The organism is Enteractinococcus helveticum (assembly GCF_001657475.1).
GTDB lineage: Bacteria > Actinomycetota > Actinomycetes > Actinomycetales > Micrococcaceae > Yaniella > Yaniella helvetica.
Map to the genome: position 1 here is coordinate 1 of NZ_LXEY01000016.1, position 57,016 is coordinate 57,016.

Annotated in this window: 55 protein-coding genes and 1 pseudogene (1 of these 56 cut by a window edge); 28 read left to right on the forward strand and 28 right to left on the reverse strand. The window is 56.9% G+C overall.

Annotation, left to right across the window (positions count from 1 at the left end; all coding sequences use genetic code 11):
- Positions 1-573: 573 nt before the first annotated feature.
- Genes A6F49_RS05550 through A6F49_RS05565 form a run of 4 tightly spaced genes read right to left on the reverse strand, consistent with a single transcriptional unit; the run spans position 574 to position 4,857 of the window.
- The gene (locus A6F49_RS05550) at positions 574-1,374 is read right to left on the reverse strand and encodes an alpha/beta fold hydrolase (protein ID WP_150119403.1); all 801 of its coding nucleotides are present in this window, start codon (positions 1,372-1,374) and stop codon (positions 574-576) included.
- A 21-nt stretch (positions 1,375-1,395) separates the two neighbouring features.
- Complete coding sequence (locus tag A6F49_RS05555; RefSeq protein ID WP_043057667.1) at positions 1,396-2,688, reverse strand: dihydrolipoamide acetyltransferase family protein; 1,293 nt, start codon at positions 2,686-2,688, stop codon at positions 1,396-1,398.
- Positions 2,689-2,707: 19 nt separating this feature from the next.
- Entirely contained in the window at positions 2,708-3,715 is a 1,008-nt protein-coding gene (locus tag A6F49_RS05560; RefSeq protein WP_235604879.1) for an alpha-ketoacid dehydrogenase subunit beta, read from the reverse strand.
- Entirely contained in the window at positions 3,712-4,857 is a 1,146-nt protein-coding gene (locus A6F49_RS05565) for a thiamine pyrophosphate-dependent enzyme (protein ID WP_161485775.1), read from the reverse strand. Before A6F49_RS05565 ends, A6F49_RS05560 begins: the two co-directional genes overlap by 4 nt.
- A gap of 462 nt (positions 4,858-5,319) precedes the next feature.
- Between A6F49_RS05565 and A6F49_RS05570 the strand changes: the two genes are divergently transcribed.
- Positions 5,320-6,579, forward strand: a complete 1,260-nt coding sequence (locus A6F49_RS05570; protein ID WP_052504822.1) for an NAD(P)/FAD-dependent oxidoreductase — start codon at positions 5,320-5,322, stop codon at positions 6,577-6,579.
- Between the two features lie 12 nt (positions 6,580-6,591).
- Here A6F49_RS05570 and A6F49_RS05575 read toward each other — a convergent pair whose 3' ends face one another.
- Both A6F49_RS05575 and A6F49_RS05580 read right to left on the reverse strand, forming a co-directional pair.
- The gene (locus tag A6F49_RS05575; RefSeq protein WP_201120252.1) at positions 6,592-7,701 is read right to left on the reverse strand and encodes a histidinol-phosphate transaminase; all 1,110 of its coding nucleotides are present in this window, start codon (positions 7,699-7,701) and stop codon (positions 6,592-6,594) included.
- A 49-nt stretch (positions 7,702-7,750) separates the two neighbouring features.
- Positions 7,751-8,470, reverse strand: a complete 720-nt coding sequence (locus A6F49_RS05580; protein WP_043057663.1) for an IclR family transcriptional regulator — start codon at positions 8,468-8,470, stop codon at positions 7,751-7,753.
- Between the two features lie 144 nt (positions 8,471-8,614).
- Here A6F49_RS05580 and A6F49_RS05585 point away from each other — a divergent pair, with 144 nt between their 5' ends.
- The gene (locus tag A6F49_RS05585; protein WP_043057662.1) at positions 8,615-10,510 is read left to right on the forward strand and encodes an FAD-dependent monooxygenase; all 1,896 of its coding nucleotides are present in this window, start codon (positions 8,615-8,617) and stop codon (positions 10,508-10,510) included.
- 101 nt (positions 10,511-10,611) lie between these two features.
- Here A6F49_RS05585 and A6F49_RS18825 read toward each other — a convergent pair whose 3' ends face one another.
- On the reverse strand, positions 10,612-10,818 hold the full coding sequence (locus A6F49_RS18825) for a YetF domain-containing protein (RefSeq protein ID WP_150119404.1): 207 nt from the start codon (positions 10,816-10,818) through the stop codon (positions 10,612-10,614).
- A 305-nt stretch (positions 10,819-11,123) separates the two neighbouring features.
- On the opposite strand from A6F49_RS18825, the gene A6F49_RS05590 reads away from it, so the two are divergent.
- A complete protein-coding gene (locus A6F49_RS05590; protein WP_043057661.1) occupies positions 11,124-11,516 on the forward strand; it encodes a phage holin family protein in 393 nt (130 codons plus the stop codon).
- A gap of 6 nt (positions 11,517-11,522) precedes the next feature.
- On the opposite strand, the gene A6F49_RS05595 is transcribed toward A6F49_RS05590, so the two are convergent.
- Positions 11,523-13,031, reverse strand: a complete 1,509-nt coding sequence (locus A6F49_RS05595) for a hypothetical protein (protein WP_043057660.1) — start codon at positions 13,029-13,031, stop codon at positions 11,523-11,525.
- A complete protein-coding gene (locus tag A6F49_RS05600; protein ID WP_043057659.1) occupies positions 13,031-13,495 on the reverse strand; it encodes a hypothetical protein in 465 nt (154 codons plus the stop codon). Before A6F49_RS05600 ends, A6F49_RS05595 begins: the two co-directional genes overlap by 1 nt.
- A 195-nt stretch (positions 13,496-13,690) precedes the next feature.
- Here A6F49_RS05600 and purB point away from each other — a divergent pair, with 195 nt between their 5' ends.
- Positions 13,691-15,115 (forward strand): adenylosuccinate lyase, encoded by a 1,425-nt coding sequence (gene purB, locus A6F49_RS05605; protein WP_043057658.1) that lies wholly within the window; start codon positions 13,691-13,693, stop codon positions 15,113-15,115.
- Positions 15,116-15,192: 77 nt separating this feature from the next.
- Here the strand turns inward: purB and A6F49_RS05610 are convergent, their stop codons facing one another.
- The gene (locus tag A6F49_RS05610; protein ID WP_043057657.1) at positions 15,193-16,833 is read right to left on the reverse strand and encodes a thiamine pyrophosphate-binding protein; all 1,641 of its coding nucleotides are present in this window, start codon (positions 16,831-16,833) and stop codon (positions 15,193-15,195) included.
- Positions 16,834-16,948: 115 nt separating this feature from the next.
- Between A6F49_RS05610 and A6F49_RS05615 the strand changes: the two genes are divergently transcribed.
- Entirely contained in the window at positions 16,949-17,431 is a 483-nt protein-coding gene (locus A6F49_RS05615) for an Lrp/AsnC family transcriptional regulator (RefSeq protein ID WP_043057656.1), read from the forward strand.
- Between the two features lie 2 nt (positions 17,432-17,433).
- On the opposite strand, the gene A6F49_RS05620 is transcribed toward A6F49_RS05615, so the two are convergent.
- Positions 17,434-18,423, reverse strand: coding sequence for an ATP-binding protein (locus tag A6F49_RS05620; protein ID WP_043057655.1), 990 nt, complete (start codon positions 18,421-18,423; stop codon positions 17,434-17,436).
- An 84-nt stretch (positions 18,424-18,507) separates the two neighbouring features.
- Here A6F49_RS05620 and A6F49_RS05625 point away from each other — a divergent pair, with 84 nt between their 5' ends.
- Entirely contained in the window at positions 18,508-19,188 is a 681-nt protein-coding gene (locus A6F49_RS05625; protein ID WP_043057654.1) for a GAP family protein, read from the forward strand.
- Positions 19,189-19,335: 147 nt separating this feature from the next.
- On the opposite strand, the gene A6F49_RS05630 is transcribed toward A6F49_RS05625, so the two are convergent.
- From A6F49_RS05630 to A6F49_RS05640, 3 genes are all read right to left on the reverse strand, one after another.
- On the reverse strand, positions 19,336-20,409 hold the full coding sequence (locus tag A6F49_RS05630; RefSeq protein WP_150119405.1) for a hypothetical protein: 1,074 nt from the start codon (positions 20,407-20,409) through the stop codon (positions 19,336-19,338).
- 202 nt (positions 20,410-20,611) lie between these two features.
- The gene (locus A6F49_RS05635; protein WP_052504820.1) at positions 20,612-21,955 is read right to left on the reverse strand and encodes an MFS transporter; all 1,344 of its coding nucleotides are present in this window, start codon (positions 21,953-21,955) and stop codon (positions 20,612-20,614) included.
- Entirely contained in the window at positions 21,927-22,994 is a 1,068-nt protein-coding gene (locus A6F49_RS05640; protein ID WP_201120254.1) for an MBL fold metallo-hydrolase, read from the reverse strand. The genes A6F49_RS05635 and A6F49_RS05640 overlap by 29 nt, the downstream gene beginning before the upstream one ends.
- A 102-nt stretch (positions 22,995-23,096) precedes the next feature.
- Between A6F49_RS05640 and A6F49_RS05645 the strand changes: the two genes are divergently transcribed.
- Positions 23,097-23,987 carry a LysR family transcriptional regulator gene (locus A6F49_RS05645; protein ID WP_043057652.1) on the forward strand — a complete coding sequence of 297 codons (891 nt, stop codon included), beginning with the start codon at positions 23,097-23,099 and terminating at the stop codon, positions 23,985-23,987.
- Between the two features lie 72 nt (positions 23,988-24,059).
- Here the strand turns inward: A6F49_RS05645 and A6F49_RS05650 are convergent, their stop codons facing one another.
- Both A6F49_RS05650 and A6F49_RS05655 read right to left on the reverse strand, forming a co-directional pair.
- Positions 24,060-24,959: an SDR family oxidoreductase gene (locus tag A6F49_RS05650; RefSeq protein WP_043057651.1), complete on the reverse strand. Its 900-nt coding sequence runs from the start codon at positions 24,957-24,959 to the stop codon at positions 24,060-24,062.
- A 41-nt stretch (positions 24,960-25,000) separates the two neighbouring features.
- A complete protein-coding gene (locus A6F49_RS05655; protein WP_327019942.1) occupies positions 25,001-25,447 on the reverse strand; it encodes a ChaB family protein in 447 nt (148 codons plus the stop codon).
- A gap of 342 nt (positions 25,448-25,789) precedes the next feature.
- Between A6F49_RS05655 and A6F49_RS05660 the strand changes: the two genes are divergently transcribed.
- Positions 25,790-26,080: a hypothetical protein gene (locus tag A6F49_RS05660; protein ID WP_043057650.1), complete on the forward strand. Its 291-nt coding sequence runs from the start codon at positions 25,790-25,792 to the stop codon at positions 26,078-26,080.
- 211 nt (positions 26,081-26,291) lie between these two features.
- Complete coding sequence (locus A6F49_RS18220; RefSeq protein WP_162840617.1) at positions 26,292-26,450, forward strand: hypothetical protein; 159 nt, start codon at positions 26,292-26,294, stop codon at positions 26,448-26,450.
- 122 nt (positions 26,451-26,572) lie between these two features.
- On the opposite strand, the gene A6F49_RS05665 is transcribed toward A6F49_RS18220, so the two are convergent.
- The 4 genes from A6F49_RS05665 to rlmN form a co-directional block, all read right to left on the reverse strand.
- On the reverse strand, positions 26,573-27,802 hold the full coding sequence (locus A6F49_RS05665) for an acyl-CoA dehydrogenase family protein (protein ID WP_043057649.1): 1,230 nt from the start codon (positions 27,800-27,802) through the stop codon (positions 26,573-26,575).
- Positions 27,803-27,928: 126 nt separating this feature from the next.
- Positions 27,929-28,231: a TM2 domain-containing protein gene (locus tag A6F49_RS05670; RefSeq protein WP_052504819.1), complete on the reverse strand. Its 303-nt coding sequence runs from the start codon at positions 28,229-28,231 to the stop codon at positions 27,929-27,931.
- 53 nt (positions 28,232-28,284) lie between these two features.
- Positions 28,285-28,485 (reverse strand): hypothetical protein, encoded by a 201-nt coding sequence (locus tag A6F49_RS05675; protein ID WP_043057647.1) that lies wholly within the window; start codon positions 28,483-28,485, stop codon positions 28,285-28,287.
- Between the two features lies 1 nt (position 28,486).
- Positions 28,487-29,845, reverse strand: a complete 1,359-nt coding sequence (gene rlmN, locus A6F49_RS05680) for a 23S rRNA (adenine(2503)-C(2))-methyltransferase RlmN (RefSeq protein ID WP_043057646.1) — start codon at positions 29,843-29,845, stop codon at positions 28,487-28,489.
- Positions 29,846-29,959: 114 nt separating this feature from the next.
- On the opposite strand from rlmN, the gene A6F49_RS05685 reads away from it, so the two are divergent.
- The 3 genes from A6F49_RS05685 to exaC all read left to right on the forward strand — a co-directional run bounded on the left by A6F49_RS05685 (position 29,960) and on the right by exaC (position 33,276).
- A complete protein-coding gene (locus A6F49_RS05685) occupies positions 29,960-30,364 on the forward strand; it encodes a DUF779 domain-containing protein (RefSeq protein WP_043057645.1) in 405 nt (134 codons plus the stop codon).
- Complete coding sequence (locus A6F49_RS05690; protein WP_052504818.1) at positions 30,361-31,641, forward strand: GAF domain-containing protein; 1,281 nt, start codon at positions 30,361-30,363, stop codon at positions 31,639-31,641. Before A6F49_RS05685 ends, A6F49_RS05690 begins: the two co-directional genes overlap by 4 nt.
- A 111-nt stretch (positions 31,642-31,752) precedes the next feature.
- Positions 31,753-33,276, forward strand: a complete 1,524-nt coding sequence (gene exaC, locus A6F49_RS05695; RefSeq protein ID WP_043057644.1) for an acetaldehyde dehydrogenase ExaC — start codon at positions 31,753-31,755, stop codon at positions 33,274-33,276.
- Between the two features lie 90 nt (positions 33,277-33,366).
- Here exaC and A6F49_RS05700 read toward each other — a convergent pair whose 3' ends face one another.
- On the reverse strand, positions 33,367-34,425 hold the full coding sequence (locus A6F49_RS05700) for an alpha/beta fold hydrolase (protein ID WP_043057643.1): 1,059 nt from the start codon (positions 34,423-34,425) through the stop codon (positions 33,367-33,369).
- Positions 34,426-34,570: 145 nt separating this feature from the next.
- On the opposite strand from A6F49_RS05700, the gene A6F49_RS05705 reads away from it, so the two are divergent.
- Entirely contained in the window at positions 34,571-36,550 is a 1,980-nt protein-coding gene (locus A6F49_RS05705; protein ID WP_043057642.1) for an aconitate hydratase, read from the forward strand.
- A gap of 64 nt (positions 36,551-36,614) precedes the next feature.
- Here A6F49_RS05705 and A6F49_RS05710 read toward each other — a convergent pair whose 3' ends face one another.
- Positions 36,615-36,809 carry a hypothetical protein gene (locus tag A6F49_RS05710; protein ID WP_043057641.1) on the reverse strand — a complete coding sequence of 65 codons (195 nt, stop codon included), beginning with the start codon at positions 36,807-36,809 and terminating at the stop codon, positions 36,615-36,617.
- 711 nt (positions 36,810-37,520) lie between these two features.
- Between A6F49_RS05710 and rraA the strand changes: the two are divergent.
- Positions 37,521-38,008 (forward strand): annotated as a pseudogene (gene rraA / locus A6F49_RS05715) (ribonuclease E activity regulator RraA).
- Between the two features lie 40 nt (positions 38,009-38,048).
- On the opposite strand, the gene A6F49_RS05720 reads toward rraA, so the two are convergent.
- A complete protein-coding gene (locus A6F49_RS05720; protein WP_052504817.1) occupies positions 38,049-39,389 on the reverse strand; it encodes an HNH endonuclease in 1,341 nt (446 codons plus the stop codon).
- Between the two features lie 199 nt (positions 39,390-39,588).
- On the opposite strand from A6F49_RS05720, the gene A6F49_RS05725 reads away from it, so the two are divergent.
- From A6F49_RS05725 to A6F49_RS05755, 10 genes are all read left to right on the forward strand, one after another.
- The gene (locus A6F49_RS05725; protein ID WP_043057640.1) at positions 39,589-40,923 is read left to right on the forward strand and encodes an MFS transporter; all 1,335 of its coding nucleotides are present in this window, start codon (positions 39,589-39,591) and stop codon (positions 40,921-40,923) included.
- A 180-nt stretch (positions 40,924-41,103) separates the two neighbouring features.
- Positions 41,104-41,280, forward strand: a complete 177-nt coding sequence (locus tag A6F49_RS18010; RefSeq protein ID WP_161485777.1) for a hypothetical protein — start codon at positions 41,104-41,106, stop codon at positions 41,278-41,280.
- A gap of 14 nt (positions 41,281-41,294) precedes the next feature.
- Complete coding sequence (locus A6F49_RS18015; RefSeq protein WP_161485778.1) at positions 41,295-41,459, forward strand: hypothetical protein; 165 nt, start codon at positions 41,295-41,297, stop codon at positions 41,457-41,459.
- On the forward strand, positions 41,456-41,626 hold the full coding sequence (locus A6F49_RS18020; RefSeq protein WP_161485779.1) for a hypothetical protein: 171 nt from the start codon (positions 41,456-41,458) through the stop codon (positions 41,624-41,626). The genes A6F49_RS18015 and A6F49_RS18020 overlap by 4 nt, the downstream gene beginning before the upstream one ends.
- Before the next feature lie 98 nt (positions 41,627-41,724).
- The gene (locus A6F49_RS05730; RefSeq protein WP_043057639.1) at positions 41,725-43,905 is read left to right on the forward strand and encodes a peptidase domain-containing ABC transporter; all 2,181 of its coding nucleotides are present in this window, start codon (positions 41,725-41,727) and stop codon (positions 43,903-43,905) included.
- Positions 43,906-43,987: 82 nt separating this feature from the next.
- Positions 43,988-44,356 (forward strand): hypothetical protein, encoded by a 369-nt coding sequence (locus A6F49_RS05735; protein ID WP_043057638.1) that lies wholly within the window; start codon positions 43,988-43,990, stop codon positions 44,354-44,356.
- Positions 44,347-45,522 (forward strand): sensor histidine kinase, encoded by a 1,176-nt coding sequence (locus tag A6F49_RS05740; protein ID WP_052504816.1) that lies wholly within the window; start codon positions 44,347-44,349, stop codon positions 45,520-45,522. Before A6F49_RS05735 ends, A6F49_RS05740 begins: the two co-directional genes overlap by 10 nt.
- A complete protein-coding gene (locus A6F49_RS05745) occupies positions 45,519-46,196 on the forward strand; it encodes a response regulator (protein WP_043057637.1) in 678 nt (225 codons plus the stop codon). The genes A6F49_RS05740 and A6F49_RS05745 overlap by 4 nt, the downstream gene beginning before the upstream one ends.
- 120 nt (positions 46,197-46,316) lie before the next feature.
- Positions 46,317-46,637: a hypothetical protein gene (locus A6F49_RS05750; RefSeq protein WP_043057636.1), complete on the forward strand. Its 321-nt coding sequence runs from the start codon at positions 46,317-46,319 to the stop codon at positions 46,635-46,637.
- 378 nt (positions 46,638-47,015) lie between these two features.
- Positions 47,016-48,527, forward strand: coding sequence for a DUF4041 domain-containing protein (locus A6F49_RS05755; RefSeq protein WP_052504815.1), 1,512 nt, complete (start codon positions 47,016-47,018; stop codon positions 48,525-48,527).
- A 97-nt stretch (positions 48,528-48,624) separates the two neighbouring features.
- On the opposite strand, the gene A6F49_RS05760 is transcribed toward A6F49_RS05755, so the two are convergent.
- Positions 48,625-49,176, reverse strand: coding sequence for a GNAT family N-acetyltransferase (locus A6F49_RS05760; RefSeq protein ID WP_052504814.1), 552 nt, complete (start codon positions 49,174-49,176; stop codon positions 48,625-48,627).
- A gap of 195 nt (positions 49,177-49,371) precedes the next feature.
- Between A6F49_RS05760 and A6F49_RS05765 the strand changes: the two genes are divergently transcribed.
- The 3 genes from A6F49_RS05765 to A6F49_RS05775 are packed head-to-tail and all read left to right on the forward strand — an operon-like array spanning position 49,372 to position 52,188.
- The gene (locus A6F49_RS05765; protein ID WP_043057635.1) at positions 49,372-49,680 is read left to right on the forward strand and encodes a metal-sensitive transcriptional regulator; all 309 of its coding nucleotides are present in this window, start codon (positions 49,372-49,374) and stop codon (positions 49,678-49,680) included.
- A 17-nt stretch (positions 49,681-49,697) separates the two neighbouring features.
- Positions 49,698-49,913 carry a heavy-metal-associated domain-containing protein gene (locus tag A6F49_RS05770; RefSeq protein WP_043057634.1) on the forward strand — a complete coding sequence of 72 codons (216 nt, stop codon included), beginning with the start codon at positions 49,698-49,700 and terminating at the stop codon, positions 49,911-49,913.
- Positions 49,914-49,941: 28 nt separating this feature from the next.
- Complete coding sequence (locus A6F49_RS05775) at positions 49,942-52,188, forward strand: heavy metal translocating P-type ATPase (RefSeq protein WP_043057633.1); 2,247 nt, start codon at positions 49,942-49,944, stop codon at positions 52,186-52,188.
- Between the two features lie 98 nt (positions 52,189-52,286).
- On the opposite strand, the gene A6F49_RS05780 is transcribed toward A6F49_RS05775, so the two are convergent.
- Positions 52,287-53,201, reverse strand: a complete 915-nt coding sequence (locus A6F49_RS05780) for a cation diffusion facilitator family transporter (protein WP_043057632.1) — start codon at positions 53,199-53,201, stop codon at positions 52,287-52,289.
- Positions 53,202-53,894: 693 nt separating this feature from the next.
- On the opposite strand from A6F49_RS05780, the gene A6F49_RS18025 reads away from it, so the two are divergent.
- Positions 53,895-54,062 carry a hypothetical protein gene (locus A6F49_RS18025; RefSeq protein ID WP_161485780.1) on the forward strand — a complete coding sequence of 56 codons (168 nt, stop codon included), beginning with the start codon at positions 53,895-53,897 and terminating at the stop codon, positions 54,060-54,062.
- Positions 54,063-54,142: 80 nt separating this feature from the next.
- On the opposite strand, the gene hutG is transcribed toward A6F49_RS18025, so the two are convergent.
- From hutG to A6F49_RS05800, 3 genes are all read right to left on the reverse strand, one after another.
- Positions 54,143-55,072 carry a formimidoylglutamase gene (gene hutG, locus A6F49_RS05790; RefSeq protein WP_043057630.1) on the reverse strand — a complete coding sequence of 310 codons (930 nt, stop codon included), beginning with the start codon at positions 55,070-55,072 and terminating at the stop codon, positions 54,143-54,145.
- 47 nt (positions 55,073-55,119) lie between these two features.
- Positions 55,120-56,349 (reverse strand): PEP/pyruvate-binding domain-containing protein, encoded by a 1,230-nt coding sequence (locus A6F49_RS05795; protein WP_201120256.1) that lies wholly within the window; start codon positions 56,347-56,349, stop codon positions 55,120-55,122.
- A gap of 73 nt (positions 56,350-56,422) precedes the next feature.
- On the reverse strand, positions 56,423-57,016 hold the 3' portion of the coding sequence (locus A6F49_RS05800; protein ID WP_052504813.1) for a hypothetical protein. The gene runs 39 nt beyond the window's last position; the window shows 594 of its 633 coding nt (coding positions 40-633); its start codon lies off the right edge, out of view; the stop codon is at positions 56,423-56,425.

Consider the following 57,016-nt stretch of genomic DNA (forward strand, 5'->3'; position numbering starts at 1 on the left):
GTCCTGCCACGGCAGGCGAGGAGATGGCATACGAAGAAGTAGTCAAGACAAATCTTTCTGAAACGAGCCCTATCAAAAACGGAACTTGCTAAGAGCCGCTGGTCTCATCCCATCCTGACAGATAGGGCCTGGTCGGTATGGTTGCTCAGGCAGATATTGCGCGGCACATCTCCAATGACAAAGTCGGCGATCTGGTCGAACTGATTTCTTCTTAGTTTCCAACGATCAATGAGCACATGTTTGAGAGGTGCCAGATATGGCGACATGTGATGTGTGCGGTAATGAATACGACAAGGTTTTTACGATCACCCATGAGGATCGCAGCGGCACATTCGATAGCTTCGAATGTGCAATCTCTGTGATGGCTCCGCAGTGTGCCCACTGTGGAGTCAAAATTATAGGCCACGGCATCGAAGATGCAGAGCAAATGTATTGCTGTGCACACTGTGCACGGAAAGCAGGCCAATCCGAAGCAACTGACCGAGTTTCATAGTCTGAATTACACACCAGTGCCCCGATTCCAAATAATGGATCGGGGCACTGGTGTCCGTCTGAAAGGTTTTGGTCTGGAGATTACGTGAGATTGTGGTCCAGCAGGTCAGCCAGCTGTTTGGGGTGTTCTAGCGGCAACAAGTGCGCCGCATTTTCGATGATCTCCAGGTTGGAGTTCTGGATATGTTGCGCCATGTATTGTGCGTGCTCGACCGTACACATCTGGTCCTGGTCACCGGCGGCGATAAAGATTGGCATGGCAATTTCGTCTAACCGGTCGGTAGCATCGTAGGCAGCAAGTGCCCTGCACATTTCTGCATAGGATCTATCATCAGTAGCTGTCATCGACTCTTTTTGGATCTCAAGCTTCTTGGTCTCAGCGAAACCGTTGGCCACCCAGAGGCTGGCAGACATTTCGACCATGGCTTCGGTCCCAGATTCCATCACCAGCTGGTAGCGCTCTTCCCAGTTTTCCGGTTCGTCGATCTTCGGTGCAGAGGCGAGCACCGCGATCCCGTCAAAAAGTTCTGCGTGTTCTAACGCAAGCTGCAGAGCAACCTGTCCAGAAATAGACAGGCCCGCAAAATAGACCTTGGATCCGGCTTTGATGGTGCCGGTGTACCGGAGGTTTTCGACTAGTTCGGCGACGGCGTCGGCAATTTCTTCTATCGTGATGGATTCGTGGTGAGCCGGTGATTGACCCTGGCCTGGTAGGTCAAAGCCGATGACCTGGAACCGGTGGGCCAGATGTCGGGCCATGTCCATAAACAGCCCTTGCACTGAGGTGCCCATGCCTGGGCCCACAATTAATGTGTCTCGCACGTGTGGGTCAAAGGAGCCGGATTCGGTCAGTCGGATCACTGCAATGTGCGGGTTGGCCACGGTCAATCACTCATTCCACAGTTAGCTGATCAATAGGGCAGGTTCCTCCAGGATAGCTGCCACATCAGCCAAGTAGGCACCCGCCTCGACCCCGTCAACGATTCGGTGATCAAATGATGCGCCCAGCGTGGTGACCCAGCGAGCTTCGATCTTGCCGTCAACGACCCACGGTTTTTGTTTGATCGCACCGAACGCAACGATCCCGGTCTCCCCTGGATTCAAGATGGGGGTACCGGTGTCCAGGCCGAGCACGCCGATGTTGGTGATCGTGATGGTGCCGCCGGTCAGTTCTGCCGGTTGGGTTTTGCCATCGCGTGCCCGCTGGGTGAGTTCTTGAATCGCTTCGGCCATTTCCAACTGACTGAGTTGGTGGGCGTTTTTGATATTCGGAACTAACAACCCGCGCGGGGTGGCTGCGGCGATGCCGAGGTTGACGTGGTGATGCAGCGTGTAGGTGTCTTCGTTCCAGGTCGCATTTGCCTGCGGCGTGTTCAGTGCTGCCTGGGTGACCGCCATGGACAATACGAGCAGCGGCGAGATGCGCACGTCTGCATAGCGCGGATGTTTCTTCAGCGTCTGAATGTACTCCATGGTCCGGGTGGCATCGATCTCGCGGAAGACCGTGATGTGCGGGGCCGTGGTATACGATGCGGTGACCGCTTTGGCCGTTGCCTTGCGCACGCCAGTGACCTTGATCGTCTCCGACCCTTCCGGAGCTTTCGGTGCTGCGGCAGGCTGCTGACCGGTGCCGTCTAAAATGGCCTGAACATCAGCGCGGGTAACCTCACCGTGTTGGCCCGTCGGTGTGATCGCGCTCAGATCGACGCCGTGATCTTTGGCCAGTTTTCGCACGGGTGGTTTGGCCAAGACCTTGGTGAACAGGTCGGATTTTTGCACCGGTGCCGGTTCCGGGGCGGGTTGGGCATCTTCAACCGGTTCTGGCTCGACGGGGCTTTCGATCTCGGCGGGTGCCTCTGGCTGTGGACGGCGGCGCCGGCGTCGTCGTCCAGGAGTATCTTCTTTGGGCCCGGAGCCGACTAGCGGGGCTTGGACGGGTTCGTCGTCGCCGTCAGTGCTCTGGGTGACTTGGATGGCAAAGAAGTTGTCGCCCACGTTGACCGTGTCGCCGACTTCGACGAAGAGTTCTTTAACAACTCCGGCCCATGGGCTGGGGATTTCCACGAGCGATTTGGCGGTTTCAATTTCGGCAACGACTTGGTTGACGGTCACGGTGTCGCCGACCTTGACCATCCAGTTGACCAGATCGGCTTCGGTGAGTCCTTCGCCGACGTCGGGCAGGGTAAAGATCTTCATGTGTGCTCCTTGCGCGGCGTTAGTAGGTGAAGGTGTCGTCTACGGCGTCCAGGATCCGGTCCACTGAGGGTAGATAGTCCTGTTCTAACCGCGATGGTGGATACGGCATGTGGTAGCCGCCCACGCGTTTGACCGGCGCTTCAAGGCTCAAAAAGGCCTGTTCCATGAGTCCGGCGGAGATTTCGGCACCGAATCCGGCAAATGTGGAGGCTTCCTGGATGACGACGGCGCGGCCGGTGGATTGCACCGCGGTGGTGATGGTGTCGGTATCCAACGGCGAGATGCCGCGGATGTCGAGGACTTGGAGGTCATAGCCATCTCCGACGCCGGCTTCGGCTGCGGCCAGCGCGGTGGCAACCTGTGGACCCCAGGCCAGTAGGGTGGCGTCTTTGCCCGGGCGGGCTTCCACTGTGGCAAATGGGTCGGTGACCGGGCTGTCGAAGTCGACGTCGCTGCGCACGAAGTAGTGCTTTTTGGGCTCCAGCAGAATGATCGGGTCGGCCGATTGGATCGCGGCCCGGGTGACCCAGTAGGCGTCGTGCGCGTTGGAGTAGGTGACGACTTTCAGGCCCGCGGTGTGGGCGAAGTACACTTCGGGTGATTCCGAGTGGTGTTCGACCGAGCCGATGCCGCCGCCGTAGGGCAGCCGGATGGTCACGGGGAACTGCTGGGTACCGCGGAAGCGGGAGTGCATCTTGGCCAGTTGCGAGACGATCTGGTCGAAGGCCGGGTAGACGAAGCCGTCGAACTGGATTTCGGCTACCGGGCGCATCCCGGCCTGGGCCAGCCCGATTGAGGTGCCGACAATGCCGGATTCTCCCAGGGGTGCATCCACCACACGGTCGGACCCGAAGCGGGCGGCGAGGCCCTCGGTGACGCGGTAGACGCCACCCAGGGCGCCGATGTCTTCGCCCTGGAGCATCACGGATTCGTCTGCGGCTAACTCATCGGCCAGGGCGCGGTTGACCGCCTGACCGATCGTGAGTTTTTTGGTTCCGGAGGAAACGTCATCAAACACGGCGGTCACGCGTCTTCGCCCTCCATCCAGCGATCAAATTCGGCGGCCTGTGCTTCGACCAGCGAGTGACCATCGGCGTAGACGAGGTCGAATTTCTCGCGCAGGCTCACAGTATCGGGCGCATCAACGATCTTGTCGCGCAGGCTGGCGGCAAGCTCGTCGGCTTCGGCTTCCACTTCGGTAAAGAACGCATCGCTATAGTCAAAACGACGGCGCAGGTACGCTTCGGTGCGCACCATTGGGTCGGCTTGAGCGTGTGCTTGTTCTTCTTCTTTGGTGCGATACTTCGTCGGATCATCGGCGGTGGTGTGGGCACCCATACGGTAGGTGTGGGCTTCTACCAGCACCGGACCTTTGCCACGGCGGGCGTGATCCACGGCGCGGTCCATGACGGCGGCCGTTGCAATTGGGTCGTTGCCGTCGACGGCGAATCCGTCGAATCCGTAGCCTTGGGCGCGTTTGAATAACGGCACCTTGGATTGGACTTCAAATGGCGTGGAGATGGCCCAGTAGTTGTTCTGAATAAAGAAGACCACGGGCGCATCGAACGATGCGGCAAAGACCATGGCCTCGTGGACGTCGCCCTCGGTTGAGGCACCATCACCGAAGCAGGCGATCGAAACGCGGCCTTCTTCTTTGCGGCGAGCATCGGTCCAGCCGCGCTGTTTTTGGGCCATGCCCCAGGCGTACCCGGTTGCGTGAAGCACCTGGGCTGCGAGCACCACGGTGTAGGGCTGCATGTTGTAGGCGTTGGGGTCCCAGCCGCCGTGGACGGCGCCTCGGAAGAAATCAAAGACGTTTTCATCGGGGATGCCACGACCGCGGGCCATGACGTGTTCGCGATAGGTTGGGAAGATCCAGTCGCGGTCTTCCAGCGCGGTGACCACACCGGCTTGAGCAGCCTCTTGACCAATCGATGGTGTCCAGAGCACCAGCTGTCCCTGACGCTGAAGATTCACGCCTTCTTGATCAATGCGGCGAGTGTGCGCCATCAGCCGGTACATTTCGGCAACACGTTCGTGGCCGATGGCGGAGGCGTCGTCTACAAAAGCTTGAGCGGCATCGGTCGGGTCAAAAAACCCGTCGGCAGAGAGGATCCCGATGGCTTCTTCGGGCAACTGATGCCCGATCGGAGACGAGATGGTCGACATATGCATTTCTCCTGGTGAGAGATGGACGCTGACGCTTCGGGTTATGAAGGAGAACAGCGAAAATTTTCATGACGTTAGCTTCATCGTACCCGGTGGTGGAGGGCAGTCGTGAGGCTAGTCACATGTATTGTACACCCATTGACTTGGTCGCGTGTATAGCTTCCTGTACGCCGACGGCGGGGGCTGGTCAAGCGTGTATCTGACGTGGATTTTCGCCAAATTCCGCGCTTCGTTGCGCTTACGCCGATGCGTCCCGCCCACCCTAGATCGAGCCGTCAAAAGTAGTGGAATTTTTCCACTACTTGGCGTGCTGTGACGCATTCGAAGAAAAGAGATATAACTCATCTGTAACAATTCGGCGTTTCGTACATTTCCTCAAGGAACGTGTCATTCCCAACGTGTCATGAGTGTTTGTAGACTTGAACAGTTAGTGCCGAGTTTTAAAGCCGAAAGGATTGCTCAATGGCTACTTCTCAAGATGTCCTCGTTGCCGGGGCGGGCCTCATTGGTCTGTGTACTGCGTATTCGTTAGCGCGTGCAGGTCACCGTGTGACAATGATCGACAAGGATGAGGTGGGCTCCGGTGCTGCACGTGGCAATGCCGGTGAGATCACCCCGATCCAGGTGACCCCCATGCCACAACCTGAGCAACTCAAAGAGATCTTCCGCGGGATCACCACGAATCGCCATTATTTGGGCATTGCCCCACTGGCCGCTCCGATGCTGACAGCGTTCGGCACCGGTTTCATTTACAACACCCTGCCGTCCAACGTGCGTAAAAACACCCAAAATCTGGATCAACTGGTGCGGGGAGCCTTCGCCGCATTTGATTCCTACCACGCCGATGGCATCTCCTTGGCGGGTGGCGGTTATGGCTTCCTGAACACGCACACCTCGGTTGATGCTCTGATGGAATTCAGAGATGAACAGGTAGCTCGCGCAGAAATGCTGGGACAAGAAACGCCCGGGCAGATCATGCTCGACGGCGATCTGCACGACTTTGAACCGGTCTTGGATGAGCACGTGCGTGCCGGGTTCTTGGCCCCAACCGAGCGCTACATCGATCCAAGCCTGTTCGTTGATGAGCTGCATGCCAAGCTCACAGCACTTGGCGCCGAAATCCTGGAGCACACCGAACTGGTGGGCATCAACAATAACAAGGCCACGTTGCGCACCGACCAGGGCCAAACGACCCGTGGGTTTGATAAGGCAGTGGTGGCCACCGGCGCCTGGACAACGCCTGCCATTGAAGGTCTGGCTGAAACCCGAAAAGCTTACGTAACTTCCGGGACCGGCTACTCCTATCACGTTCAACCAGAGCGCCTGCCCAGCTACCTGTTGGCATCGATTGATCGCAAAACCATCGGGGTGCCCATTTCTGGCAAGCTGCGCGTGGTCGGCCTCATGGATTTCTCCACGGAGATCGAAAAGTTCTCCAAACGTCGCATCGATCACCTGGCATCCCAGGCATCGGCTTTCATTCAAGGCATTGCCGATAAACCACGCTTTGACGAGTGGACCGGTCCCCGCCCCATGACCCCAACCGGGCTACCAATTATTTCGCCGCTGAAGACCAGCCCGAACGTCATTGTGGCAACCGGTCACAACATGCATGGCCTGTCGCTGGGACCGGTCACCGCCGAAGTCGTGGTGTCGATGGTCGAAGATAAACCCGGTGTGGTAGCCGGCTCCCAAATCGACATGCGGCCATTCGCGCTCTGAGCGCAGACGAAACTAGCCGTTGAGGCGTGGGGCGAAGTCGGTGGCCACTTGGATCACTCGATCATTGGCTTCGACTTCGCCAATTGAAACGCGCACACCCTCGGGGTGGAACGCACGCACAGACAGGGCCTGAGTGTCACAGGCATCCGAGAAGGCTTGGGACAGTTCGCCCAGCGGCAGCCAAACGAAGTTCGCTTCGGTCGCCGGCGGGTTGTATCCCAAGTCGTTGAAGGCTTGCCAGACGCGGGCGCGCTCAGAGACCACCTTTTCGGTATGAGCCAGGACCTCATCAAGATGCGTCAGGGAAGCATGTGCGGCTTCAACACCAACACTTGAGGTTGCAAAGGCTGGCACCACAACCTTCAGTGGTAACGAAATTTGCGGTGGCGCAATCGAGTACCCCACACGCATATTTGCCAACCCGTGAGCCTTTGAGAAGGTGCGCAATACGGCAACGTTAGGGAACTCGCGGTACAGCTCAAGGTAATTATCGACGTCGTCGTTGCGAACGAATTCCAGATAAGCGGCATCGATGGCAATCAGGATGTTGTCTGGGACCTGCTGAATGAATGCTCGCAACGCGCTGGTCGTGGCGATGGTGCCGGTTGGGTTATTCGGAGTGCACAGCATGATCATTCGGGTGCGGTCGGTAATTGCGGCCAACATACCTTCAAGGTCCATGGTGCCGTCTGCTGCGAGCGGGACCTGGACATCTTTAGCACCGGCGGAACGAATCACGATCGGATAGGCCTCGAAGGAGCGCCACGGGATGATGACTTCGTCTTGGGAACCGTCCTCATTGGTTCCGGCGAAGGTTTGGACCAGGCCGGTCAGGATACCCAGCGAGCCGGCGCCGACGGTGACGTCGTCAACGGGAACATCATAGATTTGGCCTATGAGTTCGCGCAGCTTCAGGTAGGTGGTTTCCGGATAGCGCTGCACGGATTGGGCTGTCACGGCGGCGGCCATGGCGTCAAGTGCTTGGGGCACCGGCGCATAGGGGTTCTCGTTGGAGGCGAGTTTATAGGGAGTCAGCCCCGGTGTTTCGACCGGCGGTTTACCGGATTGGTATGCGGGCAGTTGGTTGAGCATGGGGCGCGGGTAGACAGCTGAAGAATCCATGCTCGCTAGTCTACCGATACGCCTGATGTTGTGGTGCGTTGGTGTCTGGCTAGGCGGCACCAAGTCGATCGATGATGGCTTGAGCGCCCTGGCGCAGGAGGTTGACGATATGCGCCTCGTCGACTTCTTGACGCGGAAAGACCACCGCCAGTGACGCGGGAAGCTGGCCGGCAACCAGCAGCGGTACGGCCACAGATCCAACCCCGGGGATGACCTCGTCGAATGAGGAGGCATAGCCGTCGGTTTGCGCTTGGAGGAGGTCAGCCTGGGCTTTCTCGGACAGTTCCAGCCCTTCGAGATCAGCGCGTTGCTGTTCGCTGAGTCCAGAGAGGAGCGCCACGCCCGGGGCGCCGCGGTCCAGATGATGTCGGGTGCCTGGGTGTTGTGTCACCGCGTGCGAGGTGGTGGCTTCAACCGTGAGCAGGGTAAAGCAATCAGTGCCTTGGGCGACGGCGATAAAACACGACATTTCCAGGGCATCGGCGATCTTCGTCATGATCGGCAGCCCAACGGTTTGCAGCGAATTTTCCACTCCTCGTGCAAGATTCGTCAGCCCTGCAGCCGGCAGGATCTTACCGGCGTCATCGCGTCGCAAAAGATAGTGCGCCTCTAAGGTGCGCAGTAGACGATACGCCGCAGAACGGTGGACCCCTAACTGCTGGGCGACTTCACCAATGGTGGGCGGGACATCAGCGGCACAGACAAATTCCAGGAGCTGAATTCCTCTGGACAGCGTCAATGACAGGCTGCCACCGGCGGGCTCGGACATAACTACTTCTCCTCGACAGTGTGATTTGGCAAATAGGTCAATCGTGGGTAGGCTCACAGCTAATAGTTCTCTAATCGAACACTGTGTTCAAATATAGAACATACATTGTTTTCTGGAACGTTGCGAGCCGTACAGGAGTAAGTCATGCAATTTCACCATCACGGATATGTCTCCACTCAGCCACGAGTTCAACCTGCCGCCGGCACCGGTTTGAACCGTCCTGAGGAACTTCCCGACACCATGGACGTGTTGATCGTTGGATCCGGTCCAGCAGGTATGACGACTGCTGCCACCTTGTCCTCCTACCCTGATGTGCATACTCGCCTCGTCGAGCGTCGTGACGGCCGCCTGGTATTAGGCCAAGCTGATGGTATTCAGGCCCGTTCGGTCGAAACGTTCAACTACTTTGGCTTCTCCGATGAGATCACCAACGAGGCGTACTGGCTGACCGAAATGAACTTCTGGACCCCCGATGAGCAAAACCCAGAAAACATTTCCCGTACTTCGCGCGAGCTCGATGACCCAACCGGTATCTCGGAGTTCAAACACTTGGTCGTCAACCAGGCTCGCGTGCTGGACTACTTTGCTGAATTCGCCGAGCGCTCCCCGTCCCGTCTAAAACCAGACTACGGCTATGAGTTCGTGTCCCAAGAGGTCGATGAAACGCACGAATACCCGATCGAAGTTGCACTGAAGATCACTGCTGGACCACAGGAAGGCGAAATCCGTCGCGTTCGCACCAAATACCTCATTGGTTCCGACGGCGCCCACTCGAAGGTTCGCAAATCCATCGGTCGTGTCCCAATTGGTGACAAATCAGACCACGCCTGGGGCGTTATGGACGTGTTGGTCGAGTCCAACTTCCCAGACATTCGCACCAAATGCTCAATCCACTCGCACGACGGCGGCTCGATCCTGCTGATCCCACGCGAAGGTGGCTTCCTGGTTCGCTTCTACGTCGACCTGGGCGATGTGGATCCAGATGATGGCGGCAAGGTTCGCGAAACCCCACTGCAAGAAATCATCGACCGCGCCAACAAGATCCTGCACCCGTACACCGTGGACGTCAAAGAAGTCGCCTGGTGGTCGGTCTACGAAGTCGGTCACCGTGTAACCGATAAATTCGACGACGTCGACGCTGGTCAGGAAGACGAGAAGAACCCTCGCATCTTCGTCACCGGCGATGCCTGCCACACCCACTCGGCCAAAGCTGGTCAGGGTATGAACGTTTCCATCCAGGACGGTTTCAACCTCGGCTGGAAGATTGGTCAGGTCTTATCAGGCTACTCCGATCCATCGTTGTTGCACACCTACTCGGGTGAACGCCAGGAAATTGCCCAGAACCTTATCGACTTTGATAAAGAATGGTCGGGCCTCATGGCGGCAAAACCAGAAGATCTGCCATCGCCTGACTATGTGGCGAAGTTCTACACCAAGACTTTCGAGTTCCCGTCCGGTTTCATGACCGAATACAAACCATCCCCGCTGACCACCAACAATGCCCACCAGGACCTAGCCCAGGGCTACACAATCGGTAAGCGTTTCAAATCAGCGAAAGTCAGCCGTGTTTCGGATACCAACCCAGTAGAATTGGGTCACTTGCACGAAGCAGACGGCCGCTGGCGCATCTACGTCTTCGGCGACGACAAAGCCTCGACTGATGCCGCCAATGGCGCCAACACCTTCGGTGAATGGTTGGGTAGCGATGCGAACTCGCCAATCCTGAAATACACCCGCAATGGCTGCGATATCAATAGCGTATTCGACGTCAAAGTCATCTACCAGCAGCCCAAGGAAGAAATTGAACTGATGGAAACCCCATCGATCTTCCGCCCGGTTGTTGGGCCGTTCCAGATCACCGATCTAAATCAGGTCTTTGGCATCCTGGCCGACGACAGCATCTTCGACGCCCGGGAAATCTCGAAAGACGGCGCAGTCATTGTCGTTCGTCCTGATGGCTACGTCTCGACCGTCCAGCCCCTGGATGCTACCGGTGCCATCGCAGAACTATTCGACGGGATCTTCACTCCACAGAACTAATGTCCGATTGATTTGCAGTCTATTAAGATTGCCATTTCTTCCGTAAAGCGCTCAGTTCAGGGTTGAACTGAGCGCTTTACGTTTCGCTCATTTCAAATCTCCTATGACACGAAACTAATTTGCCCACTGGGTTCAAGGCAGAAGTATTTGACTTCGGAAAGATCCTCGAAGCCGTTGAGTCTTAATTGTGAATAGAGCGCATCCTTGGTTAAGAATTCACGCTGTGCGGTGTTATGCATAATCTTGTTATGCATAATCTGCCCAGCTTTAATCAACGGAGCCGAGCATGGGGTGGTGAGGTTATCCAACCAGGTTCAGTGCTAGCTGCCGAGATGAGGACGGTCAGAATCAGATCGGAGGCATTGAACTCTTCGGATCAAGAGCACAGGGGCCCAACATCCAGCCGGTACGAGATACCGATCTGCGATGCCTCCTCCCGGCATGTCTCGGGGATGCTATGCACAGGTAACAGTGGACTGATTGATCAACGTATCCCGCACGGAGCGCTCTGCAGAAACGCAGCAAGGCAAAAATGTCCTCGATTATTGGTTTTTCCGTGGCTATTTAGGGTCGCGTTTAGGCATCACCAATATCTTCGTGGCACGATTGTCTTATGTATTATCTTCTCCGAACCCTTGTCACCGCAGCATCGTTCTGGGTAGCCCTCTGGATCCTGCCCGGCATGGACATCTCCTCCGATTCCGGAACCGTAGGTACCAGCGAAACCATCATCAGCTTGCTGATCGTCTCGGTCGTGTTCGGTCTCGTCAATGCGATCGTGCGACCAATCGTCAGTTTCTTATCGCTGCCCATCACGTGTTTGACTCTGGGATTATTCACAATCATCATCAACGCGGCGATGTTGTCGCTAACGGTATGGATTACCTCCTTCTTACCCATTCACGTGGTCATCGACAGCTTCTTCTGGACGACCATCTTGGCAGCGCTGATCATCTCAGTTGTCTCAGCAATCGTGAACCGTCTCATTGGAGCAGTCACCGAGTAACCACTGCTACTTGGTAGCTGCTGCCGTCATCCATTCATCCAATGGTCGAATGGACACAATCTTTTTCGGTTCCCGATCGAATGCGCTCGGGTGAGCGAGCGGATCCTGTGGAGGCGTGGCCGCTTGACGGTCCAAGTGAAACTGTTGGACCGATACCGTCCCGTCCATTTTGTTTTCCAAGCTTTGTAACGGAATCTGTGCTGCCCTGGCGACTTCTGGATCGTGGAGCGCCTCGGCAAGCTGATGGTCGATGACTTCGAAATTATGTTCGGGACCAAAAACTCCGGCAGGCACCTCGTGGTCAGGATAGCCTTTGACTTCTATGGTCGTGCGATTGATCCGCCCCTCATTGCTGGCACCGGTGAGTGCGGTGACTTTGTCGTGTTGGTGTTCTATGTGTACAAAGTTCGTTGAAAGATCATCGGTTCGACGGTGGCCTGTCGGCGCGGCCACGGTGAGAACATCTGGGATGGCATATTTGGCCTTCATTTTGTCGCTCATCCCGATGTTCATGGCGTGTGTACCACCTTGGCTATACCCCATGGGAATGATCGTCGCTCCAGCCGGCACACCAGCTTGTTCCAAAATCTGCATGGTTGCGTCCTCAACATGGACTGAGTCGGCTGCGACAGATTCCACCACGCCGGTTGCTCCAAAGGCGTTTTCTTGTTGGAGCAGGCCCAGCGGCCCGGAATCATCGCCGAGTGGCGTGGTGCCCGAATACATCACCGCATAGGCTTCTGTTCCATCCTGCTGAAGGATCTTCGCGACGGTGACCGTGTCAGGTTCGTATGCGTAATCTTTCATTAGCTGCATGGCTTTGGTTGACCCACCATCGTGTATCGACTCACGGGGCTGCCAACCATCAGCTCCCGGTGTCTGGGTGACGTTTTCGACGTCATACGGCGCCAGCTGCATCAGACCGAATTGCTCCAAGGTGTGTGCTAACATCCCGTAGGTTCGTTGGGTCGGGGCCAGGTCCCAGATATTTTCGTCGAGTCCGAAGGTCCAGCCTATGGCATGTCCAATGGCAAATTTTGATCCTGGAACGAAGCGATCAGCCGCCGAAAATGCGGTTTCGACCGGAGACCACAGAGAGCTGGTGGTGCCACGGATAGCAAGCTCATACATATCGTTTGGCACATCCAGGCTCGTGGTCGCGCCCAGCACGCTGAGCACGACCGCACTGGGTGTGACCGCAAGGGTCATCAGATTGGTGATTTGGGCTTCGGCCTCCAGATACGCAGCTACCGCAAATTCGACACCATAGGTCAACACCTCAACTTCAGCCTGCATCCCCATCAGACCCGTGGACAGTCCAAAGGTTTTGGCTCCAATGAGTGGCCCCTGGGGCGTCATGATTGTCACGCCGGTCAGAATGCCACCGGCCAACATGGCATCTCCGGCTAATTGCATTGTTTGTTCTGTGGCTTTTCGCAGGTGGGCGGCACCCAAGGTGAGCTCATCGAGATTCGTTCGCCAATGCGTTGGCCCACCGGTGACGTTGGCACTCATCAGCACACCTGATCAATCACACTGGATGCTGCAGCGCCGGCGGTAGCTCGGGCGGTGGCCAGTAAGGTCTGCAAGCTGGCCACTATGGTGCGCAGTTCGTCGATGCTCAGCCGGGCCAGGCGCACGGTTTCCAATGCGGTGGCTTCAAGCTCTTTGGCATTCAGTTGACGGGAGCCCAGCGCTTCGCGAAAGGCTTGCCCCGCCGGTGAATGCCACTCCAATGCTTGTGCCGCGACAAGTTTGACGTAGACCTGCTCGATACCATCGGCCACTGTTCGAAGCTTGACCACCAGCTGTTCCAGGGCCTCGATTTGTGCAGCCAACACGTTGAGTCCCATTTGAGCTGTCGACGGGTTATTGACCCACTGTTGGACTGCCGACGATGCCATATCGCAGGCACCGTTTGTCACGTATCCAATGCCCGAGGTAATTTCGGGCAGTGAAGGAATCAGAACCATCACCATCAGTCGCCTCCTGTGTGCAAGAAGTAATCATTGGCACCAGCGTAGAAACCTGCGACAAGGTGCAGCGGCTCCTCCCCTCTTGATGTGGAAAACCGCTGCCGCCGGATTGTGCTGTGGACAAGCATGCGTGCGCAACAGTTGTCACGGGCGACATAAGAAAGGCCAACCCGGGCCACGGGTGGCACAATATGTTTCATGACTGATAATATGCGCGCACGTTTGGCCGATACTGATATTCCATTGGGTCCCCTAGATGGTCGCTACCGCGGGTACGTAGCTGACCTGGTCGACCACCTGTCGGAAGCGGCACTCAACCGCAACCGCGTCCACGTCGAGGTTGAATGGTTCATTCACCTGTGCGACGGCATGGTTGTCCCCGGCCTGAAGCGTCTCACGGATGCTCAGCGTGACGGCCTGCGCGCAATCGTCACCGAATTCAACGAAGCCTCGGTCACCGAACTGGCAGAAACCGAAGCCGTGACCGTTCACGACGTCAAAGCCGTCGAATACTTCATCGCCGCCCGTCTCGAAGCACTCGGGTTGGGGCACCTGAACTCACTGGTGCACTTTGCGTGCACCTCCGAGGACATCAACAACCTGTCCTATGCACTGGGTGTTCGCGACGCCATCCAAGACGTCTGGCTGCCAGCCGCCCAGAAGATGGTCGACGCCATCGCTGAGGTCGCCAACACTGCAATAAACACCCCAATGCTGTCCCGCACGCACGGTCAACCGGCTACCCCAACCACCCTGGGCAAAGAGCTCGCGGTCTTTGTACATCGGCTAAACCGTCAGCTGCACCGTATCTCGACCCAGCAGTATCTGGGCAAGATCAATGGCGCCACCGGAACCTACGCGGCCCACGTTGCCGCCGTCCCACACGCCAACTGGCCCGTCATCGCTCAGGACTTCGTAGAAGGTCTCGGCCTGACCTTCAATCCGCTGACCACCCAGATCGAAAACCACGACTGGATGTCAGAACTCTTTGACGACGTCGCCCGCTTCAACCAAATCCTGCACGGCTTCTGTGTGGATATTTGGAGCTACATCTCCATCGGCTACTTCATCCAGATCCCCGTTGCTGGTGCTACCGGTTCATCAACGATGCCGCACAAGGTCAACCCGATCCGCTTCGAAAATGCTGAAGCCAACCTCGAGCTGTCCAATGCCCTGCTGACCACGCTGGGCACCACACTCATTGAATCTCGTTGGCAGCGCGACCTGACCGACTCGACGTCCCAGCGCAACATCGGTGTCGCCCTCGGCCACTCGGTGCTGGCCATGGCCAACGTCACCCGCGGCATGGGCCAGCTCGACGTCGCCGACGATGCTCTAGCAGCTGACCTAGAGACCAACTGGGAGGTGCTGGGTGAAGCCATCCAGACCGTCATGCGTGCAGAAGCCATTGCAGGTACCGCCGGCATGGAGAACCCCTATGAGCGTCTCAAGGATCTGACCCGTGGCCAGCGGGTGGATGCCGCCCGCATGCGCGAATTCGTCGGCGAACTGGGCCTGTCGGACGCCGCTGAACAGCGTCTCAAAGACCTCACCCCCGGCACATACACCGGGCTGGCCGCTGATCTTGCCCGCGAACACCTTGGTGGACAAAACCGCGGCTAAGAACCACACAACCTTGCGTTAACAGCGCTGCGGACGCCCCTGGTGGGACGTCCGCAGCGCTGTGGTATTTCAGGGGTCTAGCCGGTGGCTCCTGGGCGCATGGCCGGGTGTGCAAATTCGGTTGAGATGTTAATATTGACCACCGCAACGCCCTCACCGAGCTGGATCCACTCGGCAAATGTATCCAGGTCCTCCAGCGTATTGACGGTGATACCGGTGGCTCCCATGGCTTGTCCGATGGCCGCAAAATCGGTCGGCGGCAAATACATCGCCGTAGCATCGGCACCAATTGCGGCGTATTGGTGAATTTCAGCACCGTAGGCCGCATCATTGAAAACGAGCACCGCACCGTGGTCGGTTTCGTGCAGGAAGGTTGGCAGGTCAGCCAGGGCCATTTGTCCGCCGCCATCCCCCGAGATGACCGTCGTGAATTTGCCCGGAGTGCCCACCGTAGCACCGACGGCCGATCCGAAGCCCAGCCCGATCGACTGAATCGCGGTGCCCACGGCGATCATGCTGGCCGGATCCGGAATATCCAAGCGCTCGCCAATCCAGGTAATGAAGTGGCCGCCGTCCAACACGATCTGGCGGTTGGCCGGCAATAGACCATTGAGGCGTTCTGCGACATGACGTGGATGCAGTCGGCCGTCGGTTCCATACACCGGTTCGGTTGACAACGTATCTTGTGCCACAAGGCCTGCCAGTTGGCCGCGATAGCTCGACGGCGTGGGCTCCAGCCGTTTGACGGCGGCTATCAGGCGCGGCAGGGCATCGGTCAGGTCCGCGCCCACGGTGTTGGCCTGCGGCAGGGTCAGGTTCCACTTGGAGGTCAGGTCAATGCGGTAAATATTGTCGGTACCAAACAGCGCACCTTTGCGGGTTTGGAAATTATTGCTCGTCGCGCCCAGAATCAGCACCATATCGGCAGCCTGCACGGCGGGCAGCTTATATTCGGGGGTGAAGCCTCCGGCAATACCCAGCGAGTGTTCGGAACCGGTGACGTTCGAGGCGGTCAGCGAGTGCATGAAGACGGCGCCCACAGTATCACCCAGCTGGCGGGCCAGGGGTCCCGTATTGGTGCGGACCACGCCCCCACCGGTCAAAATTAGCGGACGTTGGGCGGACACCAGGGCACGGGCGATCTCATCGATTTGTGCATCGCTGGCTTTGGTCCGGGCAATCGGTTCATAATAGCTAGTGGCCTGCACGTCGTCCACGGGCGCATCGGCCAGATCATAGGGCAGCATAACCACCACGGGTTCTTGGCCATCGGCGGCCATATCGAAGGCCCGAGCGATGCCAGCGGCAGCATTATCCTGGTGCAGCGTGACCACCGGAATGTTCAGCCCAACGGTCACCGTGGTCTGATCGATATCAAATGGACGGCGTCCTGTAGAGGGTGCATCGCCCACCAGAACAACCATGGGGATCCGTGCCAGCTGGGCTTCGGCCAGTCCGGTGGTCATATTGGTGAAACCAGCACCGTAGGTGGCCGTGGCAACCGCCATGGTCCCGGTGGCCCGGAAGTAGGCATCGGCTGCGGTCACGGCCGCGACTTCGTGGCGCACCGAGGTAAACGGGAAACCTGCTGCGGTGAGTGCCGAGACAAAATCGACGTTGCCGTTGCCGATGAGCCCAAAGACGCGATCGACGCGTTCAGTTACGACCTTGACGAGCACATCTGTGACGGTTGTTTGTTGTACCGGTGATTGCACCATGGAAGTCCTCCTGACAAGCTATACTGTGATTACCTTCACTGAACAGAGCAGGAAGATCAAGTCACTTAAAATTAATTGAGCATTATGCTCAAAAATCCCTAACAGGAAGTACTGAATGGCAACCTCGAAGCCGACACGCGAGCTTGACGGGCTCGATGCAGAGATTCTGCTGGCGCTGGTCGAAGAACCTGACGCTACAACGGTTTCCCTTGCGCAGCGGCTTTCGGTGTCGCGTAATACAATCCAGGCGCGACTGCAAAAACTCAACGACGGCGTGCTGGAATCATTCCAGCGCCGCATTACCCCGCGAGCGCTGGGGTATGAGGTCACGGCGTTTATGAACGCTTCAATTCGCCAGGGCTACGATAAACAGACCATGCAGGCGCTGTCGGAGATCCCCGAAATCATGGAAATTTTTGCCACCACCGGCGACGCTGATTTACGGCTGACCATTGCGGCAACTTCCCCCGAGGATCTCTACCGGGTCAACCATCTGATCCTGGATATCCCCGGGATCGTGCGCACCTCTACGGCCGTGGTGCTGCGCGAATTTTTGGGTTATCGCACCAAGCCGTTGCTGGAGCGCATCGCCGAGTAGTGTTACTCGTCGTCGAGCATGAAGGCGCCGCGGTTGGTCAGTGCATAGATCAGATCGTCTTGGGTGACCTGGGCTTCGTTGCGCATGATCGCCGCTTTTGCTGCAGACCGTGCTGCAAGTGTCAGCTCAGCCTGCGACAGCCCCTCAAAGTACTGCTCGTACACATCGGCTTCATTCATCACCGGTGTTGGTGCCCGGTCCCCCAGCTGGGAACGAAGCACTCGCATTGCTTCCTGTGAGGTGGGCAGCGAGAAGTTCAACACGGTATCGAAGTGGCGGAACATTGAGCGATCCAGCACCCCGCGACGGTTCGTTGCAGCAATCGCCACCGACCCTTTGCCCAGCACATCGACAAACAGCAAGAACGCTTTGAATACGCGCCGGGTCATCCCGGTGATGGTGTCATCACCAATCGTGTCGAAGACATCAAAGAGGTACACAGCACGACGACGAGCCAAGCGGTCGAAAACCTCACGCAACGACGGCACATCTTCTTCGGCTGAATACACGTTGAGCAGGTTATCCAGATATACGGTCACCAACGGGATACCCAGCTCTGCCGAGAGCACTTCGGCGGTTGCCGTCTTACCGGTGCCTGCAGGGCCTTCCATGAGCAACCGGTGGGCCGGTGTGAACCCAAAGTCGCGCAGCAACGCTGCACTGCGGTGTTCTTCAAGAATTTGGCGCACCCGCTCAATGAGGTCACCAGAAATTGTGAGCTCTTCGAAATCCGCATCGGGTCGAGAAACTTTAATGAACTCGGCCAGATCCGAGTCAATATCAACACCGAGATCTTCATCCTCAACGGTTTGCAGTTCAACCGTCTCGCCGCGAGCCAGCTCAATGGCTTTGCGAATTTCGGTTGCCGCGTTCCGTCGTCCTTCAGACAATTCACGGTGAGCCACATCAAGGGCTACCGCATAAAAACCGTCTTCGTCGCCCGCCGCGTGGTTGGCCACCATCGCCGCTATGTCGTGGCTTAGTCCTGACATGGTTGTATCAAATCCTAGGGAAAATGAGTCGGTGCGATCCTAGCATCAACTATAGTGAGCTTGCCGACTACCGTGAAAGGTGCCATGAGTATTGTCATCATCGCCACCCTTATCGGTTTGGCTTTTTTAGATGCCTCAACCCTCTCGACCCTACTCATACCCTTATGGTTACTGGCCCGACCGGGTGTCTTTGAACCCCGCAGGCTCATCACTTACCTCACCGTCACCGCCGTAACATACCTGTTGCTTGGCGCCGCGGTACTGGTGTTGGCTCACCAGCTGATCGACACTTATTTACAAACGCTCCAAAGTCCTGCTGCTGATCGTCTCGTCATTGGGCTAGGAGTGCTCGTCATCATCATGGGCATCATCGGGATTTTCCGGGGACGACGTGAAGCCAAGCCTGGCCCCTCGGTTATCACCCGGTTGCGCGATAGGGCTCTGGCTACCAACACTTCAACTGCAACCCTGGCATTATCCGCCATAGTCGTGGAAGCTGCCACCATGTGGCCGTATCTCGTTGGCATCAGCCTGATCGCGGTCAACGGCCCCGGTCTGCCATGGGATATTGGGTGGCTAGCACTGTATAACCTCATCATGATTCTGCCGGCGTCTATCTTGACCTGGGCGCGCACCAAATATCCGGAACAAACCGACATGCTGTTATCAAAGACGAAAGAGACCATGACGGGCGCGGGTTCCACCTTCACCGCATGGCTCGCCGTCATCATCGGAGCCTGGATTATCCTCACCAGGCTGTTCTAAGCACTGACTTACACGAGCAGCAGGCCCTGCGTTTCCCCTTGGTCGTTGATGCGATGGTTGGATCGCAGTCCGGTTGGGCCCGTGGGACCGCATCGTTGATTTGAGCCTCTTTGGCCCTAGCTCCTTCGAAAAAGACACAGCATCGACTTATAGTTCATCCAAGATATTGTTTCCGAGCCGTTGTTCAGCAGCAATCATCCTGTGCCGAGCCTTATGGGCAGCCTGGTCCCACGGCAGCCGGTTCTCCAGAGTTTCGCGATGAAAATCGGTAAAGAGTTTCACAGTGCAAAGAAAGTCCGCGACGTTGTTGGGATCCGGGTATCCCTCGATAAGATCCATCCAGGATTCAGCTTCTTCAGGATTTCGCGGATCGATTCCTGCCTCCTGTGCGTCGTCAAGCAGAAACTTGAGTATTTGGCAGACAGTTTCGATACTAAGTTCCTCTTCATCGAACCAACACCATTTACGGAAACGCATGAATTCATCGCGAGAAAATGCAGGTTTTACTCTCGCGAGGGTCATCTTTTTTGCGTCCGTATCAGATGGCAAAATTTCGTCGAGGATCTGTTCAAAGCTATGGGGTCCGGTGATGGACAGCTCAGCTACTGTTTTGGCCAATACATGTACGGCCGCTGACGCCACTGCCCGCTCACCATTACTGTGTACTAGTTTGTCGTATCCCTCGAAGGCGCGACGCTTCTTGGCAAACGTATATACATCATCGGCAGATATTTTCTCCAGAAGAGTCAGGTTAGAAAACCATGCCTGAGAGTCAGGTGTTCGCATCAGCGAGTAGTGGGTATATAGCTCATCAAGGGCTGCCAAGGCCACGCCATTGAATTGTGCGACGCTTGGGCGATACGACGTTGAACCGAGCCCAAGAACATTTAAAACTTGTTGAGCGTACACGTCTTGATGTTCGTGTAGTTTTCGGGTGATCGTTCGGATGGTATCCACGGTCCGGTTCCGATCATCACCGGATGGTCTCCGAATCACGGTCTTGTGCCATTCTAGTGCGCGAGCTACTGCGGCTTGGAAATCACCGATGTCAATATCAACTGATAAACAATTTATGTTGAATCCTTCGGACGCGAGCCTGGGCACAATATCATCCAGAATTTCTGGTGCAATTGCCGATTGCACACGAACAATGGCGGCAATTCTCGCTAACCGTGCATTATTACTTTCGGAATTATCCCATAGGATACTTTTTCTTGTCATGCGACGAAACTATCAATGCCCACACCGCCTCGGAACCAGCCTTGAGCAAACTGTGGATAACTTTTGCGGCGTATCCCTGCTGCACAAGCGGTGCCGAGGATACTTTCGTTGGTGATCCGTGCAAACAGCCGGCCACTCCGAGGGTTTCGAAGTGGCCGGCATACCTACTCGGTGTTTATCGAGTTGGGAAGTTTCACCAGTTTTAGCTCAACTCATGGATCTCGCGTTTCGAAGCGTCCTGCGAGAAGAGTAGCGAAATCAGACTCACAGCGGTGAAGCTAATCCACAGGAGCGCCACCAGGTGTAGCGAGCCTCCGCCTGCTGCGACCAGGGCGGTGGCCATCATCGGGGTGAAGCCTGCGCCCAGTAATGCCGCGAACTGGTAACCAATGGAAGCACCGGAGTATCTGACGTGGGTTGGGAAAAGTTCTCCAGCATAGGCACCATATGGTCCAGCCGTGAATCCCTGCACCAAGGATAGTCCGAGGATAATAGCCAGCATGAACGCCATAGCTGACCCCATTTCCAACAGCCACATCACGGGGAATGCCAGCACAATACCCATGAGGTTGCCCCAGATGAGCACTTTACGACGTCCAAGACGATCAGACAGACGTGCGGCGATCACCACAAAGGTGATGGTGAACACTCCACCGACTGCTTTCAGGTTGAGCACCTCGGATTGATGCAGCACAGCTTGCTGCACTGCAAAAGCGATAGCCCAAGCACCCATCAGCCCCTGTGCCATTTGACCAGATAGGCCACTACCGATGGCGCGCAGCAGTTTTGTTGGGTGATTGATGACCAGTTCGGCAACTGGAACTTTCTTCGGCGCTGGTTTCTTCGCCAGCTCTTTGAATACCTCAGACTCTGACACTTTCATGCGGATGAAGATACCCAGCAGCATGAGTACGGCGGAGAAAATAAACGGAATACGCCATCCCCAGCTGAGGAACTGGTCTTCGGGCAATAAAGAAAACCCGGATAACGCAAGTGTCCCGATGATTGTTCCAGCCGGAGCGCCCATGTAAGCAAACGCTGCAGCAAAGCCTCGTTTTTTGCGTGGTGCGGATTCAAATGCCAAGAGCATCGCTCCGCCCCATTCACCACCAACGGCAATACCCTGAATGATTCGCAGACTGACTAACAGTGCCGGTGCAAAGGCTCCGATTTGATGCGCCGTGGGTAACAGCCCCATCAGAGTGGAGGCGATACCCATGATCAAAACGGTCACCACGAGGATCGTCTTGCGTCCGAGTCGGTCACCCAAGTGTCCGAAAATCAGTCCGCCCAATGGGCGTGCAGCATAACCGGCGGCAAGCGTCGCAAAGGACAAAATCAGCGCGACGTGTTGGTCCAATCCAACGAAGAAGACGCGGTTGAAGACAATACCTGCCGCTGTGGCATACAAAATGAAGTCATAGTATTCAATGGCCGTACCAAGAAAACTGGAAAACTGAATCCGGCGCAGTTCTTTCGGGGAGGCGTGATAGGCACTCGCGTTGCTGCCGCCTACGTCAGGCGACGTAGTGATCTGCTTTGTCATACTGTGCACTCCGTTCAAAAGAGATCTGATCGAGGTCTTGGGCGATCACGAGACGGCCCGCGAAAGTATTAGCTGCTTTTTGCCACACTTCAACAGGAGCATGGCTTGGCACAAGGTGATGAAGACCAAGGGTTTTTGCACCCGCCTGGGTAGCAATCCGACCGGCGTCTTCCGCGGTGGTGTGAGCTCGACGGTGATGATCCATCGTCGCCTGCAACATCACGGTATCGGTATACATGCTCGCCATAGTTTCCAGACTGATGACTTCATGCAGCAGCAGATCTGTGTCGTGAGCCAATCTGATGAGATTGTCACACGGAGCGGTGTCACCTGAAATGGTCACGGATCCGCTGTCGGTATCAAACCGGAAGGCAAACGCCGGCGCCGTCGGATGATGCGAGACCAGAGTCGCTGTGACGCGGACGTTTTCGTCGGCGAACACCGCAAACGGTTCCATCGCCGGTGCGACGTTATGGTCTGGGTCGAACGCCACGTCGTCGGGTATCTGAATATCCTGGGGTGCGAAGTAATCATATGGCCCCTTGGTCAGCGAATCCATCACACGGTCGTTGATGTCAGCCGAGTACGCATTCACCAAGCCAGCAAAGGTTGCTTCGATCCCTGCCCCTGGTTGGTCAGGATTGACCGGCTGCGGCGTGGTTGTTGCACGGGGCGACAGCGGTGTGACTCGACTTCGGTTAGCAGGACCATAGAGCGGGATCGGGCCTCGTCCGGCCTGCTTGATCTCAAAGGGTGCAAACAACATCAACGATCCGAGATCCACAATGTGATCCGAATGCATGTGGGTAATGAAGATCCCTTTAAGATCGGACATCGATAGCCCGGCCCGTTGAATCTGCCGGCCAACTCCAGAGCCGGCATCAACTAAGTACCAGCCATCGTCGACTACCACAGCGGTTGCTATTCCCTGGCGAGGTTCACCCTGGTGGTCAGACCACCATCGGGGGCCGCCAGCTGTCCCCAGCGTGACAACGTGAGGCGTCGCGCTTACTTCATGAGCGCTTCTAAAATGCGTCACAACAATCCTTTCGTGATTCACATCACCAACAAGCCCTTACGTTACCCGCGTCACACTTCCTTGCATATCAAAAAGAACTCACGTAATCCTTAAGCTTTACTTATGAATGAGTTGACCCTCCGCCAGCTGGAATATTTTGTGGCTGTAGCTGAAACCCGATCCATCACCAAGGCCGCCGCCAGAAGTCACGTGAGCCAAGCAGCCGTCAGCCTTGCTCTCACGGAACTAGAGAAGACCCTCGGAATCACGCTAACGATCCGTCGTCCTGCAAAAGGAGTGGCACTCACCGCTGAAGGACGCGTCATTCTCCCTGAAGCCAGAGCCATCCTCGATCAAACTCAGCAGCTAGCCGACCATGTTTCTCAGGTGAAGAACACCTTGTCAGGACTGCTGCACATTGGATGTTTCCGTACCTTATCGATGCATGTGATTCCGCACTTGGTCGAATGGTTTGGCATCCATCATCCTCAGGTTGAATTGATTTTCGACGAGGATAACGCCCAGGAACTCCAAGAAAAAATGCTGGCGGGGCAACTGTCGGCTTGCCTGCTCTATGAAGCGCAGCTAGAGCCTGGGTGTCGAACCATTCTGGTTCAAGATCACCGCCGGCATGCCGTCCTGTCGCCACAACATCCGCTGGCAGCATTCGAGGAAGTGTCACTAGCGCAATTAGCCGCTTTCCCTGCGGTGTTGCTCGACGAGAGGCCCGCCTTAGAAAGAACGCTCAATGAGTTTTACAGTCGATCGCTAGATCCAAAGGTGGGAATCCGAACGCGCAGCGTTCAAACCGTGCAGAATCTTGTTGGTCGGAACGTCGGATACGGCCTGTTAATGCATTCGACATCGACGTCACCTGAAGGCCGCCCACTCGTTGCGCGGAAGATATCCGATTCGGTTCCGCGCAACGCGCTGATGTTGGCTCTGCCACCGGGGCATACAACTGCCGCAGTTCAAGCCCTTGTAGCAAGCCTTGAGGAACTACCGCAGCACTGACGTACCGCTGACAGAAGAGAGGCCCACCAGATAGAGATCTGGTGGGCCCTTTGAAAGGCAAAAGCTACATCGTTACGGTGTTGGAATACCACCGTTGACGTGCAGCGTTTCGCCGATCACATAGCTGGATTCAGGTGAGGTAAGGAAAACAAATGCTGGGGCAATTTCCGTTGGTTGCCCGGCCCGTCCGAGCGGGGTATTTTGACCAAAGTGGGGCAGCTTTTCTTTTGGCTGGCCCTGGGACGGTTGGATCGGCGTCCATATTGGTCCTGGTGCTACGGCGTTTACACGAATCCCCTTGGGTGCTAGCTGTTGGCCCAGCCCTTTACTGAAGTTGTTGATTGCCGCTTTTGTCGATGCGTAGTCGATCAGCATCTCATTGGGGTTATAGCCCTGAATCGAGGTGGTATTGACGATCGTTGACCCTGCAGGAAGGTGTTTCAATGCCGCTTTGGTGATCCAAAACATCGCATGGATATTCGTATTATAGGTCTCTTCCCATTGATCATCGGGCAGGTCTGTCAGACTTTCGGAAATCACCTGTTTGCCGGCATTGTTGACGAGTGCATCAAGACCGCCCAGCTCACGGACGGCATCTTCAACCAGTTGGTTGCAGAATGCTTTATCGCGGATGTCGCCCGGCAGCGGGATGGCCTTGCGACCAGAGTCGCGGATCGCTTGAATCACGTGCTGCGCATCTTGCTGTTCTACGTCTAAATAGTTGAGTGCAACATCGGCTCCTTCGCGCGCAAACGCTATGGCCACCGCCGCACCAATCCCCGAATCAGCACCGGTGATCAGCGCGCGGCGGCCTTCGAGCCTGCCGGTACCGCGATATGATGTTTCGCCGTGGTCAGCTTTGGGAACGAGTTCGGAATCAAATCCTGGCTCGGGCTGATCCTGTTTCGGCGGTGAAATTTCCGGGAAACGATCCACTGGATTCTGAAAAGTTAACTGATCGGATTGTGCCATAACGAATCCTCCTTTGGCCTTGGGCCCTTCGTCCAATGGGGTCAGGAATTCTCAGAAGTTTTCCGATTACTTTCCTTTTCCAGCACGTCGATGAGTTCGTCCTTGGTCATCTTCGAACGTCCAGAGATATCAAGCTTTTTAGCCTGTTCGTAAAGATGCTCCTTGGTGGCATTGGTATCAACGCCGCCTGCCGTCTCACGGTCGGTATTCTTGCCGCCAGATGCTTGCTTGTCGGAGTCACCTTTCTTGGGCTTGCGTTCCCAGTGATCGCCCACCTTCTCGTATTTCTGTTTTACGGCATCCCAGGCTGTTCTGTGGGCTCGTTCTTCATCCTGGTATTGCTCCATTGCCGAGTCATAGGTTTTTGCGAATGTGCGCTGCGCTTTCTTCGGAGACTTCTTGAGCGTTTTCGGCAATTCAGATTTCTTCGGTTGACCGGATTTCTTGGTCTTCGGCATGATCATCTGCTCCTTGCGGTCGCGATCCATGTGCACTTCACGCTAACAGTGAGTCCGACTATACAAAAGACTAAGTAAACGAGGCACTGCGGGACTCAGCAGAGACGCCTGCGGCTCACCGAAAGGCCGAAAAGTCATGCGTTCAACAATGTTTCAACCTTAAAGGAAACTGAAAATTTCACCCGATCCGCTTGAGCATGCGTGACAGAAACTTTGGCGTATTGAGCTCCTTTTCAGAATGTCCAGACACGTCAACGCAGGCTACCTTCCATGTTGATTTCGCCAGTTTCAAGCCCCTAACGTGGATATCGAAAGCAAATGGCTTTCCGTTTGTGCTCACGCACATTCGGTCGACTCGAAAGGAAGACCGCAATGGCTGAAACCAATAACCTAGGACAATTTGGCAACCGCAGTGACACAGAGGAACAGGCTCGCAAGGGTGGGCAGCAAAGCCCAGGCCAGTTCGGCGCTTCCGAAGGCGCTGACCCATCGACAGCTGGCGAAAAAGGCGGCGGGCAAAGCCCCGGACGCTTCGATAAATCACAAGGTGCAGACCCTGCCGAAGCGGGCCGTAAAGGTGGCGAACAAAGCCCCGGCCAATTCGGTGCATCTGAAGGGGCAGACCCTGCACGAGCAGGAGCAAAAGGTGGTCGCAACTCCTAACAGATGAGTGGCTCCACCCTGAGATTCCAGCAGCGGGAGGGATGAACGTTCCTCCCGCTGTTTGATTTTCAGCAACGATAACGCCCACACGAAAACCGAGAGATTGTAGATTCAAACGCTTCATGACTGTTTTCAAAAGTCTGCACGTCATTTACGCTTAGACACAACGCACAAAAATTAAACTAATGTGCTTCATGGAAGGAGATACTCTATGTGGCTCGTCCTAATTTTAGTCGGTATCGCGATGATCGTCTTCGGCGTTCTCGTTGAAGCCGCCCAACTATTGATTTGGCTCGGTGTAATTCTCGCAGCTGTTTCTGTCGTTCTGTGGATCGTCCGCAACGTGGCTCGAGCCGGAAAAGGTGTTTGACGCTACGACACGAGGTTTTTGACATGGTTTAATCGACGTCAATTTTTCACTTAGCTTTTCTCAAACGTGAAGGCCACGGAATAGTTCCGTGGCCTTCATCGTGTTCCAGGTCCTTTGAGCTGTTAAGCAAACGCACCATAACCGGTAATGTCTCGGCCCACCAACAGTGCCTGGACCGATTCAGTACCTTCATATGTGTGGATACCTTCGATATCCGCCATGTGCTGGATCACGCCGTTTTCTATCAGAATCCCGTTGCCGCCCAGCATGTCCCGGGCATCAGCGGCAATCCGCCGGGCAACCCGGGTGTTATTGTACTTCGCTAATGCCGCCTGGGTGGGTTGGAGCGTTCCGGCGGCTTCCAGCTGAGCGATACGCACCATATATAACTGCATCGAGACCAGATCCGACAGCATACGGGTGAGGCGTTCTTGAATCATCTGGTGTTCTGCAAGGTATTTGCCGAATTGCTTGCGCTGGGTTGCATAGGCCAACGCTGATTCAAAGACGGCAGTCGCATGCCCTAAGGCTGACCAGGCAACACCGATGCGCGTTGAGTAGAGCACTTGCGAAACATTGCGAAAGGACTTCACGCCCGGGATCAATGCGTCGGCGCTAATTTTGACGTCGTCATAGAAAATATCAGCCTGATCGATAGCGCGCAGCGACCCTTTATGGCGGATCGGGGCGCCCGTGTATCCTTGGGCATCTTGCGGCACGATAAACCCACGAACCTTGCCGTGGTCTTCGGCGCCTTCGTCGTTAACCCGAGCAAAGGTAATGGTGATACCGCCGGCGGAACCGTTGCCAATCCAGCGCTTGGAGCCGCGGATGACATAACAACCGTCGGCTTGGCGAATGGCAGTAGTGGACAGACCGGTGGAATCTGACCCATGATCAGGTTCAGTCAGGCCGAAGGCTGCCGGAATCTCGACGTCGGCGATGGCTCGAACGTATTGTGCCTGTTGGTCTTTAGAACCGAACATCGTGATGGTGCGCAGCGCCAGCCCACCTTGCACCGCAAGGATGGTGCCCATCGAGCCATCAACGCGGGATAGTTCCATGTTCACTAAACCGGCGGCGAGCGGTGAAAATTTCTCGATGTCTGGGTGATCGACGCCGTCGTTAATCAGCCCCGCTTTGCCCATGGCCTGGGCGACTTCTAATGGATAGTGGTGATCGTTCCATCCTTGGCGCATGGTTTCGACGTGGGTTTGAGCAAAGTCCCGCGTGCGCTGCCAAATGGCTTTGTCTGCTTCGGGGATGTCTGCAAAGACACCGTAGTAGTCGATATCTTGTGCATCGGTGAGTTGATAGGCGGGTTGTTGGTTTCCCGGAAACGATGTGGGCATAAGACTTCTTTCGACAGAGGGGTCAGGTGAGGCCTAAGTCTCAATCTAGTCTGCTTTTGCGCACGAAAATCTAACATGAACTGTCGGTATCGGGTATCGGGTACTTTGTGCAGTTCCGCGCTGTGTTTAGAAGACGGGTGGGAACCCGGCGGTATGACTGACGCCGTAGCGATAGGCGATTTCTGCATAGATTTCGCGGTTGCGCTGGCGGATGCGGCGGTCGATGAAGAAGGCGTCCACCAGCCACCAGAGGCCAAAGGTCATCCAGGCCAGTAGCGTCATGGCGATGGCGTAACCGATGTCGCCGAGGTAGTAGCGGTGTCCGCCAATGCCACCGGTGAAAATCCACAGCACCCAGGCAACAACCGGGGATTTCTTGGCTGATTCGTATTCGGCGTTCATGGCGTGTAAGCGAGCCTGCTCGGACATGGTCTTCCTCATTTCGTCCACGAAGTGTACGTCTTATCAGTATGCCACGGCTTTTAATCAGACCTGTGGAACATCCAAAGCCCAATGATGGCGCCGATGATTTTGACAGAGCCTAGGCCAATGAGCAACCAGTGCTGGGTGTTGACGTGGCCTTCTTCAACGATGATGTTGACAACGGCAAACCCGGCAAGCAGCAGTCCGACTATGAGTGTGAATACCCACAGGACTTTGATGCCGGGTGCCTGCTTATGCATCTTAGGCGTCTTCGGCGGCCAGCTGCCCGCAGGCCCCGTCAATTTCCTTGCCTCGAGTATCGCGCAAGGTGGTGGGGACGCCGGCGTCGTTGAGTCGGTCGATGAACTCCTGGGTGACATCTGGTTCTGATGCCGTCCAGATCGAGCCGGGAGTCGGGTTCAGCGGGATTGGGTTGACGTGCGCCCAGCCGCGGCCGCGGGCGTTGATCTTTTTGGCTAAGAGATCGGCACGCCAGGCGTGGTCGTTCATGTCTTTAATGAGCGCATATTCAATGGAAACGCGGCGCCCAGTTTTCACGTAGTAGTTGAATGCGGCGTCCAGGGCTTCGTCGGCGTCCCAACGGGAGTTGACGGGAATCATCTGGTCGCGCAGCTCATTATCTGGTGCGTGCAGTGACAAGGCGAAGGTTACCGGGATGCCTTCTTCAGCCAATTTATTAATGGCTGGCACCAGGCCAACGGTAGAGACCGTGATGTTACGGGCAGACATGCCCAGGCCGTTTGGCGCGTCGTCGACCATGCGGTGCACGGCGTTCATGACGCGGCGGTAATTGGCCAGAGGCTCGCCCATGCCCATAAACACCACGTTGGTGACGCGTTCAATGTCGCGGGCGCCTTCGGGTTTGCCGAGGTGGCCCTGGGCGATGATGCGGTTGGCGGCAACGATTTGCTCAACGATTTCGGCCGTCGACAGGTTGCGGGTCAGTCCTGCTTGTCCGGTGGCACAAAATGGACAGTTCATACCGCACCCGGCCTGGGATGACACACACAGCGTGATGCGGTTCTGGTAGCGCATCAGCACGGATTCCACCAGCACGCCGTCAAAAAGTTTCCACAAGAATTTGATGGTCTGGCGGTCTTCGGTTTCGATCCGGCGGACTTCGGTCAGCAGATTCGGGAAGAATGTTTCGGCTAATTCATCGCGCTTATCGGCCGGCAGGTCCGTCATATCGGCCGGGTCGGTTGTGTAGTGCGTGAAGTAGTGGGTCGATAGCTGGCGGGCACGGAATGCGGGCAGGCCAAGTTCTTTGACCTTTTCTTCGCGGTCTGCCATCGACATATCGGCCAGATGCTGAGCCGGTTGTGTGACGCGCGGCTGTTTGAACTCAAGCTTTGGACGACCATCAGCATCGGTGCGCTGCGTCCAACCTTCGGCCTTCGGTTGCACCTGCGGGCGAGGCTTCTCCATGGCTGGGCGAACACCATGCCGGGCGAGGCGGGCTCGCTCATCTCCGAGTTGTTCTACCTCGGGGTCTAAGAATTGTTTGCGCGGCGGATTCAGCTTCAGACGACCAGCGCGGTCTTTCTGAGGCTTCGTTAGGCGAGTGCCGGGTTTCCGAGGAGTATAGTTCTGTGCCATCTGCCATATTGTCTCACACGGGGCCGCCATATGATATTGCGTTCAGGCTAATTTGCTGGAGGCGATAGCCCAATACCGGTGACGGGTATCACAATTAACGTTAGGCTTGCCTATATGACGACAATTCTTGCTTCCCGACCAGAAATTCCAGGCGAAGACTTCTCCCGCGTCGCCATGACCGAAGAGACCATGCAGCTTCTCCAAAAACTGCGCGGCATGCACGGCGAACTGATGTTTCATCTGTCCGGTGGCTGCTGTGATGGCTCTTCACCCATGTGTTACCCCATCGGTGACTTTCGCACCGGCGGATCCGACCTGCTGTTAGGCACCTTCGAGCTGCCCGCAACCGATGACCTCCCCGCTACCGAAATCGGCTTCTGGGTGGCCAAACCGCATTTCGAATACCTGCGCGGCTCACACATCACCTTGGACACGGTCGATGGACGCGGTGCTGGGTTCTCGGTGGAATCACCGGAAGGAAAACGTTTCGTCATGCGCTCCACGCTGCTGCCATCATGACGGTTCTGGCGCGTGCTGAACACAATCCCGCCGACGACGTCTATCAGGCGGCCGTTGCCGCCGCCCACCAGAAACTTGTTGACGCCGTCGTCGATACTCGCCACGTCCGCTCCCCTGTGTCAGAATCCTGGCGACGCTGCCTGAAGTTGCATGATTCTCCGGAGCGGGTGATCGCCCCGAGTACTATTTCCACCACGCTGCTCGCAGAACACCGCAAGACCCATCCAATTACCGCGGTGCTTCCCATGTTAGAAACTTTGCTGGCCCCGGCCCACGACGTCGGGCTGATCACCGCGATTTCCAATACCGATGGTCATCTGCTGTGGGTTGATGGGGCACACCAAATGCGAGCGCAAGCCGAAACGATCGGCTTTATCCCTGGTTCCGACTGGTCAGAGGAATCGATGGGCACGTCTGCGCCTGGTGCGGCGCTGTCCACCGGCACGCCCGCGCAGGTGGCCGGGGCCGAACATTTTTCGCATCATGTCCACGAGTTCTACTGCAGTGCTGTACCATTGCGACATCCATCGGGCCGGGTGCTTGGCATGTTAGATCTGACCGGTTCGGCCACAGCCGTGACCCCGTTGGCACTGGCAATGCTGTCGAATACTGCACAAGTTATCGAGCAGTACTGGTCAACGCACACTTTCCCGCACGCTCACTACCAGCCGCCGGTGGCCACCCCAAATACCGTGTTGATCGAGGTCGCCACGGGCCATACCGCCCGGCTTGGGACGCTACGCCTGTCCAACCGGCACGCCGAAATTCTGACGCTGTTGGACTGGCATCGCAGCGGATTATCTGCCACCCAGCTGGCTCATCAGCTCTTCGGGGATGTGACACCCGATGAGTTGACCGCCCGCCTCACGACTGTGCGTGCCGAAATGTCTCGGCTGCGCAAGCTCCTGAGCCACTCCGGCCTACCCATTACCGTGGAGTCGCAGCCCTACCGGCTCCAGTCATCCATCACCACCGATGCCTCGGCAGCAATGCGGGCACTGCACCGCGGGGATCTGACCACCGCACTCCAGGTGGCCCCCGCCGATCTTCTACCCGGCTCAGATGCGCCCGGCGTCGTCGAATTACGCAATCACTTTGCCGCCACGCTGCGTGAAGCCATCCTGGCCGATGCCACCGCCGATCAACTGTGGTCCTACCTTGGTCGCCACCAGGCAGCCAACGACGTCGAATCCTGGATGCTCGCGCTGAAAATCCTGCCGGCAAATAGCCCACGCCGAGCCATTGTCACTGCAACCCTGCAGCGCCTGACCAGCTAACACGTTCGGTTGCAACGTTGCTGCAACCCACCCCACCCTAGAGTGGGCCATGTCACACCTAGTTGCCCATCGGGCACTGACGACATTGAAACGCTAGGGAAAGGTATCACCATGGTCGTGTACGCAAATCCAAATACCGACGGCGCCGTCGTACATTTCAAGGATCGCTATGATCACTACATTGGCGGCGAATGGAAAGCCCCCGCCAAAGGCCAATACTTTGAAAACCCCACGCCGATTACCGGTGAGTGCTTCACCACGGTTGCCCGTGGCACCGCCGAAGACATTGACGCCGCACTGGATGCAGCCCATACGGCCGCCAAAACCTGGAATAAGTCCTCCCCTACCGAACGCGCCGCGCTGTTGTTGGCCGTCGCAGACCGGATGGAAGAAAACCTCGAGAAACTTGCCGTGGCGGAATCCTGGGATAACGGTAAAGCCGTCCGGGAGACCCTGAACGCCGATATTCCACTGGCCATCGACCACCTGCGCTATTTCGCCGGTGCCATCCGCGCCCAAGAAGGCTCGCTGTCACAGATCGACGACGACACCGTGGCCTATCACTATCACGAACCGCTGGGTGTGGTCGGGCAGATCATTCCGTGGAACTTCCCGATCCTGATGGCCATCTGGAAGATCGCCCCGGCACTTGCCGGCGGAAACTGTATCGTGTTGAAACCTGCCGAGCAGACCCCGGCCTCGATCATGGTGCTGATGGAACTGGTCGGCGACCTGATTCCACCGGGTGTGCTCAACGTCGTCAACGGTTTTGGCCTGGAAGCCGGCAAACCGCTGGCGTCGTCGCCGCGCATCGGCAAGATCGCGTTCACCGGGGAAACCACCACCGGGCGCATGATCATGCAGTATGCGACCGAAAACATCATCCCGGTCTCACTGGAGCTGGGTGGGAAATCCCCGAATATCTTCTTCGGCGACGTCATGGACGCCGACGACAGCTACCTGGACAAAGCACTCGAAGGCTTTACCTTCTTCGCGCTAAACCAGGGTGAAGTCTGCACCTGCCCATCGCGTGCGCTGATTCAGGAAAGTATCGCCGATGATTTCTACGATTTGGGCATCGAACGCGTCAAGCAGATCAAACAGGGCAACCCGCTGGATACCGACACCATGATGGGGGCCCAGGCCTCGAACGACCAGTTCGAAAAGATCATGTCCTACATCGACATTGGTAAACAAGGTGGCGCCGAAGTCCTGATCGGTGGCGAAGCCGTGGATCTGGGCGGCGAACTATCCGGCGGGTACTACGTGGCGCCAACCGTGCTGCGTGGTTCCAACGACATGCGCGTCTTCCAGGAAGAAATCTTTGGCCCGGTGGTCGCTACCACAACGTTCAAAGATTACGACGACGCCCTGTCGATTGCCAATGACACGCTCTTCGGCCTGGGTGCCGGCGTCTGGTCACGCAACGGCAACGTCGCCTACCGTGCCGGCCGTGACATTCAAGCCGGCCGTGTGTGGGTCAACAACTACCACGCCTATCCGGCACATGCTGCCTTCGGTGGCTATAAGATGTCCGGGTTTGGTCGTGAAACCCACCTGATGCTACTCGAGGCCTACCAGCAGACCAAGAACCTGCTGGTGTCCTACTCCGAACAACCCCAGGGCTTCTTCTAAAAAATTCGTTAGGCCAACCAACGCGAGCTTGGTGCCCTCCCGACGCCGGGATGGTGCCAAGCTCGTTTGTTATGCTGTTCGACCACGACGTCAGTTTTCCGCGACCTCTATGAGGATGTCCGTGAAGAGACCCGGTTTGTCGAAGTGCACTGTGTGCCCGGCATCGACGCGTCTGAAATCGACGTCGTCAATGAGTTCGGCGGCTCGGGCAGCTTCCCGGTCGTCCATCGCCCCAACCAATGTGGTCCCGGTGTCGTCCAGCTGCCAATTGGCATGGATGAGGACGGTGGGCACGGTCAGGCCTGCCAGTGCTTTGGCGTGGTCGAAATCGGCGTGCCAGACCCCGGTATAGAAGGCCTCACCAAAACGGGGGTCATACTGATCAAGCACCCGGAACATTTCATTCATGGCCGGTGGCATGTACCACCAGCCAATCGGTTGTGTGGGTCGTTGTTTGCGTTGTGCCAGGGCACCTCGAATCATGGTCGGTGCCAGGTCGCCAAATAAGCCGATAAATGCCGAATGCTTGACGTAGTAGGCAGAAAAGTCCGTCTCGGTGCTGTTGACGAACTCATGGGCAATGCGCGGCAGATCGTAGCCGGCTGTGTTGATGAAGCGCGGGTGCAATGAAGAGAATAACGGTGGATCTTCCAGGATCAATTTCCGCACCAGTTCAGGTGCTTCGTTGGCGATCTGGATGCTCAGTAGCCCTCCCGACGAGTTGCCACACACAAATGCCGGCTCGGCGATCACGGTCCGTAAAAACGATGTGAGGTCGCGGCCCATAGCCACATTGCTGTATCGATCAACCGCACGATCCGATGCACCGTGCCCATAACAGTCGACCGCGTAGACCTGGAAGTGTTGTGCAAGTTCTGGAAGCACGCGCATGTAGGTCGTCCAGTCGACCATCTGACCGTGGATCAGCAGCAAGGGCGGCCCATTGGCTGGCCCCTGGGCGTAGTTAATTTTCGCGCCGTCGATCAGCACAGACTTTTCGACGAATCCTGCCCGATCCAGTCTGCGTCGAGCACGCGGCCAATAGGTGGTGTTGTGCCTGATGAACAACGCCGCCGTGGTGAGGGCAACTGCTAATAATGCGCCCAGGCTAGCCGCGATTTTACCTGTGTGTTGCCGAATGCGAATCATCCTCCTGGTGCTTGCGAGGTTTTCGGCCAGTCTAAACCCACAGCATGAAAGTACCTAGCCAGACTCTGCTGCGGCGAATAGCCTTGAAATGAGCCATCCAGAACCCTGCAGCCGCAGAACATTGGATAAAGAAGGGCTACTTATAATGGCACAAAATGTCGCACAAAAATTGATTGATTCCCACCTGGTCAACGGAACCCCGAAACCTGGCCACGAAATTGGCCTGTCGATTGATCAGACACTGACCCAAGATGCCACCGGAACCATGGTCATGCTCGAGCTAGAAGCGCTGGGCCTGACCAGGATCAAAACCGAACTGTCAGTGCAATATGTTGATCACAACCTGTTACAAACCGATGAGAAGAACCCGGAAGACCACCTGTTTTTACAATCCGCTGCAGCCCGGTACGGTCTGTGGTTTTCCAAACCCGGCAATGGGGTATCCCATCCCGTACACCAAGCCCGCTTTGGCCGCCCGGGCACCACCATGATCGGTTCTGATTCCCACACCTGTGCTGCCGGTGCCATTGGCATGTTGGCCATCGGGGTCGGTGGTTTAGAGATTGCGATGGCCATGGCCGGTGATCCGGTGTATTTGCAAATGCCTGAAATTTGGGGTGTGGAACTCACCGGAAAACTTCCCGACTGGGTGTCAGCCAAAGATGTGATCCTTGAGATGTTACGTCGGCACGGTGTCAAGGGCGGGGTTGGTCGGATCATTGAATACCACGGTGAAGGCCTCAACTACCTGACGGCCATGGACCGTCACGTGATCGCCAACATGGGTGCTGAACTTGGTGCCACCACCTCGGTTTTTCCCGCTGACGACGCCGTCCGAGAGTTTTTGACCGCGGTTGGTCGCCCCGAAGACTTCACCGAGCTGGTAGCGGATGAGGGTGCAAAGTATGACGTCGAGGAGCACATCGATTTATCAACGTTGGAACCGTTAATTGCCAAGCCGTCTTCGCCCGGCAACGTGGTGCCGGTTCATGAAGTCGCCGGCGAAGAGGTGTATCAGGTGGTTGTGGGCTCCTCGGCGAATCCTGGACTGCGGGATTTCGCCGTCGTCGCCGAGATGCTCAAAGGCAGACAAGCCCACAACCAGGTCTCTTTGGATATCAACCCCACCTCACGCGAAATTCTCATGGACCTGACCAAAGGCGGTTGGACATTTGACCTGATCAGCTCCGGGGCTCGCCTCCATCAATCCGGGTGCATGGGCTGCATTGGTATGGGGCAGGCTCCGGCGGTGGGGCGAAATAGTTTGCGCACCGTGCCACGCAATTTCCCGGGGAGATCAGGAACCGATGAGGACTCCGTGTGGTTATGCTCTCCAGAAACCGCTGCCGCAGCCGCACTGACCGGGCGGATCACCGATCCGCGAGACCTTGAGATGGACTACCCTATGGTCCAGCTGCCAACCACCTACAGCCTGAACACCGAAATGCTCGTGCCGCCTCTTGCCGAGCAGGATGCGCAAGAGGTCGAGTTGGTTAAGGGGACGAATATCAAATCCCTGCCTGAGTTCGATGAGTTGCCGGATGATATGGATGTGCCCGTGTTGTTGCGAGTGGGCGATAATATTTCGACCGATGAGATCATGCCGGCCGGTTCCCGGGTCTTGCCGTACCGCAGTAATATCCCGGCAATTGCCGAGTTTGTCTATATTCAGGTCGATGACACGTATCCCGCACGAGCTCAAGAGCTCGGTTCGGGGCACGCGATCGTTGGCGGTGAGAATTACGGTCAAGGATCATCGCGGGAGCACGCGGTCATTGCACCTCGCTACCTCGGCTTGCGAGTAGTTCTTGCCAAATCCTTCGCGCGGATTCACTGGCAGAACCTGGCGAATTTCGGCGTCCTCCCCTTAGAGTTTGTTGATCCTGAAGACTACCTGAGCATCGCAGATAACGCTGTGCTCAGTTTCCGGGGACTCCGCGAGGCGCTGAGACAGGGCCACGACATAACGGCCATGTTGGAGGACAAGCCACTGGAGTTGCGACACAAGTTATCTGACCGTCAAGTAGAAATGGTGCTGCTTGGGGGCCGCATTCCACAACGGGCCGCGCAGGATACTTCCGCCCAGCCTCATGAGGAAATCAAACCAGCCCAACCTGAGGGCTGATCCTAACTGAACACACGACGGCGCAAACCATCTCAGTCTGCGCCGTCGTCATGCGTGTTCGGTATTAGGAGTGTTCGATGTCGTCATCATCGATGGGGACATCAATGTTCTGATCGACCCAGTCTGCCTCGCTGACCGTGGCCGGTTTGGAAGTTTTCGGCTGGATCGGCTGCTCGTCGTCGTTGTCATCCGTAGCCAACTGTTCGGCGAGTTCTTCTTCTGGAATTTCTGAATGCGGTTTCTTGTGATTGGCAGGCATATCCAGTCACTCCTTTCGCTGGGTTCTCAGCTTTGCACTGTCAGCTGGAAGATTCAAGACCATATGTACCGCGTCGAGCTGAAGCGACCATCACTCTGCTGCAGTGCGACATGGAAAAAATATATGTGCATTCGCTGCTTGTTGCGCATCGTTCATCAACATTTTACTTGCACCGTGACCTGCGTCATGGTAGATCAGAGGTACAGCGGTTTCACAGAGTCGTGATCCGCGCCCGACGTGGTACAACGTCGAAGATTGAAAGTGCGTTTCGTGTTGAAGCGTACCCGTCCGTTCCGCAGAGGCAATCGACTCACACACCCCAGGGTGCCGCGAACGCTACCCCGGCCTGTTATATGGCCGGTGCACTCCCATGACGACATACCTCAGTCAGCTGTCTTGTATACAACCTCACACGGTCAACACTCGGAAGGAGACACTCGATGCGATCCACCATGTTTAACTTCCTCTCGCAAGATCCCGTTACCTCTTCATCTCAAGTGCCTGACGACCAGGCTGATTTTGATTGGATTATAGTCAGCGAAACACCCTGCTAATTCGAAAACCTACATCTACGCCAAACGCCGCGGCCCAGTATTTGGGATCCGCGGCGTTTGTGCTCTATGTTCGGGTCATCAAGCGGGCTACGCTGGTGCAGGTGAGCCACGAGGAGGGATCCGTATTCCGTATTCCTCGATTAAGAAAGTTCCTTCGATGACCCAACGGCAAATCTTTTGCACTTCTGATATCTACGATGCTTTCGAAGGCGAAGTCGCATCCCTGGACCTTCAGCTGCAGTCACTCGGCCAGCATCGCCAGTTTCACGGTCGCATTCGTACCGTGCAATGTTGGCACGACAACGGTCTGGTCAAAGCCATTGCCAATGAACCGGGCGAAGGACAGGTGCTTGTCGTCGATGGTGGCGGTAGCCTGCGTTCGGCTTTGATGGGTGGCAACATCGCCAAAGCATTTGCCGACAACGGCTGGGCCGGAGTCATCATTCACGGTGCGATCGTGATCGGCATGAAATAGCAGCGCTACCCCTAGGAGTGAAGGCGCTCGGTTCGAATCCACGAAAATCTGCCAAGGACGGCGTTGGGGTTCGCGATATTTCCGTGACGATAGGCAACGTAGAGTTCATCCCCGGTGCTGTGGTCTACGCAGATGAAGACGGCGTCATCGTCGATGCACGCGCATCATAGACACGAACCCATGTTATACAGGTTCGTGTCCATGATGGATTTAGGCTGCCGTAGCCCATGTGACGTCGACGCTGGGCCATCCAATATCGACCCTCAAGTTGTCTGGTGGCGGGTCGCTGTCCCAATATCTGATCTCGGCCAGTGGTGGTCTGGTGCCCACCGTATAAGAATGCCCGGTTGGGGTAGTGACGATGAGTTCATCAGGGGTACCGGTGTAGCTCCAGCCACGGTTCTCTTTGCGCTGGTTACAGCGTTTACATAGCCCGGTGGCATTGACCCAGCTGGTGGGTCCTCCGTCAGCCCTGCGGTGGCGATGATCAGACTCTTGGAACGGGCCGTTACACCAAGGAGTGGCACAGATGTCTTCACGGATCTTGAGCATTTTAGCTAATCCGTCGGGGAAACGACGGCGGGTGGATTCCATCGCCACGAGTTGCCCATCAGTAGGGCGGGTGTACATGCGGCGAAAGAATGTCGCTGCGGCCGGGTCAGACAGCCAGTGTTTGACCGCTCCGGCGGGCAGTGGCCCATGACCGGGGATCCATGCAGGTAGATCGTCATCACCAAAAAATGTGGTGTCATGCATGAGAACCACGACTTCTCCGGTAACTGCATCAGCGGTGGTTTGCCCGGTGAGTAGCTCGACGAAAATATCAGCCATGATTTGGTCCCGCGTTAGCGGTTGCCCCTGGGCGTCAAGCATCTCACCCGAACTGATACGTTTATTCGTGAGTTTTGTCAGTGTGTCCAGGATCGCTAAGCCCTGGAGGGTAGGGATTTCTGCGGTGACATAGACCTGGCCATCGGAGGCTGGGTCTGTGTAGACCCGTCTGCCACGCTTATTCTTTTCGGCACGCTGCTCACTAGCCTGTCGGTCTAATCTGTAGGCGTGGCCTTGCACCAGGTTACGTAATTGAGAGCTCGAGGCCCCGCCCAGCCGACGAGCGATGGCTGCGTCAATTTCTCGCCGATGCTCATCGGATAAGTGATTCGTCTGCTGGGCGACCAGTCGGGCATGATATTCACTGAGTACACCTTGCGATAACGCGGCCAAGGTGTTTGGCAATACGGTATGCAATGCGATAGCCGTATGCGTCAGTGCCGCTCCCACGTAGGGCGATTCTCCTCTGGCCAGTCCGACTTCGGCCTCAATGCCTTTGAGCTGCAAGGAGGTCGGTACGCCCAGCTGACATTCTCGGGCTTTGCGGCGTTGCGTAAACTTATGAGTATCTTCAGATTGCACAGCAGCCAGAATCCGCTTGGCCTGTTCTACACCTTGAAGTCGATCAATACAGGCTTCTTCGGAGTCACCCTCCGGAAGACCGGTCAGTAACGCGATCGCGTCCTGAACCGTAGCTTTTGGCTTTTCCTGTATTTCCATATATTAACCCTAGCCAGAGGGTGGGACACGATAAGGAACGATAGTCGACACTGTGGGCAACAACCAGTCACCGCCACATCCTGTGGAAAACCACCACATGCGGCAAAACCATCTGCTATGCGTCCAAGGGATGGTCTGGTTCGGCACAACCTAATCACATCAGAACTCATCACGAAGTACGCTAGGTTATGCTGTCGAAGTGAGCACAATATTCGCCGACATCACCCCGTTAAAGGTCAGTCGTGACTACCGCAGACTGTGGATTGGCAACTCGTTATCAGCCATTGGCACTCAACTGACATTGGTCGCGGTGTCACTGGAGATTTTCGCGCTGACTGGGTCCTCGGCATATGTTGGATTGCTGGGCGCATTTGCCCTGGTACCGCTGATCATCACCGGTCTCTATGGTGGCGCGATCGCAGACCATGTGGACCGGCGCAAAGTCGCGTTGTATTCGGCGTTGGTACTCTGGTTGACCACGGTTGCGATTTGTCTGCACGCGTGGTTAGGCATCGAAAATATCTGGCTGCTCTACGGTCTGATCGCCATTCATTCTGGTGCCTCCGGGATTAACCAACCAACTCGCGGGGCCATCATCCCAGCGTTAGTAGGCACGGAACTGCTCGCCTCAGCCAATGCCTTGAACATGCTTTCCATGTCGATTTCTATGATGTTGGGGCCACTGTTGGCCGGCGGGCTGGTCGCCACGATCGGGTATTCCTGGACCTACACGATTGACGCCGTCACCTTCTTGCTCACGCTCTATGCGGTCTACCGACTGCCAGCGCTACCACCCGTCCATCCGGACGGCGAAGCACCCGCGGATCGAAAAGTTGGGCTGCGATCGGTCTGGGAGGGTTTCCACTTCTTAGCCACACGCAAGAATCTACGCATGACGTTCATTCTGGACATCATCGCCATGGCAACGGCCTTCCCGCGCGCCGTCCTCCCGGCAATGGGTGTGCTGATCATCGGGTCCAGCTATGCCCAAGGGATCAATGGGTCCGGAGATGACCCGGCAGAACTTGTCACGGGTCTGCTGCTGGCAGGAATTGCGGCCGGGGCGTTTATCGCGGGACTGTTTTCTGGAACGTTCACCCGCATCACCGCGCAAGGCAAAGCCGTCTACTGGTCGATTGTGGTGTGGGGAGTATCCATTGCCCTGTTCGGGCTGTTCGGTTGGCTGGCCATTCGTAGCGCAGCCAATGGCGAGCCCAGCATCGTGTTGTTGTGCGCAGCGGTGGCGATGCTGATGGTGGCCGGGGCGGCCGATTCAGTGTCTGGGATTTTCCGCAACACGATCCTGCAAACCGCTACACCAGATCATCTGCGCGGTCGGTTGCAGGGAGTGTTCATTGTTGTGGTTGCCGGTGGCCCCAGGGTGGGCGAAATGCTCACCGGCGCCGTCTCGGCTGGGATTGGTGAGGCCGTCACGATGATGTTGGGCGGCCTGTTATGCGTCGTCGCAGCAACGCTGGCGGTGCGCCTGGTACCAGGGTTTCTTCGTTATGACTCTCGGACTCCGGTCGCATAATCACACCCGCCACGTGATCTTCTGGGTGCACCTGAGTCATCCCTCGGGCTGAGATCGCCTACCGCAGGTTGACGATTCAACTGTCTGCGCTCGAGTGACGATTCACCATGGGTTTCAAACCAAGATGGGTACCAGATCGGCGACGACAGGTCACCGACACCCTCACAAAAGGAGAACCCCATGAACACCACTTTGACCCCAATGTTTGGCCGCGAACTGACTGACGACGAACTGGCAACCTTCCACGGTGGCTACTGCCAGGTAACTGTCTCAAAGGGTTCCAACGGCGAAGTCAAAGTCACCCAAGTCGGCAGTGGATGCGGCAACGTTTCCGTCAACGTCGTCGTCCAGGCATAAAACAAGGAAACGCTATGGTCAACGAAATCAACCTAACGCTGGGGCAGCCTCTGAACGACGTCGATCTGGCGTCCTTCTCCGGTGGAAAATGCACCGTGACTGTCACTATTCACTCTGATGGGTCGTATACCGTGTCCGAATCCGGAAACTGCAAAGGTGTCACGGTGAAAGCAGAATGAAAACTCTCACATCCCACACGCTGAGCCTGGGCCGGACTGTAACAGATGCCGAACTGTCGACATTTGCCGGCGGCGTCACCGAGGGCGGTTGCATCCCTGATCCGATGAAAGAAGTCTGGAAGAAGCTTGGTGTCAGCGGCACCACGTCCTCCAGCCCAATCCAATAACCCACTCAATGCACTCATGGTTTCACGGGTCCGAGACGAAGATTTCGGGCCCGTGAAACCACCCCTTTTTCTGCACCATGAACGCTAAAGGAAACTCCATGTCTCGTGTCCCAACCGTGTTACAAACCGCAGAAACTGACTGCGGCCCGGCCTGTCTGACGGCGATGCTGCGAGCGCAAGGACACCGCGTTACCTTGACCGATCTGCGAGCAGATATGGATCCGGGGCGTGACGGCTCGTCCGGGGTCGTGATGCGCCGTACCGGGCAGCGCTGGGGTCTGCCACTGCAAGCCCAATTGGTGGACCCGCAAGACCTCGGCCAACGCATCCACGAGATACCGCTGCCCTTCGTGTTGCATCTAACCCGGCAGCACTACGTCGTCGTCGATAAGATTCGGCGCGACCACGTTGAGGTCATGGATCCAGCAGTTGGGCGCCGACGATTATCCCGGCCCCAAATTGCCGAAGCATCCAGCGGGATGGTGCTGTTCCTCGGAAGCGTCGATGCCAATGACGACGACGCCCCTGCCCCAGCGACGGTCTCGGATACGCGAGCACCCGGAGTTTTAGCCACTGTTCTGCGCGGGGTTCGTGGTGAACTCGCGCGCGCCGGATTCCTATCCCTCTTATTGGCGGTCGGTGGGCTCGCCTTGCCGATCACCACGGCACTTATTGTCGATGCGCTGGTGGCCGACGCCGTTGCACAGCACCGGTGGTTGGCCATCGGGATGGCCTTAGCCCTTGCCATTGGCTTGCTCACGCTGGCAAGAAACTGGGTTCTAGCCACCCTGCAGCGGCGTATGGCGGGGCATCTGAGCACAAGTGTTGCCACGACCCTGTTTTCTCGAAACCTAAAATTCTTTGACCGGCGATCCGTTGGGGATCTCTTTGGGCGGGTTGAATCAGCCCATGCGATTCACGCGCTGCTGAGCGTGGCCCTATTAGGTGCCGGGCTCGATGCGCTGCTGACGATCGGCTATGTCATCGCGCTCGTGGTCATTGTCCCTCCGCTAGCCGCTGTTACGACAGGCATTATTCTCCTGTGCCTGGTCATCTCCGGGGTGGTTGCCAAACGCAGCGCCAACTTACGACGCGAAGAAATTTTAGTCACCGCCGATTCCTCAACGCTACTGGTCGACGGTATCGACGGAATTACCACGCTGCGCGCCTACGGTGCCGAATCGTCAATGCTCGCCAAATGGCAACAGCTGCTCGATCGACGGTTAGATCTGACGCGCTGCCGAGCACGACTCAACGCCCTGTCGATGGCGCTGCTTGCCGCCATGGCCGTGGCCACGCCACTGATCATTCTCGTCATGGCGTCCGCGCCAGCTCTAGCGCATTCCAGCGCCTTTGGTCAGATCACCCCCGGGACGGCGCTGGGGCTCATGGCGCTGGCATCGGCAACCCTTGCACCGGTTGCCTCGTTAGCAACCCAATTGGTTGAAGCCGCAGATCTACGGCCACTCCTTGATCGCGTGCAAGACCTCACCTTGGCTGCGCCCGAACGTTCCGGAGGCAACCACCCCGGAGAACTCACCGGTAGCATCACCATAGACAACGTCAGTTTCAAACACGAACGCTACGGCCGCGAGATTCTGCGTGGCATCAATGCCCAAGTCCCAGCCGGTTCTACCGTGTGTATTCTGGGGCCAACCGGATGCGGCAAAACCACGCTGGCTCAGATTATGGCGGGTATGCACTCCCCGACCGCAGGCCGGGTGCTGGTCGATGGCAACGACGTCGAAACGCTAGACCCCGAGGCGTTTCGGGCTCAGGTGGGTGTCGTCTTCCAAGACTCGTGGACTCCCGCCGGCACGATTCGTGAAGCCATCCTGGTCTCCCGCACCGGTTTCACGGACGAAGACATTTGGCGTGCGCTGTTTCATGCTCAGTTGGCTCAAGACATCCTGGCGCTGCCCATGGGGCTGGATACCCGACTCGGCTCCGGTGGCTCCGGACTGTCTGGTGGACAACGCCAACGGCTGGCCCTGGCTCGTGCACTCCTGGGTGAACCAAAGATCTTGGTTCTGGATGAACCCACCAGCGCGCTGGACGGCGACACGGAACGCGCCATCGAAGCCGCACTGGTCAAACTGAACATTACCCGGATTATTGTTACCCACCGGCTGTCGATTGCCACCACGGCCGATCAGCTGTGGGTCATGCACAACGGCGAACTCGTGGAATCCGGCTCACCGGCCGACCTGGCCGCATCCGATGGCTGGTACGCCCAGCTGTTGGAAGCTCATTCGACGTCATCCCAGCAGCTGACCTGAGATACGCCACTGGGATGATGACCTGGGGCTTGGCGCCGTGTCATGATACTGACATCAATTCACTGCACTTCACGGAGGAACTATGTCAGAACAGTTGACGCAGCAGGCCAGCACCTATCGAGTCACCTTAGAAAACGGCATGACCCTGGTCGGCTGGCCCATCCGAGCCGACCACGTCGTCGTCCAGGCCAGCGGACTCACCGGCCCGATCACCGTGCGGATCGACGGTCAAGATATCGAAGTCACCAACGTCTACGAGTCCGCAGGAGTCGAAGACTTCTCGATGCCCGTGACCGCCCTGGAACTACCCGAAGGCAGCATCGATGTCCCTGGCGAAATCATCCCGCCACACATGGCACCGCAGGAACAAGCCGATGATGGAAGCCAAACCATGGGCGCCAGAACGTTCTTCTGGTGCCTCGTCTTCCCGAGGATGCGTGGGTGCCGCTAACACAACGTTTCTGGCTGCGGTTGCTTCTGACCGCAGCCGTCTTTCTTCTCGACACCCTGGTCTGGGGCGGCGATACCCAGTTGATCACCGGCAACTATATCCCCGTCTGGCTGGTTGTCGGCATTGGTGGGCTCGGGTACAGTTGCCTGCTCATCGCCCGCTCGCCGGTCCCGGGATATATCGCGATGCTGATCCTCAGTGCCAGCGGTCTGTTGCTGCCCGCCGCTGAAAGTTTCGCCGGTTTTCTGCTGGCACTGTTCTGGATATCGCGGCTCTCTGAACGACGTCGCGCGTGGTTCGCTCTAGCCTGGGCAGCATTACCATTAGCCATTAATGTCTATACCGGCCGCACGTTCCACCCCGATGCCCCGCTGTCATTAACGCTGATCAATACCGGGTTGTGGCTCGTGTTGATCATCGGGGTCTGGATCGCCGGACGAGCCCTGGCACGTACCCATAATCGGTTGGCCACCGAACGCCAGTGGGCCGAGGATGCCACCGAAGAAGCCCGCGCCATGGAGCGCCTCCGCATCAGCCGCGACCTCCACGACACGGTGGCACACTCATTGACCGGAATCCTGCTGCAGGTAGCCGGACTCCGTGCGGCCCAAAAGAACCCCAACGCCACGACCGATATTGACGGCGTACTGGCCGATATCCAAATCACCGCGGAACAAAGCATGCGCGAACTCCACCGACTCTTAGGCATGCTGCGCGCTCCGGATAATGGCACTGATGACTCCAGGCCCCACGGCCTGGCCGACATCGGTGCGCTGATCACCGCAGCCCAAGTCTCAGGGCTCGCCGTCACCACGGAAACCACCGGCACCCCGGTCACATTGGACCCGAGCCTGGAACACGCGGTGTACCGGGTCGTTCAAGAGGGCCTATCAAATGCCATGAAGCATGCCGGTGAGGGCGCCCAGGTGGAACTCACCCGACAATGGGCGCCGCACCAGTTGACGGTGAGCATCCGGTCCACCAGCGGCGTCATCACCACCAAACCCGTCTCGGGTGGCTTTGGCCTGGTGGGTCTGCGCGAGCGCATCGGCGTCTCCGGCGGCACCATGCACCACGGCCCCACCCCAACCGGGTATCTGCTGCAAGTCACCCTGCCCACCGCACAAGCCCACGTTCGCCTGAACACCTTCGGAGATGCTTCATGACCACCACCGTGATGATCGTTGATGACCAGCCGATGGTCCGGGCCGGGCTGACCATGCTGCTCAACGCCGAAGCCGACCTGGAAGTCATCGGCGAGGCCGAATCCGGCGACCAAGCCCTGCAGCTGGCCCGCCAGTTATGCCCAGACGTGGTGCTCATGGACGTGCGTATGCCGGGCATGGACGGGGTCACCGCAACCCAGCACCTGGTCCAGGAATCCCAAGACAACCCGAATCGGCTGATCAAAGTTCTCATTATGACGACGTTCGATGACGAGGACGTCGTGGTCGGAGCACTGCAGGCTGGCGCTTCGGGGTATCTGCTCAAACATGCCTCGCCGACCGAAATCGCCGATGCAATCCGCCGGGTGCTAGCCGGGGACACCTGGTTGGATGCTACCGCTGCCACCCGGCTGGTTGACCGGCTGCGAGCGCGCTCCCAAGACACCACGGATCTTGCGGCCCTGTTGACCCCGCGGGAACAAGAAGTGCTGCGCTACGTTGCGGCAGGGTATTCGAATCACGAGATCCGCGACCGGCTGGTGCTCAGCGAAGCGACCGTCAAAACCCACGTATCGCGCATCCTATTGAAAACCGGGTCTCGCGATCGCGCCGCCGTCGTCGCCCTGGCATATCGCAGCGGATTTGTGGCACCCGATGATCCGCTGCCACAGTGAGTCATCCGACCGGGGTATGACACTTACCGTTGCGGGCTGATGTCTTCTGGCCCGGCGGCGAGCATGCTGGAGATAGCGCTGCACCGCAGCCGCCACCATCACCTACCTCAAGGATTCCAGATGAAGCTATCTCGACTTCGCGTACTCTCCGCGATTGCCGCCGTCGGACTAATATTCAGCGCGGCCCCAGCACACGCAACCGACGCTAAACCCGACCCGTCGGCACCCATCATCGTCAAACCAGATCCATCCGATCGCATCCCGCACCCGCGGCCACCGCGGATCCCACCGTGCCCAATCAAACCGGCCCCTCCGGGCTGGGCGGTACCTCTGTACTGTGAAATCGGGCCAATCATTCCAATTCCTGGACCACCCCGGGAGATCATTGATCCCATTCCAGGTCCGGTGGTTCCAGGACCGATTGTCCCGGTGGAAATGTAAGGACTGAAGGACTGCTTGCGGGCACACCCTAGGACGACGCCGACCAACGTGTCGAACTCACACCAGTCGTGGCGGGTCATCAAGAATTTTTGGTGGCCCGCTGCGGCATTTAATCGTGGTCTTGGTGAATCCAGCCGGAGTGCGCTGCGATTGCTGTTTCCCACATGCGATCGCGATGCGCGACCCTACGAGAACCAAGTGAAACCCAAGTAAATGCCCTAAGACATTTTGGTATCCCCGATGCTCGGTACGAAATGCGAGCACTCATATGTCACAATTCAAGACATCATAACTTCGATCTCTGGATTTGGTTATAACTGACAACTGTACGGTTATTAGTTCGTAAAGTTCGCCCTAAGAAGGTATCTAGACGTGTCCATGCCACCAGAACAACATCAGCGGCCCACCTCGGTCAGCACACTTTTCTACGTACTAACGGTTATCAGTCTTGTAATAGCCAGCCTTCTCCTCGTGACGCTTCCGTTGACCATTCCCGCGTTGATTTACGTCTTCAGCATCAACAAACGAGAGAAAAATGCGCAGGAGCGACTGTCATCAATATCAGACGAGTTAGACCAGACGAGCGCTATCCTCGCAGCGATACGATCAGAAAATGACGATCTACGAGACGCCTTCACTCGCATTGATGGCATGGATATTCTGCAACGCGAAGATGAGGCTCGACGACTGGATGAAAAAATAACCGAACAAAAAGCCGAATTCGAGAATATATTGGCTAATCAAACGTCAGAACTCGAGGCTCTTGAAGAACTGAAAGAAACCGAGAAGAACAAAATATCTGAGCTCAAAACAAAAGTCGTGGATCTTGAAGAGATGTTCAATCTCAACGATTACGGGCTATACAACTTTGAGAACCCAGCCAATGACTCGGTTCGATATAGCGAACAGTTACAGAAGGTCAAAGTCGACATCAAGAGGATGGTCAAAAACAAGACCGCTACTTCTGCGTCAACGACGTGGACAGTGAACAACTCCGCAGCTCAGGGTCGCAAGATGGTCAACGATATGAGCAAGCTCTTATTACGAGCGTTTAATGCAGAAGCAGAGAACTCTATCAAGACAGTTCGCGCGGGCCATCTCACAACCGCTCTCAAACGACTCGATAGGTCAGCACAAGCAGTCGCTCGACTCGGCAAGATGATGGATTTACGAATCACATCGGCCTACGTTCGTCTTCGAGAAGAAGAACTTCGATTGACCCACGCTCACCTAGAAGCCAAGAAGGCAGCCAAGGAGCTGGAACGAGAAGAACGAGCCCGCGAACGCGAGGAGCGGCGCGCGCAACGTGAATTCGAAGCGGCTAAAGCCAAGCAAATCAAAGAGGTAGAACACTATCGAACAGTCCTTGAGACGCTGCAAAGCTCCGGTGACGAAGTAGCTATTGCATCCGCTTCAGCCAACTTGACCGCTGCTGAGGAGAAACTGGCTGATGTTGAATCAACCATGGCAAATACTCGTGCTGGATACGTGTATGTGATTTCAAATCGTGGCGCATTTGGGCAAGGAATCGTCAAGATTGGCATGACACGACGCTTAGATCCCATGGATCGAGTGCGAGAACTCGGAGACGCTTCCGTACCGTTCTATTTCGACGCGCACACGATGATTTTTGCAAAAGACGCAGTCGGTCTTGAACGTGCACTCCATAAACACTTTGCCGAAGTGCGTGTAAACCTAGTCAACCTTCGCAGAGAGTACTTCTATTCAACGCCAGCTGAAGTAAAAGCCGCTCTCATGGAACTTTACCAAGATTATGAAGCGCAACTCTTGGAATTCCATGAGACTGCCGATGCCCCAGAATACGAAGCATCCGAAGACATGCGAGGTCGAGGTAATATTCCACAACCAGCAGCACTGACAATGAGTTAGTCAATGAACCATCATTTAGCGGGGCCGGCTCAATTGCTGACCCCGCTAAATTGTTTCTTCACTGCCCCTTGACCCCCTTAAACTTCAGGTGAGGAGTTTAGATGCCGTATGCCTTCGGCAGTTCAACTTCACCGGTCGGAATGGTGGCAGAGTCATCCAGGATCCGGATTTGCAGGGCGGGTTTCTGGGTGGCCCACTCAGCGGTAATCCCTACCTCAGATGCCGGGGTGAACCCGAAGCGCGGGTAATAGTGCGGATAACCGTACACGAGCACGAATGGTTCGCCGTCGTCCTTGGCACGTTCCAGCACCGCATTAATGACTGCGGTCCCGGCGCCTTCACCTTGATGTTGCGGCAGTACGCCAGTCGGAGCCAGCATGAGCCCTGGCTGGCCGCCCACGATGCAGCGGTGTACCAGAGCATGGGCTGCGGGTAGGGTTTCGAACTCAGAATCAGGAATCGCTGCGGTCATACCCAGCACAGAGTACCGCTGAATCCAGTGGTCTGGGTCTTGGCGCAAAGCATCGACCAGATCAGCTTCTGAGTCAGTTTCGAAGGCGGCTTCTAAAACCCGACGTATTCCTGCGTGATCATCCGCAGAATCTTCGTGCTCACTACGCGTCCGCCAGAGATGTCCTGTCCGTTGCACGCCGACTCCTTCACAGCCAAATTATGTTGCACAGACCACACTAGCGCAAAGTGCCAGCAAACGAAGGGACATACCCCCAAGGGGTATCTGTGCTGATGGCGAACCCAACGGTTGATCAGTGCACTTGGGCTTGACCCATACCCATAGGGGGTATAAAAGTAGAGATGTTGAATAGCTCGATTCGAGGGAGCAATCATGACGCCACAACAGTCAGACCACGAGGCCGTTGGTTATACCGATGACAAGGCGGCCTACCTCAAGCGCCTGGCACGCATTGAAGGTCAGGTGCGCGGCATCAAGCGCATGGTCGAAAACGACACCTACTGCATTGACGTGCTCACCCAGGTGTCTGCGGTCAACAAGGCGCTGCATGCACTCAGCCTCGGCTTGGTCACCGATCACATGAACCACTGCGTCCACGATGCGGTGGCCTCCGGCGACCCCGAAGCCATCGAAGAAAAAGTTCAAGAAGTCTCGGCCACCATCGGTCGTCTTCTGCGGTAGATAGGGAGAGAATTCTCATGGCACAAACCACTCTGAAACTTGAAGGCCTCACCTGCCAGCACTGCGTCGGTTCGGTAACTTCCGAGCTCCAGGCACTACCCGGCGTCACTGATGTCCAGATCGACCTGGTCAATGACGGCGTCTCCACGGCCACGGTGACCTCAAATCCCACACCGTCGATCCAACAGTTTTCCGATGCGGTAGCCGAAGCCGGCTACTCCGTCGTTGAATAGCGCACTAGCACTTTGCTAAAGGATTTTTATGTCTACCGAAACGACCGAAACCCGCGAAGTTGAACTGGATATTTCCGGGATGTCCTGCGCGTCATGCGTCGGGCGGGTTGAACGTCAATTAGAAAAGCTCGACGGCGTTGAAGCGTCGGTCAATTTACCCCTCAACCAGGCATTTCTAAAAGTTCCGGCTGGTTTAGAGGATCGTATCCTCATCGATGCGGTCTCGAAGGCCGGCTACGATGCCACCATTCACGGTGACGAACCAGAACAAGCCGTTGAAACTACCGAAGACGAGCTCGAAGCACCCAAAGTCGACGACGCTCCCGGGGTCGCTGAGCTGAAACCGCGACTCATCGGCAGCGCCATTCTGACGATCCCGCTGTTTATCATTTCGATGTTCAGTGTCTTCCAGTTTCCACACTGGGGCTGGGTCGCCATGGTGTTGTCGTTGCCAGTAACATTCTGGGGCGGCTGGCCATTTCACCGTGGGGCAGTCAAGGCCGCCCGGCACGGCGGCTCGACCATGGACACCCTGGTGTCGATCGGGGTGACAGCAGCATGGATCTACTCAACGGTTGAGCTCCTCCTCGATCCAACCATGACTCTGCATGCAGGCAGTCACGACCATTCGCTGTACTACGAAACCGCCGGCGTGGTCACCACCTTCCTGCTGCTTGGCCGCTATCTGGAGGCGCGCGCGAAAAACCGTGCGAGTGAAGCGCTCCGATCGTTGTTAAACCTGGCAGCCTCAAAAGCCACGGTGCTGCGAAACGGCCAGGAAGTCGTCGTCGATGCTTCCACACTGCAAGTGGGCGATGAATTCGTGGTTCGCCCGGGTGAGAAGATCGCAACCGACGGGTTCGTCGTTTCCGGACACTCAGCAATCGACACCTCGTTAATCACTGGCGAATCAGTTCCAGTCGAGGTCTCCAAAAACGACACGGTCACCGGTGCCACCATCAACACGTCTGGACGGCTCGTGGTTCGTGCGACCCGCACGGGTTCCGACACCACGTTGGCCCAGATGGGCAAGCTCGTGATACGTGCTCAGTCCGAAAAGGCACCGATTGCTCGGCTGGCTGACCGCATCTCAGCGGTATTCGTGCCAATCGTGTTGGTCATCGCGCTGGTAACGCTAATCGCCTGGCTGATTTTCGGTGATCCAGCCACCGCATTCCGTGCAGCAGTCACCGTGTTGATCATTGCGTGCCCCTGTGCACTTGGATTGGCTACGCCCATCGGCTTGCTGGCCGGTACGGGTCGGGCATCACAGATGGGTATTCTGATCAGCGGACCACAGGTCCTGGAAGACTCTCGCGGCGTCAATACCGTTGTGTTAGACAAGACCGGCACCGTTACCAAAGGCGAAATGGCGGTCTCAGACGTCATCGCGTTGGATGGTCACACCGCCGACGACGTTTTGGTTGCTGCAGCGGCCGTAGAACTCGGTTCAGAGCACCCTATCGCTGCGGCCATTGTCGAAGCCGGCAAACTCAAGAACGAATTACCTGAGGTCACCGAGTTTTCCTCAACCGCCGGTGGCGGCGTCGTCGGGACCATCTGGCTGGCAAACGGTCAGCAGCGAGTCGCAGCGGGGCGTTCCTCGTTCATTGTCGAACACACCGGTGCACTTACCGCCGCTGACGAACAAGCACTTGCCGATGCCGAAGCAGCCGGGGCAACCGCCGTCTGGGTTGCTATTGATGGGCAGCTGGCCGGAATCGTGTCGTTGCAAGATCAGATCAAAGACACCTCGGCGCAGGCGATCGCTGAGCTCAAGGACATGGGCATCACACCAATGTTACTCACCGGTGACAACGAATCGGTTGCGCGCCAGGTCGCCGCCGAAGTTGGCATTAACCCGGACCACGTTTTCGCTGGAGTACGGCCAGAAGACAAAGTTGACAAGGTCAAACAGCTGCAATCCGCTGGCAAGACCGTGGCAATGGCCGGTGACGGCGTCAACGATGCTCCAGCATTAGCCCAGGCCGACCTGGGCATTGCGATGGGCTCGGGAACCGATGTGGCTCGCGAAGCAGCCGATATTACCGTCATGGGTTCCTCGTTGACTCAGGTCTCCCAGTCCCTGCAGTTATCTCGCAAGACGCTGAGCATTATCCGGACCAACCTGTTCTGGGCGTTCGCCTACAACACGGCCGGGATTCCGATTGCGGCACTTGGACTACTGAACCCCATGTTCGCCGGCGCTGCCATGGCAGCATCCTCGGTGTTGGTTGTACTCAACTCCCTGCGGCTGACCCGCTTCGGACGCTGAGGAGACCGCAACCACATATCTACCCCGCACGGCGGTGGTGAAACGGTCAACAACACGGGCCGTCACCACCGCCGTTGCGTTGTCCAACGCTGGTGATCTTATGTATCGAACCGCAAGGATTCTTCATCACTGACCGACAGCGACAGGACCGCTTCTGCGACCTGCTCGTGCTGTTCGAGCGCATATTCGATACGGCGCAATCGAGTAGCGACGTCGTCCTCAACGGCGTTTCCGACCAGGTCAACTTCAGCGACGAGGAACAACCGAGCCGGACCGACATATTCCAGATGGAGGTATGTCACGCGTTCGATCTCGGGTTGGCCCATGAGTCGTCGACCAACCTGATTCCGCAACGAGGCCGATGACGCCGCACCCACCAGAAAATGGCGGTTACGCTCAATAAGGACCAGTGCGACTATCCCAAGGAGCACCCCAATGGCGATCGAGCCCACAGCATCCCACACCGCGTTGCCAGTCAGCTGGTGCAACCCGATACTGCCGGCTGCTATGACCAAACCGATCAGTGCCGCGAAGTCTTCGAAAACTACAGCACGCAATGTGGCATCTGAGCTGCCGAAGAGCATTCGCAACGGCGACACAGCGATTTGCTGAGCACGGCGTCGAATTTGGATCGTGGCTTGCGTAAAGGATATTCCTTCCAGCACGAACGCAATTCCAAGCACGGCATAGGCAACGCCGGGGGATTCCACCGGCGCGGGGTTGGCCAGTTCTTGAACCCCGTGCATGACCGAGACCGCCGCGCCGACTGTGAAAATACCGAACGCGGCGATCATCGACCATACGTATGCTTCACGCCCGTAGCCCAGTGGATGGTGCTCGTCGCGTGGTTTTACCGAGCGTTTATCAGCGATGATGAGGAACACTTCGTTGCCAGCATCCGACCACGAATGTGCTGCTTCAGCAAGCATTGACGCCGAACCGGTCAACGCGGCCGCCACCGATTTTGCGATCGCCACCAGAACGTTGGCGAAAAAAGCAATCAGGACTGTCATGCAGCAACCTCTACCATCACCATCTGTGTGATCTCCTACGACCCAACCTAGCAATGCGTAGGCCGGGCCGGAAGACCGCCACCAATGGATTCACAGTCACCCGTGCCCTGGACTGTTGGAGTCCGGCACCCTTGTGTTCGACAAAATTGGCATCGTTATCAGAGACGAAACGACCGTTTTGGACTCACGAACCTTCCTGGTCACAAGCCTAACGATGCCCTGCTCGCGACAGCCGTCATGGAGCTGGGCATCGGACACTAGGCCGACCGGGTCGCCATCGAATTTGGCCATCAAGCTAACGCACTCTCCAGAGGCTAGCAACCTCAAGCTGACTGCTGGAGACAGTGGCTTGGAACCGTTGCTATGTCCGAGATATATCGCTGACACTGCAACAGCCGAAGTCATTCGAATCTGAACTGGGGTTAACGGCAACTTTGATGGCATCAGTTCGTTGAAGATCCAGGTTAAAAAGTTCCCGGTCCAAGGAGAAGACGGAGCGAATGGCAAGCTCGTATCTACAACACTGCGGGCATCTGGAGTGCAACGTTCACCCTCGCGGCAGTCTTTATAGATCCAGCCTTGACGGAATGCGTGAGGCGTGTCACACTAGCTCAACGTTTCTTCACGAAGCGCTACCGCCTCAGAGCTCCAGTTCTGACCCAGGCACATCGCAGTACTATCAGGGAGGGCACCGTGCTGAAACTTATAGCAACTATCCTGACGTTGGCTCCAATGCCAGCTCGCAAACAGATAGCCGCCCCGGACCTTAGCGGGTTCGCTACCTATAGCAACCTCGGGACCATTACCTCCGACCCATGGGCTGGATGGACACTTCACGAGCATCCTCGTCTCGATCCATAAGCCTCGCGTTCTAACTTCATATTCTGCGTCCATGCGCAGAACCGTTCCGAACGGCTAGAACGTATCGCCTAAGGCAATGTTCACCACGTTCTAGCCCGTGCAGCGCTTGTCAGACGATCTACCAGCCGCGCTGCCACAGCTGCCGTCCGACCATCAACATCCAACGTCGGATTCAACTCCGCGATATCCGCATGCACCAACTTGCCGGATGCCGCGACGTGATCAATCACTGCAGAAACCAAAGGCAACGGCACGCCATATGCTGCCGGTGCACTGACTCCCGGCGCCACGGCGGCGGGCAGCACATCGAGGTCAATCGTCAGATAGACAACATCGGCCTGCTCAAGCAGCAGTGCCACGGCCCGACCTGCCTCACCAGGGTAGATAATCCACCGGTCGTCTGTCATCCACCCGATGCCCGCCTGCCGTGCCCGGTTGAATAGATCGGCCGTATTCGATGCTTCAGCAACGCCCATCGTCGACACCAGGGTGTTTCGGTCCGCCTCAGCTTCCATAATTTGGGCAAAACTCGTACCCGACGTCGCCTGGGCACCCGGGCGATTATCGAAATGCGCATCCAGGTTGATAATGCCTAATCGGGCATCCGGGTATGCCGCACGCACGCCCAGATACGAGGCCCACGTGATCTCATGACCGCCACCCAGCCCCACGGTCACGTGGTTTTGCGACAGCAGTTCCGCCAAGGCGTTACCGTATCGCTGTTGGGCGCCGTCTAAATCATTTTCGACGACGTCGATATCGCCGGCGTCATACAGCCCAAGGTCATGGTGGACGGCGAATGAGCCCAGTGCTGCACGAATTGCCGCTGGCCCCTGGGCCGCGCCAACTCGACCCTGATTTCGGCGCACCCCTTCATCAGAAGCAAAACCCAAAAGCGCTACGCCTGGCTGCGTTGAGTCAACGGCTTGGATGCGGTTGTGCCAACGGGCGTGTTCTGGGCCCGGACCATCGTCGCGACCTGTCCATTTGGTCAAAGAAGAATCTGTCATGTCTTCCAGCTTAGAGCTCGTCGAGGTACGCCGCGAAACCCCCTGGCTTACGATTCGACGGTGGTAATGCATCCCGTATTGCCATCAACGGTGACCACTGATGCTGGCTTAAGGAGCTCAGTTGCTTGCGGCACCGCTAACACAGCAGGTATCCCGACTTCGCGAGCGACGATTGCTGCGTGGGAAAGTACACCACCGGTTTCCGTTACGACCGCGGCTGCTAGGGAAAACAACGGAGTCCACGCTGGATCAGTCATACGACATACGATCACATCACCGGCCTCAACAGTGGCGAAATCAGCGGGTCCGAGAATGAGTCGGACCGGCCCGGATGCGGCGCCTGGGCTTGCGGGCTCTCCGGTGATGGTGGGGCTCCCGTCGACAGTTTGTCGACGTGGCCACGAGAAATCTGGGAGTTCCGACGTTATCGGTCGTGCTTGCAGAATCCATAGCGTGTCGCCGTCGAATGCCCATTCGATGTCTCTATGACCACCCAGCGTCGTTGATACTGCATGCCCCATAGCATCCAGGCGCAACACCTGGTGGTCGGTAAGACATGCTTTGGTCCGATCACCGGGCGCTACGGGTCGAGGATGCAGCATATGGCCCAGGCGATCTGTGCGCTGTGTCTGGTCCCCTCGCCGTCGATCAACAATCTGTGCTCCCGCAACTCGCCATGAGTCGGGGGTGAGTTGTCCTGCCACAATGCGTTCGCCAAGACCTAGGGATGCTTCGATCACGCTCGTATCTCCGGTGAAGATAATCCCAGACACGTCGGCGTCGACGAACCGTTGAACCACAACAGCCATATCTAATGGGTGGTGGTGACTGGCCTGACGCGTGCGGTATGCGGCGGCACGCTCGGACCACAATGAGGCCCAGCATTTCAGGATCGCCTGACATACCTGTTCTAGTCCGCGGACTGCCAGGAAGCTGTCGTGTTGGCCGGCCCCGGAGGCAAGGGTGCTGTCTTCCGTGCTCGAAGAGGAACGCACTGCAACGTAGTCTGTCGAGGCGCCTTGGGTAAGCTGTTCAAGCGCACTTGAGATGTCATCCACGACTTGAGTAGGAAGTTGGCAGTCCAAGATCCGTGCACGCACGTCTGCAAAATCGTTGGTCGATTCCAGGTTGAGGCCGTTGTCTTGGGCGACTGCTCGATAAACCTGGGTTGGCACCACAAACCCTTGCGGCACATTGAATCCAGCCTGCAGTAACTGCGCCAGGGGTGCGGCCTTGCCTCCTGCATTAGGACCAGTTGCGTCAATAAGGTCCAGCACGTTCACAGCTTCCTTTCTCCGACAAAGCCTGTCCATCGCAGCTCGGCGGGCAGGTACATCATGTCAGTTCAGATCATGCCCCCGTGGTGCGTTCTCGGCCCAGGCTCGACAGTAAATCCTGGTGGAGTTCAGCCCACACGGTGTGACAAGAAAGCACCCCGACGCCTGCGACCCAGTGCATATCACCACTGCGAGCTTGTTCTAACGCATCTCGAAATTGTCGTGGGTAGCGGCTAAACCGCGGAAGCCAATCAGTCACGGGGATCATGAGTTCCGCTAGGGCTTCAGCGAGGTCGGTCAGCTCTTGTAAGATTGCAGCGCTCGAGCTTTCTTGTTCAGTGGCAGATTGCAGTTGCCAAGCGGTGATTACTCGAACGAGACGAGCATTCACAGTGTTTTCGAAATCCTCCAGTGCGACCCGTAGGTCCGATGCTGCGCCGGATGCGATCAATTCTTGATGCAGTAATTCGGTATCGCGCTCTTTGCCCTCTACTGTGAGGATCCAGCCACTCGTATCCCCGAATGCCATATGTTCAACCAGACCTTGGCCTTCGAGCACGCCAAGCTGGTCACCGACGACATTTGCTGGCAAGTCGGCCCGCTCGGCAACCGCTTGGATCGTCGCGAAGCCTGCCAAGCGCACCCCGTGGAGCACTAACAGTTCCTC

Bases quoted from the DNA above. Each gene is read 5' to 3' on its own strand.
- A6F49_RS05705 (WP_043057642.1), top strand. From the start codon at position 34,571: ATGGCACAAAATGTCGCACAAAAATTGATTGATTCCCACCTGGTCAAC.
- A6F49_RS05650 (WP_043057651.1), bottom strand. From the start codon at position 24,959: ATGGCACAATCCGATCAGTTAACTTTTCAGAATCCAGTGGATCGTTTC.
- A6F49_RS05555 (WP_043057667.1), bottom strand. From the start codon at position 2,688: ATGAAGATCTTTACCCTGCCCGACGTCGGCGAAGGACTCACCGAAGCC.
- exaC (WP_043057644.1), top strand. From the start codon at position 31,753: ATGGTCGTGTACGCAAATCCAAATACCGACGGCGCCGTCGTACATTTC.
- A6F49_RS05690 (WP_052504818.1), top strand. From the start codon at position 30,361: ATGACGGTTCTGGCGCGTGCTGAACACAATCCCGCCGACGACGTCTAT.
- A6F49_RS05720 (WP_052504817.1), bottom strand. From the start codon at position 39,389: ATGGAAATACAGGAAAAGCCAAAAGCTACGGTTCAGGACGCGATCGCG.
- purB (WP_043057658.1), top strand. From the start codon at position 13,691: ATGACTGATAATATGCGCGCACGTTTGGCCGATACTGATATTCCATTG.
- A6F49_RS05595 (WP_043057660.1), bottom strand. From the start codon at position 13,031: ATGAGTGCCAACGTCACCGGTGGGCCAACGCATTGGCGAACGAATCTC.
- A6F49_RS05770 (WP_043057634.1), top strand. From the start codon at position 49,698: ATGGCACAAACCACTCTGAAACTTGAAGGCCTCACCTGCCAGCACTGC.
- A6F49_RS05755 (WP_052504815.1), top strand. From the start codon at position 47,016: ATGCCACCAGAACAACATCAGCGGCCCACCTCGGTCAGCACACTTTTC.
- A6F49_RS05665 (WP_043057649.1), bottom strand. From the start codon at position 27,802: ATGCCCACATCGTTTCCGGGAAACCAACAACCCGCCTATCAACTCACC.
- A6F49_RS05670 (WP_052504819.1), bottom strand. From the start codon at position 28,231: ATGTCCGAGCAGGCTCGCTTACACGCCATGAACGCCGAATACGAATCA.
- A6F49_RS05625 (WP_043057654.1), top strand. From the start codon at position 18,508: ATGAGTATTGTCATCATCGCCACCCTTATCGGTTTGGCTTTTTTAGAT.
- A6F49_RS05590 (WP_043057661.1), top strand. From the start codon at position 11,124: ATGTATTATCTTCTCCGAACCCTTGTCACCGCAGCATCGTTCTGGGTA.
- A6F49_RS05750 (WP_043057636.1), top strand. From the start codon at position 46,317: ATGAAGCTATCTCGACTTCGCGTACTCTCCGCGATTGCCGCCGTCGGA.
- A6F49_RS05710 (WP_043057641.1), bottom strand. From the start codon at position 36,809: ATGCCTGCCAATCACAAGAAACCGCATTCAGAAATTCCAGAAGAAGAA.
- A6F49_RS05630 (WP_150119405.1), bottom strand. From the start codon at position 20,409: ATGACAAGAAAAAGTATCCTATGGGATAATTCCGAAAGTAATAATGCA.
- A6F49_RS05730 (WP_043057639.1), top strand. From the start codon at position 41,725: ATGTCTCGTGTCCCAACCGTGTTACAAACCGCAGAAACTGACTGCGGC.
- A6F49_RS05570 (WP_052504822.1), top strand. From the start codon at position 5,320: ATGGCTACTTCTCAAGATGTCCTCGTTGCCGGGGCGGGCCTCATTGGT.
- A6F49_RS05775 (WP_043057633.1), top strand. From the start codon at position 49,942: ATGTCTACCGAAACGACCGAAACCCGCGAAGTTGAACTGGATATTTCC.
- A6F49_RS05580 (WP_043057663.1), bottom strand. From the start codon at position 8,470: ATGTCCGAGCCCGCCGGTGGCAGCCTGTCATTGACGCTGTCCAGAGGA.
- hutG (WP_043057630.1), bottom strand. From the start codon at position 55,072: ATGACAGATTCTTCTTTGACCAAATGGACAGGTCGCGACGATGGTCCG.
- A6F49_RS05685 (WP_043057645.1), top strand. From the start codon at position 29,960: ATGACGACAATTCTTGCTTCCCGACCAGAAATTCCAGGCGAAGACTTC.
- A6F49_RS05565 (WP_161485775.1), bottom strand. From the start codon at position 4,857: ATGTCGACCATCTCGTCTCCGATCGGGCATCAGTTGCCCGAAGAAGCC.
- A6F49_RS05615 (WP_043057656.1), top strand. From the start codon at position 16,949: ATGGCAACCTCGAAGCCGACACGCGAGCTTGACGGGCTCGATGCAGAG.
- A6F49_RS18020 (WP_161485779.1), top strand. From the start codon at position 41,456: ATGAAAACTCTCACATCCCACACGCTGAGCCTGGGCCGGACTGTAACA.
- A6F49_RS05620 (WP_043057655.1), bottom strand. From the start codon at position 18,423: ATGTCAGGACTAAGCCACGACATAGCGGCGATGGTGGCCAACCACGCG.
- A6F49_RS05735 (WP_043057638.1), top strand. From the start codon at position 43,988: ATGTCAGAACAGTTGACGCAGCAGGCCAGCACCTATCGAGTCACCTTA.
- A6F49_RS05585 (WP_043057662.1), top strand. From the start codon at position 8,615: ATGCAATTTCACCATCACGGATATGTCTCCACTCAGCCACGAGTTCAA.
- rlmN (WP_043057646.1), bottom strand. From the start codon at position 29,845: ATGGCACAGAACTATACTCCTCGGAAACCCGGCACTCGCCTAACGAAG.
- A6F49_RS05765 (WP_043057635.1), top strand. From the start codon at position 49,372: ATGACGCCACAACAGTCAGACCACGAGGCCGTTGGTTATACCGATGAC.
- A6F49_RS05645 (WP_043057652.1), top strand. From the start codon at position 23,097: ATGAATGAGTTGACCCTCCGCCAGCTGGAATATTTTGTGGCTGTAGCT.
- A6F49_RS05600 (WP_043057659.1), bottom strand. From the start codon at position 13,495: ATGGTGATGGTTCTGATTCCTTCACTGCCCGAAATTACCTCGGGCATT.
- A6F49_RS05745 (WP_043057637.1), top strand. From the start codon at position 45,519: ATGACCACCACCGTGATGATCGTTGATGACCAGCCGATGGTCCGGGCC.
- A6F49_RS05675 (WP_043057647.1), bottom strand. From the start codon at position 28,485: ATGCATAAGCAGGCACCCGGCATCAAAGTCCTGTGGGTATTCACACTC.
- A6F49_RS05780 (WP_043057632.1), bottom strand. From the start codon at position 53,201: ATGACAGTCCTGATTGCTTTTTTCGCCAACGTTCTGGTGGCGATCGCA.
- A6F49_RS05700 (WP_043057643.1), bottom strand. From the start codon at position 34,425: ATGATTCGCATTCGGCAACACACAGGTAAAATCGCGGCTAGCCTGGGC.
- A6F49_RS05575 (WP_201120252.1), bottom strand. From the start codon at position 7,701: ATGGATTCTTCAGCTGTCTACCCGCGCCCCATGCTCAACCAACTGCCC.
- A6F49_RS18010 (WP_161485777.1), top strand. From the start codon at position 41,104: ATGAACACCACTTTGACCCCAATGTTTGGCCGCGAACTGACTGACGAC.
- A6F49_RS05635 (WP_052504820.1), bottom strand. From the start codon at position 21,955: ATGACAAAGCAGATCACTACGTCGCCTGACGTAGGCGGCAGCAACGCG.
- A6F49_RS05655 (WP_327019942.1), bottom strand. From the start codon at position 25,447: ATGGATCGCGACCGCAAGGAGCAGATGATCATGCCGAAGACCAAGAAA.
- A6F49_RS05610 (WP_043057657.1), bottom strand. From the start codon at position 16,833: ATGGTGCAATCACCGGTACAACAAACAACCGTCACAGATGTGCTCGTC.
- A6F49_RS18015 (WP_161485778.1), top strand. From the start codon at position 41,295: ATGGTCAACGAAATCAACCTAACGCTGGGGCAGCCTCTGAACGACGTC.
- A6F49_RS18220 (WP_162840617.1), top strand. From the start codon at position 26,292: ATGTGGCTCGTCCTAATTTTAGTCGGTATCGCGATGATCGTCTTCGGC.
- A6F49_RS05660 (WP_043057650.1), top strand. From the start codon at position 25,790: ATGGCTGAAACCAATAACCTAGGACAATTTGGCAACCGCAGTGACACA.